The sequence below is a fragment of the Xanthomonas sp. NCPPB 2922 genome, from assembly GCF_041520885.1.
Lineage (GTDB): Bacteria > Pseudomonadota > Gammaproteobacteria > Xanthomonadales > Xanthomonadaceae > Xanthomonas > Xanthomonas campestris.
On the sequence record NZ_JBGOFY010000004.1, the window covers coordinates 169667 to 225086 of the forward strand.

At 64.9% G+C, this 55420-nt stretch carries 55 protein-coding genes, 1 other RNA gene and 1 pseudogene (2 of these 57 cut by a window edge); 26 read left to right on the top strand and 31 right to left on the bottom strand.

From position 1 onward, the window contains the following. Positions 1-959, bottom strand: the 5' portion of a protein-coding gene (locus tag ACD584_RS07440; RefSeq protein WP_076035949.1) for an exodeoxyribonuclease VII large subunit. The gene continues 61 nt to the left of window position 1, outside the view; 959 of the gene's 1020 nt are visible here — the first part of the coding sequence; its start codon is at positions 957-959; its stop codon lies beyond the left edge, outside the window. Between the two features lie 307 nt (positions 960-1266). On the opposite strand from ACD584_RS07440, the gene ACD584_RS07445 reads away from it, so the two are divergent. The 4 genes and pseudogenes from ACD584_RS07445 (at position 1267) to herA (ending at position 6419) form a co-directional block, all read left to right on the top strand. Next, complete coding sequence (locus tag ACD584_RS07445) at positions 1267-1866, top strand: hypothetical protein (RefSeq protein ID WP_228437994.1); 600 nt, start codon at positions 1267-1269, stop codon at positions 1864-1866. 1000 nt (positions 1867-2866) lie between these two features. Next, positions 2867-3268: pseudogene (locus ACD584_RS07450) on the top strand (XVIPCD domain-containing protein); the annotation flags it as partial. 80 nt (positions 3269-3348) lie between these two features. Further along, positions 3349-4656 carry an SIR2 family anti-phage-associated protein gene (locus tag ACD584_RS07455; RefSeq protein WP_076035947.1) on the top strand — a complete coding sequence of 436 codons (1308 nt, stop codon included), beginning with the start codon at positions 3349-3351 and terminating at the stop codon, positions 4654-4656. Next, positions 4653-6419 (top strand): anti-phage-associated helicase HerA, encoded by a 1767-nt coding sequence (herA, locus tag ACD584_RS07460; protein ID WP_076035946.1) that lies wholly within the window; start codon positions 4653-4655, stop codon positions 6417-6419. Before ACD584_RS07455 ends, herA begins: the two co-directional genes overlap by 4 nt. On the opposite strand, the gene ACD584_RS07465 is transcribed toward herA, so the two are convergent. Continuing rightward, entirely contained in the window at positions 6416-6712 is a 297-nt protein-coding gene (locus ACD584_RS07465) for a hypothetical protein (protein WP_076035945.1), read from the bottom strand. The genes herA and ACD584_RS07465 overlap by 4 nt on opposite strands. 266 nt (positions 6713-6978) lie before the next feature. Between ACD584_RS07465 and ACD584_RS07470 the strand changes: the two genes are divergently transcribed. After that, positions 6979-8574 carry a MobA/MobL family protein gene (locus ACD584_RS07470; protein ID WP_076035944.1) on the top strand — a complete coding sequence of 532 codons (1596 nt, stop codon included), beginning with the start codon at positions 6979-6981 and terminating at the stop codon, positions 8572-8574. A gap of 52 nt (positions 8575-8626) precedes the next feature. On the opposite strand, the gene ACD584_RS07475 is transcribed toward ACD584_RS07470, so the two are convergent. The 3 genes from ACD584_RS07475 to ACD584_RS07485 form a co-directional block, all read right to left on the bottom strand. Next, complete coding sequence (locus tag ACD584_RS07475) at positions 8627-8968, bottom strand: hypothetical protein (RefSeq protein ID WP_076035943.1); 342 nt, start codon at positions 8966-8968, stop codon at positions 8627-8629. 174 nt (positions 8969-9142) lie between these two features. After that, positions 9143-9781 (bottom strand): hypothetical protein, encoded by a 639-nt coding sequence (locus ACD584_RS07480; protein WP_175611504.1) that lies wholly within the window; start codon positions 9779-9781, stop codon positions 9143-9145. Between the two features lie 527 nt (positions 9782-10308). Continuing rightward, positions 10309-11109 carry an NYN domain-containing protein gene (locus ACD584_RS07485; RefSeq protein ID WP_070694373.1) on the bottom strand — a complete coding sequence of 267 codons (801 nt, stop codon included), beginning with the start codon at positions 11107-11109 and terminating at the stop codon, positions 10309-10311. 325 nt (positions 11110-11434) lie between these two features. Between ACD584_RS07485 and ACD584_RS07490 the strand changes: the two genes are divergently transcribed. Beyond that, positions 11435-11827, top strand: coding sequence for a hypothetical protein (locus tag ACD584_RS07490; protein WP_228437996.1), 393 nt, complete (start codon positions 11435-11437; stop codon positions 11825-11827). A 20-nt stretch (positions 11828-11847) separates the two neighbouring features. Here ACD584_RS07490 and ACD584_RS07495 read toward each other — a convergent pair whose 3' ends face one another. From ACD584_RS07495 to ACD584_RS07510, 4 genes are read right to left on the bottom strand one after another with little or no spacing between them, the layout of a single operon-like run. Next, positions 11848-12525, bottom strand: coding sequence for a glycosyltransferase family 2 protein (locus ACD584_RS07495; RefSeq protein ID WP_175611503.1), 678 nt, complete (start codon positions 12523-12525; stop codon positions 11848-11850). Further along, entirely contained in the window at positions 12522-13118 is a 597-nt protein-coding gene (locus ACD584_RS07500) for a class I SAM-dependent methyltransferase (RefSeq protein ID WP_076035940.1), read from the bottom strand. Before ACD584_RS07500 ends, ACD584_RS07495 begins: the two co-directional genes overlap by 4 nt. Beyond that, positions 13115-13876: a PIG-L deacetylase family protein gene (locus ACD584_RS07505; protein WP_175611502.1), complete on the bottom strand. Its 762-nt coding sequence runs from the start codon at positions 13874-13876 to the stop codon at positions 13115-13117. Before ACD584_RS07505 ends, ACD584_RS07500 begins: the two co-directional genes overlap by 4 nt. Further along, positions 13864-14859, bottom strand: a complete 996-nt coding sequence (locus tag ACD584_RS07510) for an acyl-CoA dehydrogenase family protein (protein WP_175611501.1) — start codon at positions 14857-14859, stop codon at positions 13864-13866. The genes ACD584_RS07505 and ACD584_RS07510 overlap by 13 nt, the downstream gene beginning before the upstream one ends. Before the next feature lie 287 nt (positions 14860-15146). Between ACD584_RS07510 and ACD584_RS07515 the strand changes: the two genes are divergently transcribed. Further along, positions 15147-15758, top strand: a complete 612-nt coding sequence (locus ACD584_RS07515; protein ID WP_372357278.1) for a DUF488 family protein — start codon at positions 15147-15149, stop codon at positions 15756-15758. A gap of 175 nt (positions 15759-15933) precedes the next feature. Further along, positions 15934-16164 (top strand): DUF1653 domain-containing protein, encoded by a 231-nt coding sequence (locus ACD584_RS07520; RefSeq protein ID WP_040942337.1) that lies wholly within the window; start codon positions 15934-15936, stop codon positions 16162-16164. 35 nt (positions 16165-16199) lie between these two features. On the opposite strand, the gene ACD584_RS07525 is transcribed toward ACD584_RS07520, so the two are convergent. Both ACD584_RS07525 and ACD584_RS07530 read right to left on the bottom strand, forming a co-directional pair. After that, a complete protein-coding gene (locus tag ACD584_RS07525) occupies positions 16200-16418 on the bottom strand; it encodes a hypothetical protein (protein ID WP_012438601.1) in 219 nt (72 codons plus the stop codon). Between the two features lie 52 nt (positions 16419-16470). Beyond that, a complete protein-coding gene (locus ACD584_RS07530) occupies positions 16471-16788 on the bottom strand; it encodes a hypothetical protein (RefSeq protein WP_173376901.1) in 318 nt (105 codons plus the stop codon). A 146-nt stretch (positions 16789-16934) separates the two neighbouring features. Between ACD584_RS07530 and ACD584_RS07535 the strand changes: the two genes are divergently transcribed. Next, positions 16935-17009: non-coding RNA, sX9 sRNA (locus ACD584_RS07535), on the top strand. A gap of 159 nt (positions 17010-17168) precedes the next feature. Here the strand turns inward: ACD584_RS07535 and ACD584_RS07540 are convergent. After that, positions 17169-17906, bottom strand: coding sequence for a DNA/RNA non-specific endonuclease (locus tag ACD584_RS07540; protein ID WP_042598859.1), 738 nt, complete (start codon positions 17904-17906; stop codon positions 17169-17171). Between the two features lie 251 nt (positions 17907-18157). Further along, positions 18158-18499: a hypothetical protein gene (locus ACD584_RS07545; protein WP_139328348.1), complete on the bottom strand. Its 342-nt coding sequence runs from the start codon at positions 18497-18499 to the stop codon at positions 18158-18160. A gap of 127 nt (positions 18500-18626) precedes the next feature. On the opposite strand from ACD584_RS07545, the gene ACD584_RS07550 reads away from it, so the two are divergent. Both ACD584_RS07550 and ACD584_RS07555 read left to right on the top strand, forming a co-directional pair. After that, positions 18627-18755 (top strand): hypothetical protein, encoded by a 129-nt coding sequence (locus ACD584_RS07550; RefSeq protein WP_258870919.1) that lies wholly within the window; start codon positions 18627-18629, stop codon positions 18753-18755. Then, positions 18752-21619 carry a PAS domain-containing sensor histidine kinase gene (locus ACD584_RS07555; RefSeq protein ID WP_076035937.1) on the top strand — a complete coding sequence of 956 codons (2868 nt, stop codon included), beginning with the start codon at positions 18752-18754 and terminating at the stop codon, positions 21617-21619. Before ACD584_RS07550 ends, ACD584_RS07555 begins: the two co-directional genes overlap by 4 nt. Positions 21620-21641: 22 nt before the next feature. On the opposite strand, the gene ACD584_RS07560 is transcribed toward ACD584_RS07555, so the two are convergent. Then, positions 21642-22034 carry a response regulator gene (locus ACD584_RS07560; protein ID WP_267130812.1) on the bottom strand — a complete coding sequence of 131 codons (393 nt, stop codon included), beginning with the start codon at positions 22032-22034 and terminating at the stop codon, positions 21642-21644. A 175-nt stretch (positions 22035-22209) separates the two neighbouring features. On the opposite strand from ACD584_RS07560, the gene ACD584_RS07565 reads away from it, so the two are divergent. Together ACD584_RS07565 and ACD584_RS07570 are read left to right on the top strand one after the other, a co-directional pair. Next, the gene (locus tag ACD584_RS07565; protein ID WP_181921305.1) at positions 22210-23706 is read left to right on the top strand and encodes an ATPase domain-containing protein; all 1497 of its coding nucleotides are present in this window, start codon (positions 22210-22212) and stop codon (positions 23704-23706) included. Between the two features lie 82 nt (positions 23707-23788). After that, on the top strand, positions 23789-25765 hold the full coding sequence (locus tag ACD584_RS07570; protein ID WP_372357279.1) for an ATP-binding protein: 1977 nt from the start codon (positions 23789-23791) through the stop codon (positions 25763-25765). A 39-nt stretch (positions 25766-25804) separates the two neighbouring features. On the opposite strand, the gene ACD584_RS07575 is transcribed toward ACD584_RS07570, so the two are convergent. The 14 genes from ACD584_RS07575 to ACD584_RS07640 form a co-directional block, all read right to left on the bottom strand. Next, positions 25805-26530 carry a tetratricopeptide repeat protein gene (locus tag ACD584_RS07575; RefSeq protein WP_175611499.1) on the bottom strand — a complete coding sequence of 242 codons (726 nt, stop codon included), beginning with the start codon at positions 26528-26530 and terminating at the stop codon, positions 25805-25807. Then, the gene (locus ACD584_RS07580) at positions 26530-26931 is read right to left on the bottom strand and encodes a cytochrome c-type biogenesis protein (RefSeq protein WP_228438001.1); all 402 of its coding nucleotides are present in this window, start codon (positions 26929-26931) and stop codon (positions 26530-26532) included. Before ACD584_RS07580 ends, ACD584_RS07575 begins: the two co-directional genes overlap by 1 nt. 47 nt (positions 26932-26978) lie before the next feature. After that, positions 26979-27521: a DsbE family thiol:disulfide interchange protein gene (locus ACD584_RS07585; protein WP_076035934.1), complete on the bottom strand. Its 543-nt coding sequence runs from the start codon at positions 27519-27521 to the stop codon at positions 26979-26981. Beyond that, a complete protein-coding gene (locus ACD584_RS07590) occupies positions 27518-29515 on the bottom strand; it encodes a heme lyase CcmF/NrfE family subunit (RefSeq protein WP_014507442.1) in 1998 nt (665 codons plus the stop codon). The genes ACD584_RS07585 and ACD584_RS07590 overlap by 4 nt, the downstream gene beginning before the upstream one ends. Positions 29516-29581: 66 nt before the next feature. Continuing rightward, positions 29582-30052, bottom strand: a complete 471-nt coding sequence (gene ccmE, locus ACD584_RS07595; RefSeq protein ID WP_040941453.1) for a cytochrome c maturation protein CcmE — start codon at positions 30050-30052, stop codon at positions 29582-29584. Then, on the bottom strand, positions 30049-30252 hold the full coding sequence (gene ccmD, locus ACD584_RS07600; RefSeq protein ID WP_076035933.1) for a heme exporter protein CcmD: 204 nt from the start codon (positions 30250-30252) through the stop codon (positions 30049-30051). Before ccmD ends, ccmE begins: the two co-directional genes overlap by 4 nt. Beyond that, positions 30249-31007, bottom strand: a complete 759-nt coding sequence (gene ccmC, locus ACD584_RS07605) for a heme ABC transporter permease CcmC (RefSeq protein WP_011036839.1) — start codon at positions 31005-31007, stop codon at positions 30249-30251. The genes ccmD and ccmC overlap by 4 nt, the downstream gene beginning before the upstream one ends. An 8-nt stretch (positions 31008-31015) precedes the next feature. Then, a complete protein-coding gene (locus ACD584_RS07610; protein WP_070693368.1) occupies positions 31016-32341 on the bottom strand; it encodes a S8 family serine peptidase in 1326 nt (441 codons plus the stop codon). Beyond that, positions 32338-32991, bottom strand: a complete 654-nt coding sequence (locus ACD584_RS07615; protein WP_040941449.1) for a zf-HC2 domain-containing protein — start codon at positions 32989-32991, stop codon at positions 32338-32340. The genes ACD584_RS07610 and ACD584_RS07615 overlap by 4 nt, the downstream gene beginning before the upstream one ends. Beyond that, positions 32988-33569 carry an RNA polymerase sigma factor gene (locus ACD584_RS07620; protein ID WP_011036842.1) on the bottom strand — a complete coding sequence of 194 codons (582 nt, stop codon included), beginning with the start codon at positions 33567-33569 and terminating at the stop codon, positions 32988-32990. Before ACD584_RS07620 ends, ACD584_RS07615 begins: the two co-directional genes overlap by 4 nt. A 62-nt stretch (positions 33570-33631) precedes the next feature. Then, positions 33632-34417 carry a hypothetical protein gene (locus tag ACD584_RS07625; protein ID WP_076035932.1) on the bottom strand — a complete coding sequence of 262 codons (786 nt, stop codon included), beginning with the start codon at positions 34415-34417 and terminating at the stop codon, positions 33632-33634. Between the two features lie 258 nt (positions 34418-34675). After that, complete coding sequence (locus ACD584_RS07630; protein WP_012438587.1) at positions 34676-35071, bottom strand: c-type cytochrome; 396 nt, start codon at positions 35069-35071, stop codon at positions 34676-34678. Positions 35072-35104: 33 nt separating this feature from the next. Next, positions 35105-36451, bottom strand: a complete 1347-nt coding sequence (locus ACD584_RS07635) for a cytochrome c (RefSeq protein WP_011036845.1) — start codon at positions 36449-36451, stop codon at positions 35105-35107. 56 nt (positions 36452-36507) lie between these two features. After that, the gene (locus tag ACD584_RS07640) at positions 36508-37101 is read right to left on the bottom strand and encodes a cytochrome b (RefSeq protein WP_042598873.1); all 594 of its coding nucleotides are present in this window, start codon (positions 37099-37101) and stop codon (positions 36508-36510) included. 330 nt (positions 37102-37431) lie between these two features. On the opposite strand from ACD584_RS07640, the gene ACD584_RS07645 reads away from it, so the two are divergent. From ACD584_RS07645 to ACD584_RS07695, 11 genes are all read left to right on the top strand, one after another. Beyond that, positions 37432-37854: an FdtA/QdtA family cupin domain-containing protein gene (locus ACD584_RS07645; RefSeq protein ID WP_011036847.1), complete on the top strand. Its 423-nt coding sequence runs from the start codon at positions 37432-37434 to the stop codon at positions 37852-37854. Positions 37855-37999: 145 nt separating this feature from the next. Then, the gene (locus ACD584_RS07650) at positions 38000-39142 is read left to right on the top strand and encodes a DegT/DnrJ/EryC1/StrS aminotransferase family protein (protein WP_011036848.1); all 1143 of its coding nucleotides are present in this window, start codon (positions 38000-38002) and stop codon (positions 39140-39142) included. Continuing rightward, positions 39139-40392 carry an O-antigen translocase gene (locus ACD584_RS07655; protein WP_076035931.1) on the top strand — a complete coding sequence of 418 codons (1254 nt, stop codon included), beginning with the start codon at positions 39139-39141 and terminating at the stop codon, positions 40390-40392. Before ACD584_RS07650 ends, ACD584_RS07655 begins: the two co-directional genes overlap by 4 nt. Further along, positions 40389-41327 carry a glycosyltransferase gene (locus tag ACD584_RS07660; RefSeq protein ID WP_076035930.1) on the top strand — a complete coding sequence of 313 codons (939 nt, stop codon included), beginning with the start codon at positions 40389-40391 and terminating at the stop codon, positions 41325-41327. Before ACD584_RS07655 ends, ACD584_RS07660 begins: the two co-directional genes overlap by 4 nt. 1 nt (position 41328) lies before the next feature. Then, a complete protein-coding gene (locus tag ACD584_RS07665) occupies positions 41329-42465 on the top strand; it encodes a hypothetical protein (protein ID WP_175611498.1) in 1137 nt (378 codons plus the stop codon). Between the two features lie 37 nt (positions 42466-42502). Further along, a complete protein-coding gene (locus ACD584_RS07670) occupies positions 42503-43357 on the top strand; it encodes a Wzz/FepE/Etk N-terminal domain-containing protein (protein WP_175611497.1) in 855 nt (284 codons plus the stop codon). A gap of 165 nt (positions 43358-43522) precedes the next feature. Continuing rightward, on the top strand, positions 43523-44368 hold the full coding sequence (locus tag ACD584_RS07675; protein ID WP_014507456.1) for a class I SAM-dependent methyltransferase: 846 nt from the start codon (positions 43523-43525) through the stop codon (positions 44366-44368). A gap of 12 nt (positions 44369-44380) precedes the next feature. Continuing rightward, positions 44381-45595 (top strand): amidohydrolase family protein, encoded by a 1215-nt coding sequence (locus tag ACD584_RS07680; protein WP_070694571.1) that lies wholly within the window; start codon positions 44381-44383, stop codon positions 45593-45595. 8 nt (positions 45596-45603) lie between these two features. Beyond that, positions 45604-46302, top strand: coding sequence for a class I SAM-dependent methyltransferase (locus ACD584_RS07685; protein WP_014507458.1), 699 nt, complete (start codon positions 45604-45606; stop codon positions 46300-46302). Between the two features lie 118 nt (positions 46303-46420). Further along, on the top strand, positions 46421-47551 hold the full coding sequence (locus ACD584_RS07690; protein WP_175611796.1) for a glycosyltransferase family 4 protein: 1131 nt from the start codon (positions 46421-46423) through the stop codon (positions 47549-47551). Next, entirely contained in the window at positions 47548-48660 is a 1113-nt protein-coding gene (locus tag ACD584_RS07695; RefSeq protein ID WP_162277161.1) for a glycosyltransferase family 4 protein, read from the top strand. Before ACD584_RS07690 ends, ACD584_RS07695 begins: the two co-directional genes overlap by 4 nt. A gap of 17 nt (positions 48661-48677) precedes the next feature. Here the strand turns inward: ACD584_RS07695 and ACD584_RS07700 are convergent, their stop codons facing one another. Continuing rightward, positions 48678-49892 (bottom strand): nucleotidyltransferase family protein, encoded by a 1215-nt coding sequence (locus ACD584_RS07700; RefSeq protein ID WP_175611496.1) that lies wholly within the window; start codon positions 49890-49892, stop codon positions 48678-48680. A gap of 52 nt (positions 49893-49944) precedes the next feature. Beyond that, positions 49945-51432 carry a radical SAM protein gene (locus ACD584_RS07705; protein ID WP_228437998.1) on the bottom strand — a complete coding sequence of 496 codons (1488 nt, stop codon included), beginning with the start codon at positions 51430-51432 and terminating at the stop codon, positions 49945-49947. Positions 51433-51651: 219 nt separating this feature from the next. Between ACD584_RS07705 and ACD584_RS07710 the strand changes: the two genes are divergently transcribed. After that, positions 51652-52740, top strand: a complete 1089-nt coding sequence (locus ACD584_RS07710; protein WP_076035921.1) for an HPr kinase/phosphatase C-terminal domain-containing protein — start codon at positions 51652-51654, stop codon at positions 52738-52740. A gap of 39 nt (positions 52741-52779) precedes the next feature. After that, the gene (locus tag ACD584_RS07715) at positions 52780-54480 is read left to right on the top strand and encodes an ABC transporter ATP-binding protein (protein ID WP_070693345.1); all 1701 of its coding nucleotides are present in this window, start codon (positions 52780-52782) and stop codon (positions 54478-54480) included. A gap of 80 nt (positions 54481-54560) precedes the next feature. Here ACD584_RS07715 and ACD584_RS07720 read toward each other — a convergent pair whose 3' ends face one another. Beyond that, on the bottom strand, positions 54561-55420 hold the 3' portion of the coding sequence (locus tag ACD584_RS07720) for an MFS transporter (protein WP_076035920.1). The gene runs 547 nt beyond the window's last position; only the last 860 of its 1407 coding nucleotides appear in the window; the start codon falls outside the window, past its right edge — the gene reads right to left on this strand; its stop codon occupies positions 54561-54563.

Genomic DNA, 55420 nt, shown 5'->3' on the forward strand with positions numbered 1-55420 from the left:
ATCTTCCACTGTCGGAGTTCGGCTTTTAGGCCCTGACTATCCAGCTTGCTCTGCTGCAATAGCTCTCCCAGGTGGCGGCGAGTTTCGTCAAGCTCGGACTCCCTCCGATCCAGTCTTGTCGAGAGTTGAATCAACTTGTCTTCGGCATCGCTTGCTTCGGTTCGTGCGTCTTCTGCCTCTTGAGCTGCATCCAGGCAATCTCGCAGTCGGTGGCCGAAATCGCTGGGCGTGAGGAAAACATCGTCGGCGTGCTTGTCCAGCAACAGCACGTCGTTGGCATGGCCCAGCGCGACATAGAAGGGCAGGCCTGTTTCGATCAGGGCACGGGTAACGTTGCGTGAGTCACCAATGGTCTCTAATCGCTCGCCACCACCTCGCGCGATGACCAGTCCTTTCACGCCGGTCCCAGTGAGCTGCTTCAATGCTTCAAGGAACTTGGTTTCATCCCCGAAGTGGGCCGTCACTTGCGAGTTGTTGCGCAGTTCTGGCAATCGCGCTGCTGAGCAGATGTCGTCCCAGCCCGTCTTGCTCGCGAGAAATCCGAGCCCAGAAAGGCCGTTTTTCCCGAGGAACTCCCCAATCGCCACTGGATTGCGTCCTCGATCCGGGATGGGCACCACTGGCGCGCGCGTGACCGTGAGCCAGGGGCCCTCCACACGCCCCTGGAGCTCTACGGACATTTTTCTGTTCACCGTCAACACGCCTGCAATGATGATCGGGGCGTCGTCTTGAGGTTGCTCATCCACGGGAATCCTGAAGCTCAGCTCGGTGCCGGGATAAGGCTCAAAAACCCCATAGCAGAAATGTTTCCAGGGCGAGAGTTTCTTCGCTCTTCCAGCCACGCGAATTGGCGTCTTCCCCCCTTCTAGCCGTGCAAGGGGCCCAACTTGGTCAGCGGTGATCCAAGGCGTGTTGGCGTCGGTGGCTGCTGAGTCGAGATTGCTGCTTGCTTGGGACATGAGCGCATCAATGGAAGCATTTCACTCAATGTAGCCCAGCGATCGAAACATGGCCCACGAGCGACTCGCTATACCGAGAGATATGTCACACAACCATGGGGTGCGTCCGGTAATTCTCACGTTTGACTTGCTGGGCTACTGTGCGGATAGACTGAGCCTCCCAACTCTTCATATGAGCTGGCTTATGGACTTCAGTCGCAATGGACGCCCCCTCTCCTGTGCCTTGGCCATGACATTGGCCGCAGGGGTTTTGACTTCGGGACTGGTGGCGTGCGCTCAACCTTCGGCTTCGCCTCAGGAGACCACTGTGCCATCCCCCCCAAGCCAGGCCTCAATCGAGGCCGAACAGAACAAAGCTGCTGCGGCATCTGATATCGCGGCTGACGCGGCGGCAAAGGCCACGCCTCGGCTTGTCGAAGTGGACGAATACCCCGAGTTGCTGCCGGGGCCCGCGTTGACCGCGCCCGCACTGACCAGTGCCATCGTTCAATTAGCGCAGGCTCTTCGCTCCCAAGCCGACACGGATCCGGGAGCTGTTGAGCGGGCCATGGGGTTGAAGTTGCCTCCCGATGCCAAGGGGCGCCGCTATGGGGCTAGAGGCGCTTTGGAGAAAGCGGGCTATGCGGTGGCGGTCTGGAAGCCTTACGCCAAACACCCTGGCCACTTGATAGAAGTGTCGGTCAGCCCGCCTAGTTCATGCGAACTCACCATGGACGCGGTGCAAGCCCAGTTGGTGTCGGCGGGCTTCCGGATGACCAAGCCGGGTTTTGGTGATGACCATCGGATCATGTTCGATAAGCAGGCCGGTCAAAACCTTGGTGTCTACATCGCCGTCCAGACAGACAACCGCAACGATCCGCACTGTGTTTCGAGAGTGACCTTCGAGTTGGAGCCAATCGATGGTTGACCCACGTGTCGAGCAGCTCCTCAGCGAGGTAGAGAAGCAATCCGGGTTGCCGCCTTCGGCTGCTCGGGACTTTCGCGAGGCCGTCGAAACCTCTCCCTATCTAGCGTCCGCGATGGCCCAGGCCATCGAGAGCGGCAGTTTGCGTCACCTGTCGGTGTCAAACCGGCCGAACGAGGGCGGGCACTACGACGCGAGCACGGGCACGGTCAACGTCAGTGCGGATGTATTCCAGAGGACCAAGCAATCGGATCGCGTGGATTTGCTGACTGGTGTGTTGGGGCATGAGACCGGGCACGCATTGATGGCCAAGTCGGCTGAGCAGTCGCGATACAAGCTTGCCTACGGCATCGATCAAGCCCTCAAGGAGGGAGCCCAATACGGTGAGCCGGTGGTGGATGTCACTCCTATAGCCAAGGAATATCTTGCCTCGGCTCGCCGGGACGAGGGCCTTGCAGAGTTGATGAGCATGAACTCTGTGGCGAGCCGGGTAGCCACGACCACCGGCGAAGTCAACCAAAAAGACCTGCTTCGTCGGCTAGACCCCACGACCGCCTGCGTTACCAACGAGCAGTTGGAGCCCGGCGTCCGGCTGGATGCGCATGGGTTGCAGCTCACGCAGGGCCGTATTGCGAGTCCTGCCGTGGAGGCGGTGGCCGAGTGCCATTTTGACAAGGGCGGCAGCACCTTGGGGCACAAGGGCACCTCGGCCTATCAGGCCTACTACACGGCTTACGCCATCGGTGCTGGCGCCGAAATCTGGAAAGATCGTGCGAATGTCACGGCGCAGCCGATGCCTAAGTTGGGCTACAACCTGCAGGAGCTGGGGGTAAGTGCCCAGCAAGCCGAAGACGCTGGCATTGACCTGGGTGGGGTGGGCAAGACGTTCGGGTTTGCGGATACCTCCCAGGGACAAGTGCGTCAAGTGGAGGTGCGTCAGCTAGGCGCAGGCAACAGCAATCGCCCTGAGTTGATGTCGGGCAACGATGTCCAGCCGCAACGGATGCTGGCCGACAACCCCGCGCACCCGGACCACGCCACCTACCAGCAGATCCATTCTTGGGTGCGGGGCACGGGCAACTGGAGCGAGGAAGAGAGCCGGAACGTGTCGGCGTCGCTCTACAAGCAGCAAGCCGAAGACTCGCTGTTGCAACGGGTGGACCGGGTGACGGGAGGCTTGGGGGACAATGGCGCTCAAAACGTCTTCGCGGTCTATGCGCCCTTCGGGGACAAAGGACCGTTCTTCCATGCCCACGTGGATGGGCGCGAGGCCTCCCAGCAACCGGCCCAGCAGAACCTGCAGCAGGCGGAGGTCATTAAGCAGGACCAGACGCGACAGCAGCAGATGGAGCAGACCCAGCAACAAACAGCTCAGCAGGAGCAAGGACCGCGCATGACCATTTAGCGGGAAAGCTGGATGGAACGATGAGCAAGAATTTCGATTGAATTTGTCGGTGGACGAAGACTCAACGAACAGGGGGCGGCATGAGCATAGTTGCGTATCGCGGCGGGAAGCAGATCACTGACGAGATAGAGCTTCAGGCTTATCTCGCCTCTTTGTTGAGGCTAGAAAACGTCGGTTTGCTGCTTGGGGCCGGAGCATCCTGCTCTGCTGGTGGGCAGACGATGAGGACTCTATGGAGCAGCTTCTTGGCAGGGAACCCAGTCAAGGCAGATTGGCTTCTGGCGCAAAAGTTCATCACGGAGAACGAGAAAAGATTGCCACTGCCTACGGCTCCCCGGCCTCCTCCTGGAGTTGTGCCGTCCGCGCCGAACCCCTTCATCCAGGTCTCGGTCCCTGTCGCAGTCTTACCAAACTTCGAAGTCCTTCTGGACAAGCTTGAAATCGCAATCCTTGAATGGGAGCGTCAAGGTAGTCCTCAACTTACCGAAGCCCAGGGTGTCAGAACGGCCCTCTTCAGATCCGTCGTGAATGCTGCGAAGCTCAAGGAGGATTGGTGGAAGTCTCCCTTAGGTGCTGACTTGGCCGACGAACTGGGAGCCCATCGCTCGATTCTTCAGAAGCTCACCGCTGCACGCCAGCCTGGCCAGCCGGCCCCATGGGTCTTCACGACCAACTATGACTTGGCCATCGAGTGGGCGGCGGAGTCGGTAGACCTTCAGGTCATCAACGGCTTCCTTGGCGTGCATAGCCGCCGGTTTTCACCTCAAAGCTTTGATCTCGGATTCCGCAATGCCCAAGCCAAGGGAGAGGCTCGTTTCGGCGTTTACAACATCTACTTGGCCAAGCTCCATGGGTCATTAACCTGGAAGGAAGTTGACCACAGTTTGTATGAGGTATCGGCCTCTGAAGCATGGCGAGATATAGACGAGTTTCTTACTGGCTTCCAAGAAACGTTGAGCTATTTGGTCCTGCCGCGTGCCGCGAAATACCTCCAGACCGTGGGTTATGTCATGGGCGAGCTGCTCCGCCGGTTCGCGGAGTTCATGGCCCGACCGCAAACGGCGCTCATCATAAGTGGCTATGGTTTTGGCGATGAACACATCAACCGACTCATACGCTCCGCCTTGCTCAATCCGACGCTTCAGGTGGTCGTGTATCTCCCTGAGTTCAAGGGCGATCCCACAGCGGGTGATCTCCCGCAAACCGTGCGCCGATTGCTTGCGCTTCAAACGCCACGTTTGACCATCGTTGGTGGTGGTGAAAGAGCCTACACCAGCGCTTTGGCAGCCGATCTGCCTGACCCCACGATCTACGATCAGGAGCTGGCGGACTTGCGCAGGCGTTTGATGCCCGAGAAGCCCGACGTAGAGGAGGACGACGAGCTATGAGGAGCCGGCAGGCCATCGGCTACGTTGTCCAAATCGACGGCGTGGATATCACGCTGAACCTCATGGATGTCCACCGCGGCCAACTGGCCGCTCACGCGCATGGAGTCTCGGTTGTCACTGAAGTGGGAAGTCTTCTCGGAATTGAATCCGGTGGCCGGCTATTGGTGATGAAAGTTCAGTCCTTGTCCTTTGCTGAGCCCAAAGAGGTTCACCGGTTTGGGCTCTCGGGAACATCGGTTGCTTCCGAGCCATTGCGTCATCTCACCGGTTTGGTGGTGGGTCGGCTGCGGCGTGACACGGGAAAGCTGGCTTTCGTGTCTGACTCGCTTTCCTCGCCTGCGCTAGGCGCTGAGGCCTATCCGCTCACTGACGAAGAGCTGTCTTCGATCCTGCGTAGCTCTGTAGCCTCACCGGCAGACATTCACCTTGGGGATGACCTCCGGGGTGGTGGCCGTCTGATGGTGGACCTGGAGAGTTTGGTTTCCAGGCATGTCGCGGTGCTTGGCAGTTCAGGGCAAGGCAAGAGCTGCTTTACGGCTGCGGTGCTCCAGCAGGTCGCCGAGATGCCCAAGGCGCGGGTGGTCATCTTCGATATCAATGGCGAATACGAAGACGCTTTCCCTGCTGCCAACTATCCTGCGGGAGCCATCAAAGTCACCCGCATCGGCGGGTCAGATCCGAATAGCTACCGCATCCCTTATTACGCGTTAGGTCGCTTGGGCCTGCAACGCCTGCTGTTGCCCAGCGACAAGACCCAGCGGCCCGCACTAACTTTTGCCTTGGATCATTTGAACAAGGTCAGGTGGTTTCCTACTGGGGGTGCGGGTCTGGCGGCCGATATACAAGCATCGCTTTTCGATGACTGTCGGAGTGACCGCGTAGTCCAGGCGCAGGCGATCATCGGTGACCTGCGTGCCGGAACGCCGCCCTTAGCTGCCTCATGGCCTCCCATGCAAGCGCTCAGCCCCCTGATTGCTGACAGCCACGCCATTGCTCCGGCGCGGAACGGCGGCTTCGAACGCAGTGCTTGGAACTACGGAAACATTTCCCCTCTGATCACTCGTATCGCCAGATTCGTGGATGACGAGATGTTCAAGGACGTGGTGAGTGTGGCCGGCGGGGTGGGCTGCGGAGGCCCACTCAGCTGGCGCAACGAATCAAAAGCGGTCGTGGAACGGCTGTTTGGCGGAGATGAGGTCAACTGGCGGGTGCATATTGTTGACCTCCGGCGCGTATCGCACGACCTGACTCCATTTGTCCTAGGAGCCGTCTTGGAGCTCTACGCGTTTGAGCTCTTCAGGCGCGGACAGGAGAACAAGCGGGAAACGCTGTTGGTATTGGAGGAGGCGCACCACTATCTGCGGCAGATGGGGACAGGCGATGAGGCCGTAAACAATGCCCTGGCCTATGAGCGTCTTGCCAAGGAAGGGCGGAAGTTCGGACTGGCGCTCTGGCTTAGCACCCAACGACCGTCGGAAATATCTCCGACCGTTCTTTCCCAGTGCAATACGTGGGTGTCTTTCCGGCTGTCTTCGGAGAAGGACCTTTCAGCCATCCAGTCTGCGAGTGAATGGGCGGACAAGCGGGAAGTTCGACGAATTGCTGGTCTTGCCCGACAAAATGCCTTGGCCTTCGGTGGCAGCTTGCAGATGGCGACCCTGATTAAGGCTCCAACGGCGAATCCTCTACCGCGCTCAGAAGACGGTCGCTTCAATCAATGGGTTAGTGATGATGAAGATATAGACGATGACGATATCCTTTAGATGTGCGGGTTTATGGGGTGATCAGCATTTCCCGTCGTGGTTTTAGATGTCATCGCACGCCTGCTCATGTGGCTGCGTAGAGCGGCTGTTATTTCGGAGTCATCCAGCGATTCAGCCCCTACAAGGAACACGAGCTCTGCGATCCGAACGCGTCGCTTGGCTTGTTCGCGCATTTCAGCTTCCTTCTTCTTCGATTCTTGCCTTTGGTTAACTAAAAGCCGCTTCGCTTGAAGATGGGCCAGACGTTCCGTCGCGCGTTGAATTTGATCGTGATAGTGATTTGTGGTGGCCATGGGTTTCTCCTACGTTGTAGAAATGAGTCAAGCAGGAAAACGGCTTGCGTCAAGTTTCGGGCGGTCTCGAATTTTGCCCGCTGCGAAAATCGAAAAGATCTTAAAAACGAGAGCTTTTAAGAACAAGCAAGAGCGCACCTAGGTGTCACTGCGTGACACGTGCGCAAGGGTCTTCGCCCCTTGAACCCCAAGCACCCAGGGCGCTTGCGAAAATCCAAAGCCGAGGCATAAACCAAGCAACCCCACTGCTTCGGAGTCGCCGCCTCATGGCCATCTACCACGCCAATGTCAAAACCTTCAGCCGTGCCAAAGGGCATTCCTCCATCGCAGCGGCGGCCTACCGCGCCGGCCTGCTGCTGGAGGACGCGCTCACCGGCCTGCGCCACGACTACCGCCGCCGGGACGGCGTGGTCGAAACGCGCTGCATTGCTCCCGAGGACGCGCCCGATTGGGCTCTGGCTCCCGCTGAGCTCTGGTCGGCGGCAGAGGCGGCTGAGCGTCGCAAAGATTCGACGGTCGCCCGGGAGTTCGAGTTCGCGTTGCCACACGAACTCGATGACCTCCAGCGTTCCGACTTGGCCGTGGAGGTTACCCGCGCCTTGGTCGATCGCTACGGGTTTGCGGCCCAGGCCAGCATCCACAGCCCCGGCAGCAAGGATGGCTTGAACTGGCATGTCCACGTGTTGGCGACGACGCGGCGCATGGGGCCGGCCGGCCTCATGGACAAAACCAAGGAGTTGGACGGCGGGCCGTCGGGACGTGTCGAGGTGCAGTGGGTGCGCGAACTCATCGCCTCCACCATCAACGCCCACCTTGAGAAGGCGGCACTGGAGATTCGGGTGGACCACCGAAGCCTGGCCGCCCAGGCGGACGACGCTCTGGCGCGTGGCGACCTGGCCGCGGCTGCCGTGCTCTCCCGGAAGCCCACCAAGCACGTCGGCAAGAACGGCACCGCCCTAGCCCGGCGCGGCCAGCCGTCGGAGCGTTCAGACGCAAACCGTCGAATCGAAGAGACCAACGAGGAGACCTTCCGAAAACTCATCGCCGTATTCGAGCAGGAAGAGCGTGCCATGCCGGTGCCCGACGGTCACAGCCAGGCCCAGGCCGAGCGCGAGGTCCGCCGACCTTCTGACGTGCTGTCCTTGCCGCTCAGACGCGGGGCAGGGCACATCGAGGTGTCCCGCAGCATGGCGACCATTGCCCGTGGGCTGGGGCTGATGGAGGCCGAGGAGGCCAAGCCGTCGCGCGCGCCACGTTCGGTCGCCGAGCTTGCGGAGGAGGCCAGCGACGAGTGGGGCGTGGCTGTTCAAGCGGATCCCCGCCTGGCTCAAAACCTCCAAGCAACCCTGGACCTGCTGCAATGGATCAGGGAGCGTGTGACTGCCTTCGCCGAGGAGGCCCGGCTGCGCCCGGACCTCAACGAGTTGCTGCGGCGGTTGCGGCGCTTCAAGGCAACGGCCATGAAGTTCGCCCGGCGGCTACTGGCGGTGCGCCGAGCCGAGAAGCTGCACCACATGGCCGAGAACGCGTGGCACGACTTCCTGGCGAACAATCCCGAGCCCGGAGTGGCGTGGATGCAGGGGGAATGGAAGCAGCGACGCGGTCGCCGACTCAGCACCCTGGAAAGCCGGACCGCAGAGCTTGCAGATGCAAGGACCAGGGTGAGCCCCGAGGAACAAGCGCTCTGCGAGAAAGAAGCCTCGGCCAGCGCGGCGCATCTGGAGGCCTGGAGCCGGGACATGCTTCAGCGCTATCCCCTCCAGCTCGACATGGCGAATCAACCGGACGGGCCCCGGCCAAGCCCTGCCGTCTCCGCCCCTCCGGCGCCCGTCTACGTTCCCAAACCGCCGCGCTTCCACTGAAACCAAAGAGCCCCGCACTGCGGGGCTCAATGTTTGCGTGCTCTCGTCCGGCTTAGTGCAGGGTCGGGCGCTTCTTGCTGCGCACTGGGTCCAGATGTGCGTCCTTGTTCTTCCGGCCCGCGCGCCACTCGTCTATCGATGGGAGCTCTCGAACAATGACAGCTTCGCGGGTGCGAACCGGCTGGGAGGGCTGGGGAGGAGCGTGCTCCAAGGATTGGGCGGCGTTGCCCCCACCTGGGGGCTTCTTCTGGCTGTAGACGATCAACTCACCAGCAGAGGCCCAGACATTACAGACATTGCGTTGGCGCACCAGCGGCTCGTCAGAGAGCGTTTGGCTCATCAGCCCGGCAAGCAGTTGGCCAGCGATTTCGAGTTGTTGGGGATGGGGGGTCATGAAAACTCCTGCGTGTGGGGAAGTCCTCATCCAACCAAGAATCGCCACTTCCGCAAGAGCTCGCTTCGGGCGCTGTTTCACAAATTTGAATGCGCGCCGAGATTCAATGTTTTGTATGCCAATTTGGGAATGGGAGATTGGCAGGGCGGCGCGTGGCGGCCGTGACGTGTTGCGTTAGCCAATCCCTTTCCCTCGCCCAGGCTTCTGTTCAATACGATCCGCCGCTAGTGCGAGCAGTCCTGCAATGCGTTCAAGCTTTCCGGCCAATATAAAAACCACGATCGAGCCGATGAGGATGCCGAGGCTTCCGGCGTAAACAAATACTTTGGCGTTGGCTGGGTTGGACCACATGTTGATCTTTTCCCCGGCGTCGAAAAGATTGACCAACACGACGCCAATCGCGCCAAAAAAGGTGGACAGTCCTGCCCGGCGAGTCAACAGTTTGTTTTCAAGGTCAATGTGCTTTGAACGCTCACGGAGAGTCTGCGGATTGCATGTGCCGAGTTCGTCCAAAATTTCGCTCTCTGCGGAGATGACCATGTCGATTCGGTCCGCCATCGGTTCATAACCCTCTTTCCAGGCCAAAATGACTTGGGCAATTTGAAGGAGGCCTAGGGCCAGGAATCCAATCGCCATAACCAGTAGCACCACCAACAGGATGTCCTTAGCAGTCGGCCTGCTAATCCAATCAAAGTTGTCAGCTGCTACCACGCCAAGACCGAAAAGTGTAAGAGCCAGTAGCCCCAAAAATATGTAGTTTTCAATGCGCTCAAGCTTGCTTACCCTCTTCGGACGCTTGATCTTCTGAAGCATCTGAAAGGTGCTTGGGATAGGGCTGAACGTAGAGTCGGTCATTGTTGTTCATCTGCCTGGACAATCCTCATTGTCGTCGAGGTGATCTCACCGGCTGCGACTAGAGATCCGATGTATGCCGCTATGCGGCCGTTATTAGGCCCGTAATCCTTGGGAGTCTCGCCACACGCTGCACTCGTTTCTTTCAGCGTGGTGGATGTGCGCCCGATGCTTTCCTGTTTCCATAGGCTTGCGAAAGAAGGGAAAGAATGGACTTGAGGCTGAGGCCATAGACCTTCGGGAAGGTGCCGGCTAAACGCTTTGGGAATCCAGTGGCCTTGACCATTTTTGGCGTCGGCTTTGGCTGCTGGGAACAAACGCTCCTGGCCCTCGGCGCGCGCGCCGGGGCCAAGCCAGGAAGCCCAGGGCGAACAGCTCGGGATGGATAGGCATCTTCCTCAAGCTCAAGTTTGCTTTCACCCTGGTGGAGTAGCTCACATGCCGCGAATAAGTTTGTCGCCCCACGGCGGTCATCAATCCAGTGCGGATCATCCCGTCTGGTCGAGAATCTCTGGCTTGTGCGAGATGCTGACCGACCAACCGCCGGTCTCCTCTCGCTGCGTTGTCAGCAGGTCATAGGTTTTCACCATGTTGAGCAGCCCGGAGTGCCCGTAGAGGTTGGGCGAAAAAGATGGGTCAGTGCGTTTGAGGTATTGGCCGAGTGCTGACAGTCCTACCTTGCCCTCGGAAGTGTCGCCGGTCAGTAGGGTCACGGCTTCGACCAAGAACCGGGGACGCCGTTTCGGCAGTGGCTTGGTTTCTACGCGAGGGGCTTCTTCTTTCGTCGCTTCCGATTTCAGGACAGGCAGTTCATTGCCCTGGACTTCGGGTGCGGCCACCTCCTTGGCCGTCCGGTCCCATTCGAAGAACTGGTCGCAGGCGTTGCGCAAGGCATCCGGGGTCTTGGGCTCGCCCACAATGAAAACCGTGGCGCCGCGCTCGCGGAGCTTGCGGCAGAGGTAGGAAAAGTCCGAGTCGCTGGTGACCAGGCAGAAGGTGTCGGCCCGGCTGTCGAACAGTGCCTCCAAAGCGTCGAGCGCCAAGGCGATGTCTGCCGTGTTCTTGCCGGAGGCGTATTGGTATTGAAGGCAGGGGGTGAACGCCTGGCGGACCAGGACTTCCTGCCACTTGTTGGCGAGGGTGTTGTGGTTGCCATACCCGCGACGAAGCACGACCCGGCCGAACTGCGCCACCATGAGCAACGCGTGCTCGACGATGTCGGTCGGCACGTTGTCGCAGTCGACCAATACCGCGACACGTGCTTCATGCGGGCTGTTTGAGTTGCTCATGTCTGTGAGGTCCGATTTTATGCAGACAGACAATGGCGTCAGCAACTTGTCCATGGCAAGCGGGCGCTAGCAATCGGGCCGATACGGAGGCTATGATCGAGGAAACATTGAAAGGAAACCTGCCCAGCAGGCTTTCTGCAACGGTTTGAAGGGGTTGGATCGAAGGTGATCCGATCCCACTCTCTCCGCCAATCGTCTTGTGCGTTCGACCTCGACCGCCGCTAAGCCTCGAATAGTTAACTCCGAAGGCTCTCCTCCTGCTTCTCGACATCGCATTCGCGGAAGGCACGGTTCACTACCGCGTCTCTCGACATTTCTGCCACACATGCGTAGCGCGACTCCCAAGCAAGCAGCTGACGGGCCTCTCCGCACCCCAGATGGCCGGTATCTCGTAGTCTGCGGGCGCTTGTGGCGCGCGACCAATCCTGATCTACCGGCAGAAGCACGCGATGCGCTGGTGCATGCCTTGATGGACGCGCGACGTGCGGTCAAAGCGGCGCTACGTACGCGCGACGCGATGCAACGCAAAGCAGCGCGCGGTGAGGTGGATGCTGCAAAAACAGGACTCGGTGAGCGTGGGGCGGTCTGGTGGAACGACGGTGCACCCGATTTCAATCGTCACCTGATGCGGACGGCGCGGAGGAACCGAAGTGTGCGGGGGTACATGCCGATTCCGAGCACCGGCCGCGCCCGCTTGGCGGCTGCGCAGTCGTTTTGATCGCTGCTTAGTAGAGAGGGTCAGCCCAGGCTTGGGCTGGCTGGCAGCAGGGCTGCCTCCAGGCGCAGCAGATAATCGGCGAAGCCGCCACTGGCACGTGCACTGCGGCGCGCGCTGGTGTTCACCACCGGGTTGGCCAGGCGCGCGATGCGCATGCCGGCCTGTTCCAGAGCGGCGACCAGCGCGACATCTTCGCTGCTACTCGCGTTGGAAAAGCCGCCGGCGGCCAGATAGGCGGAGGCTCGCATGCCCAGGTTTGCGCCATGCACATGCGGATGGCCGTCGTGCCGGATTTCGCTGGCCAGAAACGCGGCGCGGGTCTGGCTCAGGTGATCGCGCCAGTCGGTCACTTCCACGACGCCGCAGAAGGCATCTGCCGCGCAGGCGAGTTGCGCCACAAGCCAATCGGGCGGGACGCGTGTGTCGGCATCGGTGCACGCCAGCCAATGCGCACCGCGCGCAATGGCCGCGCTTGCGGCGGCCGCGCGTGCAACACCCACGCCGCCGCACACCTCCTGTGTGATCGCGCCATGCGCGCGGGCGATGACGCCGGTTTGATCGGTGCAACGGTCCAGTGCGACGTGAATCTCGACCGCTTCGCCCTGCAGGGCAGGGTGCTGCGCGGCCACGCGGATGGACTGCAGGCAGGGCCCGATCAGCGCCTGCTCGTTATGCGCGGGGATGGTGACTGCGATCATCGCAACTGCTCGCGTTGTGCGATCGAATGGCCTGCCATCCATGCCTGTAGCAGGAAATCTGCGTCTTCGTAACGGCACAGGGTGTCGCGCGCCAGCACCTGATCGAGCGCTTGATGCACGTGCTCCGCACTGCGCACCGCGCCTTCGAACGGATGCCGCCAGTGGCAGGCCACCAGGCAACCTTGCGGCGCAAGCGATGTGGCGAACAAGGCGACGGTGCGCTCGAATGCGTTGGCGTCGAGGTAGTAACCGACTTCGCTGAAGACGATCAGGTCGAACTGTTCGGTTGGCCAGTCGGCCGGATGGTTGGCATGTTGCAGCGTGATGCCTGGGTGCTGCTGCACGCGCTCGCTGGCCAGCTTGACGGCGTGGTGAGAAAGATCGGTTGCCAGCAAGCGGGTGCAGCGCGTGCCCAGCTCTGCGGTGAGCTCGCCATTGGAACAGCCGAACTCCCAGCCGCAGTCGACCAAGGGAAAGGGCAGGGCGGCCAGCAGCACGGCGCGCTTGCGTTGCTCGTACCAGCGGGAGCGGTAGCCAAACGGGTCAGCGTCCGCGTAGAGCTGCTCGAAGTCGTCGCTGTTCAACACGCTCATGCGAAGAACACTTCGAACGTGCGATCGAAACGCGCCAGCACATGCGGTGGAAGAATCGGCTCGTTGACCGGCGGGATGCAGGTGCCAAGCTGGGTGGAAAAACACGTGATCGCGCGCTGTTTGGCGGCGTGCACGGCGGGCGTGAGCTCGAAACGCAGCGCGCGGGCGTCTTCGAAAATGCCGTCGCCCGGCTGCGACCAATGCCATGCCCACACCGGATAGGTGAGCAGGCGCGCACCGTGGTGTGCGCAGGCGGCGCGGGTGGCACGCGCGGCGGCTTCGTGGTCGGGGTGCCCGTCGCGATGCCAGGTGACCAATACAAGATCTTCTGGCTGGAGATAGCTGGCAATCGCATGCGTCATGGTGTCTTCGTGCTCGTGCAAAGCGCCGTCGCCAAGATCGCAATGGGTCACCGCGTTGTTAGTCAGCCCGAGGGCCGCCAGTGCCGCGTCGAGTTCCTGCCTGCGCGCAGGTGCCAACAGGTGCGGTGCCCAGGCGGGCACGTGCGGGTAGGCCATCTCGCCATCGGTCAGCGCAATCACACAGACCGGAATGCCGTGTGCCTGCGCGGCGGCCATCAAACCACCACAGCCAAGCACTTCATCGTCCGGATGTGGTGCAACCACTACCAACCGCCGCGCATCTTGCAGCAGCGCGCCCAGTGACGCTTGCGGCATGTGCTGGAGCACGGCGGCAGCGCGCCACACCGATTCCGGCGTTCCGGTGCCTTCGATCGGCTGCCCTGCTAGAGCGTCCATGCGGCCGCCTCCTGGTGGCATCGCTCGCCCAGTGATTGCAGGTCGCGCTCTGCATGGTGTTGGCGAATGAAGACCAGCAGATCTGCACACCGCTGCGCATGCGCGCCCTGCATGCAAAGCGGGCCCGGGCCGAGTGCGCGGGCGACGCGGTCCACGGTGTCGCGGGCGATGGCTTCGACACTGCTGCGCAGTTGCATCACCTCGCGCTGATGCGCCAGGTGTGGCTGCGCATCGATGCGTGCTGCCAGCTCGCGCATCAGCGCACGCGTGCTGGCCAGGCCCGTATCGATGGCGCCGAGGTGCGCAGCGGCGTGTGGGTCGCGGCGCACGCGCGGTGATTGCCGCAACACGTCTGCCACCGCCGTGGTTGCGCCGAACCAGCACGCGGCAATGCCGGCGCCACCGTGCCAGAACCCCGGGCGCGCCAGATAACCGCCGTTTGCGGCGACCAGCTGTGCCGGCGTGGCAGAGAAGGTGACGTTGGCCGTTTCGATCGCGCGCATGCCGAGCGCCTGCCACGCGCTGGCATCAATGCGAACGCCGGGTCGATCGAGCGCGACGGCAAACAGGCCTGGAGCACCCTGGTGCGGCGCGGTGACCAGTGCATGCGTGGCATGCGCTGCGCCCGAGCACCAGGCCTTGGTGCCGTGCAATGCATTGTTGGTGAAATGCATGTCTGTGCCTGGCGGTTCGGCTGCCCATACGGCCCAGCACTGGCCCGGCTGCATGAGATCACTGCCCAGGTCCGCGCAGATGGCCTGTGCGTCGTAGTGCGCCTCCAGCAATTTGGCAACGCACAAGTCCGCCGCCGCGATGTTGGCGAGGATGCGCCAGCGTGCGAGGGTGCTCCCGCGCCCAGGCAAGGGCAGCGTGGGATGCATGGCCAGCCACGTATTCGCTGCGGCCAGGTCGAGGCCGCTCTGCGCGGATGCTGGAGAAGGTGATGACGAAATGAGTGTCATCGGGCTGATGCGTGCGTTCATCACGAAAAGCTAAGCAGCGCTCGGTGCAAGAGGTGTGAGGCGGTCATCGCGGTGCGGTGATGACGCCGGTTGAGTTGGCTTGCGTGTGTTGTGAGCAGACAGTCACGAGGATTCGTTGGCGTGCAAGCAACAGAAAGGCGGGAGTCTCGAAGCGGCGGCATTTGCAGCGACGTTGCGAAATTGCAGCCAGCAAACACATGCATTGGCGCAACAGCCAGTTCACCTCGCGTGCGTGGAAGATCTTTTACGGTCGCACTGAACTTTTGCGATCAACGAATGCCATGGCGATGAACACTGAAACGCCGCAGATCCACGAGGTACATGCGTTGGCCAAAGCGGATGCCGGTGCTCCCAGCACCGTCTGGACGATTGGCCATTCCACACGCAGTTGGGAAGCGTTTGTCGCACTGCTGCGCGTGCACCGCATCGAGGCAGTGGTGGATGTGCGGCGTTTTCCTGGCTCCAGGCGCTATCCGTGGTTTGCAAGTGACGTAATGGCATCGGCGTTGGCCGAGATCGGCTTGGCCTACGTCTGGTTGCCACAGCTCGGTGGACGCCGTCGCGCGCAGCCGGTATCGCCAAATGGGGCCTGGCGTAATGCCGCGTTTCAGGGCTACGCCGACCATATGACCAGCGCGGAATTCCAGCAGGCATTTGCACGGGTGACCACGCTTGCGGCGAGCACGCGTAGCGCGCTGATGTGTGCAGAGGCGCTGTGGTGGCAGTGCCACCGCCGGTTGATTTCCGATTTGCTGGTGCACCGCGGCCATGCAGTGTTGCACGTGATGAGCGAGAAGCCCCCGCAGCCGCACCAGCTGACGCCCGGCGCGCAGGTGGCAGGCGCAGATTTGATCTATCCGCCGCAGCAGGGCGCTTTATTTGCGGAGCACGATGTGTAGCCTGCACGCGTCGCGCGCATCGCCTAAGCAAGCTGCAGTGTGTGTGCGCAAGCCTGCCAGCACGCGTCATGTCGTCTGCTGATCGCAGGCGCGAGCGCTGCAGTCCGCTGCCTCTGCGCAACGCGGTCGGCAAAGCTACGCTACCCTTGCGCACTTCCACTCATGACGCATGCCCATGCCTTCCTTGCCTCCACTCCCGTCCATCGAGCCCGGCCGTTATCGGCATTTCAAAGGGGGACACTACGAGGTACTGGGCGTGGTTCGTCACAGCGAGACATTGGCGCCGCTGGTGCTGTACCGCCCGCTCGAGACGGACGTAGGGATGTGGGTGCGGCCATTCGAGATGTTTGTGGCGCAGGTCGAGGTAGAGGGCATGATGCGGCCGCGGTTCGAACGTATCAGCTGACCGCAGGCCCTGCGTCGCTTCTGCCGCTTCGATGCTTACGCGTCGTGCTGGCGGTCGAGCGCCTGCCGCGACAGCAGGCCAAGTCTGGAGGCGAAGGCGATCACCAGCTCCACCGCTTCGGCGCCATCGTCGGGATAGCGGCGGAGCAGGTCGCGCTCGAACGCTTCGATCGCCTCCCACGGGTCCGCGCTGGTCGCCACGCGCCGGCAGAGCTGCTCGAACAGACTGGTGGGCGGGTGAGGTGGGGGTGCCATGGCAGAAGTGTCGCCAGTGCGCGTCTCATGCCGTGAGACGGTGTGGCCGATACTAGGTCGGATGGATCGAACCGCGCTGCGCACACATCTGGATCATCTCGATGCCGCGGTGCCGGCGTTGCTGAAGTCGTGCCCGGATCGCTGCCATTTCTGGCAAGCCTATGCCGGGATGGCTGAGGTCATCGAGGCACGTGCGTTGTCGGTCGAAGATGCGCGCTTCGTGGGTCGGCGCATCGACGAGATTCTTGCCTGGCATGGTCTGGAAGAGCGCAGCCGTGATGCGTAGACGCTGCGCGGCGATCCAGTTCCACACGTAACCCGACACACCGCCGCGCTTGAGGCCAGCCACCGCCACGCCGTTGCTCGGCATCGGGACGCACTGCAGTTGCGGCGCGCGTATGCACAGGCGTGGGCGTCGGGCACGAACCTGATCACAAACGCGCCACCGATGTTTAGAGCAGCTATCAAAACTACTGCGCAGCCGCCAGGCGGGCGCGGCCGGTGCTCGGAATCGGCATGTACCCACGTACATTCCGGTTCCTCCGCGCCGTCCGCACCCACCTGACGACTGCTCGCTACGTTTTGTTAGCCGCTCTTAGCAGTGCGGGCGATCGCCAAGAGACAATCTCGCCGGCCTGCAATGCATGGAGTGCAAGCAGGCAGAAGCTTTAGTAAGTAGCGCGACTATGCGCCGCGCGTAAAAGCAAAAAGCCCTGCATACAGGGCTTCTTGCGCATTACGTCAGATCGGTTAACCCAGGTCGCAATTGCTCGGCTGCGGCCAGGTGGTTGCAGGCAGCATTGCCTTCACCGCGGCCGGTGCGGAGATGCCGATCTCGCTGGCACCGTAGAGGTCTTCCAGCTCGTCGATGCTGACGATGTAGCTGTCGAGCGAGCCAAGCGTGGCGCTGTTGGGAATCAGCCAGCTGATCGCGCGCGTGCCGCCGCCCGGGTTGGCGGTGATGATGGTCTTCCAGAAGAAATCCGGTGTGCGGATGCCGTGGCTGGTCAGAAAATAATCGTTGCTGGTGTCGCTATAGATCACGCCGCCATAGACCTGCACGCTGGCGATATCGCGGTAGCACTCGGCGACATTTTCTGCACGCACCCAGATACCCTGGTTGAAGCCAGCCACCTGCGGAACGATGTTGGACATGAAGTTGGCACGGCGAATGTAGGTGGCGTTGTAGTCCATGTGGTTGGAGGTGACCAGATGGCCCCGGTCGTAGCCGGAGCGCACGCTTGCATACGAATTGGTGGTGGTCTGGCCGGCGCAACCGCTGGGCAGGTCGGTGTCCAGGAAGAAGCTGGACGGACGCGCGGCCGAGCCGGTGTCGGCGGTGAGCGTGTATTCGTAACGCAAGGCCGTGCGGTTGGTGCAGTCGTAGCGCAGCAGGAAGCCGCCCTTGTTGAGCGTGACCACTTGGGCCTGGGCACCGGCACTGAAGGTGGTGAGGAGGAAAACGGCGAGGAAGATTCCCAAACGCATAGCGGCACATCTCCGTGGGTAGTGTGTCTGTCAGTTAGGCGCACGCCGCTGGCGCCAGGCACCGGAAACGTCCGCCACCTGTCGAGCGAGATGCGTGATTGCGTTGATGTCGCGGGCAGCCGAAGGCCGCCTGTGTAGGCCTGTCAGTGAATGGTGGTTGCCGCGCCCCTATCGCCACGCAGTGGCACGCGGTGAGTTAGATATCCGTCAAGCGAGCGCGAGCGTCAACGCTGGATTTCGCGAGCTGTGACTCAGCGCAAAAACTTCAACTGTGTAAGAGCGCGATCACCTGCGTGCAAACAAACTGTCGTGCACGTGCTGCATTGTTGTGCATGCGCGCCCACTGAATGCAGCAATTGCTTGGTTGCACGCCAATGGTGCATCAACCCATCAAGACGCGTTCTGGATGCACAGCAAGGCCGAATCGCCAGATCACGGCCGATTGGCAAACACGCAGGCATCAGCATGCGGCGTATTGCACTCACAGCAGCATCCAGCGGCGCGGCGTGATTGAGCGCGCTTGCGTGGCTGATGCCTGCCACACCATCAGCAAAGAACGCGACACCTTCATCAGCGACCTGCGACAACAGCAACCAGCACTCCAGGCGTGCGTGCTGGACGTGGCTGCGCCGCACTCCCATCATTGGCGGCAGCGGCTGCTAGCCATGGTCACCTGCAGCTGCGATGTCGCATTCCCTTTGCTTTCTGGTGTTCAGACACATGTATGCACGCGTGACCACGGATGCCACGGTGTTGCTCGCCAGCGTCAACGCCGTAGAAGTTTTTATCGGCGAGGTGTCGCTGCCGTGCGCGATGATGGCCCCGCAGGTGCGGCGGGAGCGCGCGTGACGGCGGCATTTCCGCACGGTGCCAGCACCATGGCGCAAGCGGTGCGCGAGCACGATTGGGCGCTGACGCCACTCGGGCCGCCAACACAATGGCCGGCACCGCTGCGCAACGCGGTCAACCTCATCCTCAGCTCGCCCGAAAGCATGTATTTGGTGTGGGGCGAGGCGCTGACATTTTTCTACAACGACGCCTACACCCCGATCCTGGGCCCGCGCCAACGGCGTGCGTTGGGCGCGCCGTTGCGCGTGTTGTGGGCCGATGCGTGGGACGCCGTGCGTGGGCCGATCGAGGCCGCGTTTGCCGGCCACGCGTCGCGCTTCGAGGAAATGCCTATCGGCATGAATCGGCACGGCAGCCCGGAGCAGACCTGGTGGACGTTTTCGTTTTCGCCGATCTATCTGGACGATGGCCGTGTGGGCGGTGCGTTCTGCGTCACCAACGAGGTCACCGATCGCAAGCTGGCGCAGCAGCACCTGGCCGACGAACACGAACGCCTGATCCGGTTGTTCGAGCAGGCGCCGATGTTCATGGCGTTCCTCACCGGGCCGCAGCATCGGGTGGAGTTCGTCAATGATGGCTATTCGAAGCTGATCGGGCACCGCGATGTGATCGGCAAGCCGCTGGCCGAGGCATTGCCGGACGCGGCCGAGCAGGGCTACCTGCAGCCGCTGGACGAGGTGTACCGCTCCGGCCGTGCGTACACGGCCAATGCGCTTGCCTACACCATGCAGGCCGAACCGGACGGTGCAGTGGAGCGGCGCCTGCTGGATCTGGTGTATCAGCCGATCACCGGCAGCGATGGCGCGATCTCCGGCGTGTTCATCCAGGGCCTGGATATCACCGACCGCCTCAGCCTGGAACGCGCCGTGCGCGAAGCGGAGGTGCGCAACCGGCAGATCCTGGACAGCGTGATGGATTACGCCATCATCGCCACCGATCTGCAGGGCCGGGTGACGTCATGGAATGAGGGCGCGCGGCGCATCCTGGGCTGGGCCGAGGCCGACATGCTGGGCCAGACGCTGGAGCGCACCTTCACTCCCGAGGACATCGCACGCAAGCAGTTGCTGATCGAAATGGCGAGCGCGTTGGAAACAGGCAGCGGCACGGATGAGCGCTGGCATGTGCGCAGCTCCGGCGAGCGCTTCTGGGCCAACGGCTCGATGATGGTGCTGCGCGAGGAAACCGGCGCAGCCATCGGGTTCGTGAAGGTGTTGCGCGACCGCACCGCCGAGCGCCTGGCAGGCGAAGCGCTGCTCAAGAGCGAGCGCCGCCTGGATGCGCTAGTGCGTGCGTCGTCGCATGCGATCTTTTCGGCCAGTGCCGATTGGAGCGCCTTGCGCCACCGCGTGGGCAATGGCGTGCTCAGTGACGACCTGCCGGCCAATCCACGTTGGCAGCAGGAGCTGGTGCATCCGGACGATCGCGCGCAGCTGGCACAAGCCATTGCCACCGCCATCGCAAACACGGCCAGCCTGGATGTGGAGTACCGCGTCAATCTTCCCGACCAGCAGACCGGCTGGACGCAGATGCGTGCGGTGCCGCTGCTGGATGCGCACGCGCGCATCATCGAGTGGTTCGGCACCGCCACCGACATCACCGACAAGCGGCAGGCCGAGGCGCAGTTGCGCCAGCTCACCGATACCCTGGAAGAGCGCGTGCGCGAGCGCACCGCCGAGCTGTTGTTGGCCGAAGAAAAATTGCGCCAGAGCCAGAAGATGGAAGCGGTGGGGCAGCTCACCGGCGGGATGGCGCATGACTTCAATAATCTGTTGACTGCCATCAGCGTGGGGCTGGAGCTGCTGCAAACGCGCATCGCGCAAGGCCGTTACGACCGGCTGGAGCGCTACGTGGAGATGGCGCAATCCAGCGCGGCGCGTGCGGCGGCGCTGACCCAGCGCCTGCTGGCGTTTTCGCGGCGGCAAACGCTGGCGCCCACCGCGCTGGAAGTGGAAACGCTGGTGCGCGGCATGCGCGAGATCATTGCGCGCACGCTGGGACCATCGATCGCGCTGCAACTGCGTGCCGATGCGCAAGCGTGGCAGGTGCTGGTCGATGCGCCGCAGCTGGAAAACGCCTTGCTCAACCTGTGCATCAATGCACGTGACGCCATGCCCGATGGCGGTGCCCTGACCATCGCCATTACCAATGCCGAGCTGCGTGGCAGCGCCGCGCAGCAGCTGGAGCTGCCGGAAGGGCAATACGTGTGCCTGAGCGTGCAGGACACCGGCACCGGCATGAGCGAAGAGGTGATGGAAAAAGTGTTCGAGCCGTTCTTCACCACCAAGCCGATCGGGCAGGGCACCGGCCTCGGTCTGTCGATGATCTACGGGTTTACCCGGCAGTCCGGCGGGCAGGTACGCATGCATTCCGAAGCCGAGGTCGGCACCACCATGTCGCTGTACCTGCCGCGCTTTACCGGCGAACCGTTGCCCGCCGACCAGGCCGCCATCGACGCGCCCACGTTACCAACGGACGCCGACAGCAAGACCGTGTTGCTGGTGGAAGATGAAGCGCCGATCCGCATCCTGATCTGCGAAGTGCTGACCGATGCCGGTTACCGGGTCATCGACGTCGCGGACGGCAGTACCGCGGTGGAGCGCCTGCAATCGGCGGAGGTGATCGACCTGCTGGTGACCGACGTCGGCCTTACTGGCGCGCTCAATGGACGGCAGGTGGCCGATGCCGGCCGTCTGCAGCGGCCAGCGCTGCCGGTGTTGTTCGTGACCGGCTACGCAGCGAGCGCGGCCGTGGGTGCCGGGCAACTGGAAACAGGTATGGAAGTGCTGACCAAGCCATTCCTGGCCGCCGACCTGGAGCGCAGGGTTGGCCAACTGCTCGCTCGTCCCGTCAGCGGTGCAGGCTGACTGCTGCTGGCGCCGCAGTGGATTACAGCGAGGTGCGGACGGTGTCCAGCAGATCGCGCAGCGTGAACGGCTTGGTGAGCAGACGCATGCCGCTGGCCAGAAAGTCCTTGCGCGCCGATGCCGCACCTGCGAACCCGGTCATGAACACGATGGGCAAGCTCGGGTACAACACACGTGCGTTATCGGCCAGGTCGCGCCCGTTCATGCCGGGCAGGCAGATATCGGACAACAGCAAATCAAAGACCGGCAGGTTCTGCAGCTGCTGCAATGCAACTTCGGCATCCTCTGCGGCGACCACCGTGTAGCCTTCGTCACTCAGGATGTCGGTGGTCATCAGGCGGATAGCGTCGTTGTCTTCCACCAGCGGGATGCGTGCGTGTGCAGTTGCGTGATTCACCAAGAGCCTCAAAACCATCTGTCGCGGTGCAGCGATCTGCGTGCAACGCTAGGGCAGGGGCCGTGAGGGTTGCGTTGGGGCAGGTGTGACGGTGTCCAGCGGCAGCCCTGGCAGCAAGCTGAGCACTTCAGCCGGCTTCGGTGAAGGAGTGAACGCGCGTGTTAACCTGAATGGCCTAGGGACACTTCATCCAATGACCTCAACGCGTATCGCCACGGGAACAAGCGGACTCGACACCATCCTGCGTGGTGGGTTGCCGTCCAACCGGCTGTACCTGCTCGAAGGCCAGCCAGGCTCGGGCAAGACCACGCTGGCGCTGCAGTTCCTGCTGGAAGGCGCGTGCAAGGGCGAGAGTTGCCTGTACATCACCTTGTCCGAAACGCTGGATGAGCTGCAGGAAGTTGCGCAGTCGCACGGCTGGTCGCTGGATGCGTTGCATATTTTCGAGCTGGCATCGGCCGAAGCGTTTCTGGGCGACGGGCGGCAGCAATCCATCCTGCACCCGTGGGAACTGGAACTGGATGGCACCGTCAAGCTCATCCAGGCCGAGGTGGACCGGGTCAAGCCGCAGCGCGTGGTGTTCGACTCGTTGTCCGAATTGCGCCTGCTGGCGCAGGACTCGCTGCGCTACCGTCGCCAGGTGCTGGCGCTCAAGCAGTTCTTTGCGCCGCGCAACATCACCGTGCTGCTGGTGGACGATCTGACCGGCACCAGCGAGGGACGCGATTCGCATCTGCATAGCCTGTGTCATGGCGTGGTATCGCTGGAGCGGTTGACGCTGGATTTCGGCGCCGCACGTCGGCGCATGCAGGTGCAGAAATTGCGCGGCGTGGATTTCATTGCCGGCTATCACGACCTGTCGATCCTGCGTGGCGGCCTGCGGATCTACCCGCGCCTGATCGCCTCCGACCACCATGTCACCTTCATCGGCGAGGCAGTCTCCAGCGGGGTGCAGGAAGTCGACGATCTGCTGCACGGCGGGCCGTTGCGTGGCACCAGTACCTTGCTCACCGGCCCGGCCGGCAGTGGCAAGACCAATGTCGCCCTGCAATACGTCGCTGCGGCGTGTGCGCGTGGCGAGCACTGCTGCATCTTCGAATTCGACGAGCGCACCGGCACCTTGCTGGCGCGCGCCGAATCACTGGGGCTGGATCTGCGCCGGCATCTGGAGTCGGGGATGCTGGAACTGCTTCAGATGGATCCGGCCGAGCTGTCGCCGGGCGAGTTCGCCTGGCAGGTGCGCGCCGGCGTGGAGCAGCGCAACTGCCGCCTGCTGGTGATCGACAGCCTCAACGGCTATCTGTCGTCGATGCCGCAGGAAAAGCAGCTGATGCTGCAGATGCACGAGCTGCTGTCGTATCTGAACCAGAGCGGCGTGACCACGTTCCTGATCAATCCGCAGCATGGTCTGGTGGGCACGATGTCCACCGGCAACCTCAACATCTCCTACATGGCCGACACCGTCATCCTGTTCCGCTTCTTCGAAGCACAGGGCCGCATCCGCAAGGCGCTGTCGGTGATCAAGAACCGCAGCGGTGCGCACGAAGATGCCATCCGCGAGCTGCGCATCGGTAATTCGGGCATTCGCCTGAGCGCGCCGCTCAACGACTTCCACGGCGTGCTGACCGGGACGCCGCATTTCATCGGTGACGAGGCGCCGCTGCTGGGCAACGATCTTGCGCGGCGTTGAGGCCCCCGGCGGCACGGTCCACATCGTGGCGCCATTTGGCCGTGATGCGGAGAGCATTGCGGTCATCCTGGATCGTCAGGACCTGTCGGTGTGCATCCATGATTCGCTCGCGCAGATGGCGCGGCAGCTGGACGACTCCGCCGGCGTAGTGGTGCTGACCGAAGAAGCGGTGGCCGGTGATGTGGAGGCCTTGACCGCCGCGCTGCAGGCGCAGCCGCCATGGTCGGACATTCCGTTCGTGCTGCTGCGCTCCTCGCGCGGGGCCTATTACAACCGGCACACCACGCTGCCGGCGGCGGCGATCAACGTCATCGAGCTGGAACGCCCGTTGGGTGCGGTGTCGTTGCAGAGTGCTATTTCCACGGCGCTGCGCTCGCGTCAGAAGCAATTCGTCATCCGCGACCAGATGGCGCAGCTGGCCGAAAGCCAGGCGGCGCTGGCGCTGAGCGAAGCCGAGCTGCGCCGCGTCACCGATGCGCTGCCGGTACTGATCGCCTTCATCGACAAACACCTGATCTACCGCTTCGCCAACCAGGCCTATGAAGTGTGGATCGGGCAGTCGCCCGCCGCTGTGGTGGGGCGGTCGCTGGACGAGGTGATGGGGCCGGCGCTGGTGCGCCAGCGGCGCGGCTGGATCGATGCCGCCCTTGCCGGGAAGGCGCTCACCGTGGAGGTGAGCTGGCCGCACGCAGACGGCCGCCGCCGCGATGCGGAGATCCGCTACCTGCCACGCTTCGATGCGCATGGCGAGGTGGACGGCTTTCATGTGTTCGCCACCGACGTGACCGCGCGCACTGTGGCGATGGAGTCGATCCAGCAGCAGGCCACGCTGCTCGAAGCCAAGGTGGCCGAACGCACCGCCGAGCTGGAGCAGCAGATGCAGGCGCGCGAAAGCAGCGAAGCGGCATTGCGCCAGGCACAGAAGATGGAAGCGGTGGGCCAGCTCACCGGCGGCATCGCGCACGATTTCAACAACATGCTCACCGGCATTCTCTCGGCACTGGATCTGGCGCGGCTACGCATCGACCAGGGCCGCAGCGAAGGGCTGGGCCGGTTCCTGGATGTGGCCTCGGCCTCGGCGCTGCGCGCTGCAGCGTTGACCCAGCGGCTGCTGGCGTTTTCGCGCCGGCAATCGCTGGAGGCCCGGCATCTGCACGTCAATGATCTGGTGGTGTCGCTGCAGGAATTGCTGGCGCGCACGCTGGGCGAATCGGTACAGCTGGTGACCGACCTGCAGGCGGACATGCCGGCGGCGTACGTGGATGAGAACCAGCTGGAAAGCGCCTTGCTCAACCTGGCGATCAACGCGCGCGACGCCATGCCCGATGGCGGCCAGCTGCGCATCGCCACCCGGCATCTGACTGTCACCGACGCGCCGTTGCTGCTCGGCCGCGGCATCACGCTGGCGGTCGGCGGCTATGCGGTGGTGTCGGTCACCGACAGCGGGACCGGCATGACCCCGGACGTGCTGGAGCGGGTGTTCGAGCCGTTCTACACCACCAAGCCGATCGGCCAGGGCACCGGCCTGGGCATGTCGATGATCTATGGCTTCATGCAGCAGTCCAACGGCCAGGTGTGGGTGGAATCGGAACCGGGCGCGGGGACCACCGTGAGCCTGTATCTGCCCTCCGGCGTCAACGTGCACGATGCGCGCCCGGCCGTGCTGCCCAGCAGCGTGGTCGCCGGGCAGGGCCAGCAGGTGCTGGTGGTCGAAGACGATGCACAGGTGCGGCTGCTGGTCACCGAATTACTGCAGGAGCTCGGCTACCAGGCCGAAGTGGTGGCCGATGCCGATGCGGCATTGCCGATCCTGGCCTCACCGCAGCGCATCGATCTGCTGGTCACCGATGTCGGCTTGCCTGGCCTCAACGGCCGCCAGCTGGCAGAGATCGCACGCCAGTCGCGTCGCGATCTGCCGGTGATCTTCATGACCGGCTATGCGGAAACCGCGCGCGATCGCGGCGAATTCCTGGGCGAGGGCATGAGCATGATCGCCAAGCCATTTACGCTGGGCGAGTTCAGCGGCAAGTTGCACGAAGTGCTGGGGCCTTCCGCGTAACGCTGCGCGTGCGTCGCTGCAGCCACGCGCTGCAGGCGATCAACGCGTGGCTGCCTTCGATTGCCGCGCGCTGGCCAGCGATTGCGCCACCGCGATCTTGTCGGCAACGGCCTGTTGCATCGGCGAGCCGGTGTCCAGCAACCCATGCAGATGCTGCCAGTGGTCGGTGGCCGCGGCGTAGTCGTGTTGCTGGAAATCACTGATGCCCAGCAGCCACAGGCCGCGCTGGTTGTCCGGCTCGGCGGCAACCACCTGCTGCAAGCGTGCCCGCGAGGACGCGTCGATGGCGAAGTCTGCGCGCGTGGCCATGTCCGAGGCCACCCAGCCCACGATGGCCGCGCTGTTGTCCGGTGCCAGCTGCAACGCCTGCGCATACGCATCGCGTGCCTCGGCAGGGCGGTTTTCCTGCTCGTGCGCCTTGGCCTGCTGCATCCAGCTGGTGAGCGCCTGTAGCGCGGCGGCCTGTTGCGCGTCCGGTGTTGGCGTTGCCTCCACCGCAGCAGTCATGCCTGACGCAGACGCTGCACTACCGGGCTGTGCGAGGGCGCTTGCAGCCGCACGCTGTGGTTGCACGGCCACCATTGCATTGGGCGTGCCGACCAGGCGATACAGCCCCGCCGTGCCCAGTGGCAGGCCCAGCATCAGCAGCAACGGCAGCGCATGCCGCGCGCTGCCGTTGCGCTGCGCATGCTGGCGTACCGGCATCACCAGCAGCGCCGTGGCGCCCGCCACCATCGCTGTGCTTGCGAGATAAAACCCCATCATCACCAGTCTTCCTCGGTCTGTGGCGCCACCGGGGTGCCGGCACGCGCACGTTTGCGCACGGTGTGCAGGACCACGGCCGCGCCTGCGCCCAATATCAGCAACGGCCCGAACCATAGCAGCCAGGTGCCGCGCTTGACCGGTGGGTCGTACAACACGAAATCCGAATAGCGCTCCACCATGTACTGCTTGATCTGCGCATCGCTACGGCCGGCCTGAAGTTGCGCGAACACCTGGTGGCGCAGGTCGCGGGCCAGGTCTGCATTGGAGTCGGCCAGGTTCTCGTTCTGGCAGACCAGGCAACGCAGCTGCGCGGTCAATTGCTGGAAGCGTGTTTCTTCGTTGCGGTCCTTGAACGGCAACGGGTCCACCGCCTGGGCGGCCAACGGCGGGGCCAGCAGCATGCCCAGCAGCAGCGCCAGCAGCAGGCGCGCGATGCGTTGCCGTAGGCTCACGGTGCGCCTTGGGACAAGCCCGCAATCGCCGGCATCAACTCGTTGCGGATGACCTCCGGCGTCAGCACGCCAATGTGCTTGTAGCGAATCATTCCGTGCGCATCGATCAGGAAACTTTCCGGCGCGCCATACACGCCGAAGTCGATCGCGGTCTGGCCGGGCTCATCGGCAATCACCATGCCATAGGGATTGCCATGCTGCGCGAGCCAGGCGTTGGCATCGGCCGGCGCGTCCTTGTAGTTGTAGCCGATCAACGCCACGCCGAGCGTGCGGCCGTGCGCCATCAGCACCGGATGCTCCTGCGCGCAGGCGGCGCACCAGCTGCCGAAGACATTCAGCACGTAGGGCTTGCCCAGCAATTGATCGCGGGTGACCTGCTGCTGCGGTTGATCCAGCAGCGGCAGCGAGAACGCCGGCGCCGGCTTGCCGATCAGTGGCGAGGGAACATCGCGCGGATTGTGCTGCATCGTCCAGTAGATGCCGAAGCCGAACAGCGCGGCCAGCGCCAGAAAGCCCAACAGGGGCAGGAGGCGGTTCACAGGTGCGACTCTCCGGCAACGGCGAGGGGAGTGGGGGCGATGGGAGCAGGCGACGACACCGCGGCAACCGCAGGTACCGGTGCGCGGAAGCGCCGCGCGCAGGCGCTGACGAACCCGCCCAGCATCATCAACAGCCCGCCGGCCCAGATCCAGCGGATCAACGGCTTGTAGTACAGCCGCAGCGTCCAGTCGTTTTCGATATGCTGATCGTCCAGCGGCTCGCCCAGCGCCACGTAGAGGTCGCGGGTGGCGCCGGCGTCGATCGCCGATTCGGTCTGGATGCGCTCACTGCTGTACAGGCGTTTTTGCGGATGCAAGGTAGCCACCGGCGCACCATCACGGCTGACCTGCACGCTGCCTTGTTCGGCTTTCCAGTTGGGCCCATCCACCAGCTGCACGCCATCGAAGCGGAAGCTGTAGCCGGCGATCTCCGCGCTCTGGCCGGGCGCCAGCCGCACGTCGCGTTCCACCGACAGGCTGTCGGACACCAGCACGCCGGCCACGAACACCGCCACACCGGCGTGCGCCAGCAACATGCCGGCCATCTCGGCAGGAAAGCGCCGCCCGCGCGGCATCTCGCGCCAGCGCTTGTGCATGTACAACGCGGTGCCGGCAGCCACCCAGGCGGCCGCACCGATGCCGGCAATGGCCTTCGCCTGGCCCTCGGCGAACACGCTGGCGACCAGCGCGCAGGCGATGGCGGCAATGCCCGCACGCGCGCCCAGCGACAGCAGCGGTGCCATCTCTGCCTTGCCCCAGCGCAGGTACGGGCCGAATGGCATTAACAGCACCACCGGCGCCATCAGCAATGGAAACAGCAGGCCGAAATAGGGCGGTCCCACCGACACCTTGCCCAGGCCGAACGCATCGGCCACCAGCGGGAACAAGGTGCCCAGCAACACCATCGCCGCGGCCACGGTGAGCAGTAGGTTGCCGACCAGGATCGCGGTCTCGCGCGAGGCCGCTGCGAACGGTTTGCCGGTGGCGATCTTGGGCGCGCGCAGCGCATACAGCAGCAGCGAGCCGCCCACCACCGCCACCAGGAAAATCAGGATGTACAGCCCGCGCCGTGGGTCGGCGGCAAACGCATGCACCGAGGTGAGCACGCCCGAGCGCACCAGGAAGGTGCCCAGCAACGACAACGAAAACGCCAGGATCGACAGCAGGATGGTCCAGGCACGCAGGCTGCCGCGTTTTTCGGTCACCGCCTGGGTGTGGATCAGCGCGGTGCCCACCAGCCACGGCATGAAACTGGCGTTTTCCACCGGGTCCCAGAACCACCAGCCGCCCCAGCCCAGTTCCGCATACGCCCACCAGCTGCCGGCCACGATGCCGGCGGTGAGGCAGGCCCAGGCGACGTTGGTCCACGGCCGTGCCCAGCGCACCCAGGCCTGTTCGAGTTCGCCGCCCAGCAGTGCGGCTACCGCGAACGCGAATGCCACCGAGAAGCCGACATAACCGGTGTAGAGCACCGGTGGGTGGAAGGTCATGCCCGGGTCCTGCAGCACCGGATTGAGTTCCCTGCCGTCGAGCGGAATCGGCGACAGCCGCCCGAACGGATTGGAGGTCAGCAGGATGAAGGCCAGAAAGCCCACGGATACCAGTCCCAGCACCGCCAGCACGCGTGCGGCGAAGTGCTGCGGCAGGTGCCGGCTGCAGGCGGCCAGCAGCACCGTCCAGGTGGACAGGATCGCGATCCACAGCAGCAGCGAACCTTCGTGCGCGCCCCACACCGCGGCGATGCGGTAATACCAGGGCAGGGCGATGTTGGCGTTGTCGGCGACATAGCGCACCGAAAAATCCAGCGACAGCAGCGACCAGGCCAGCAGGCCGAAGGCCAGCCACACGAACACCGCCTGGCCGGCAGCGGCAGGCCGCGCGACCGCCATCAGCGCGGTGTTGCCGCGCCAGGCACCGATCAGCGGCAACACGCCCTGCGCCAGCGACAACAGCAACGCCAAAATCAGCGCGATCTGGCCAAGTTCAGGCGTCATGGGCGTGGCGCTGCGGGCAACGGGAGAGAGTCATCTGGATCCGGAGTGATGGAGCGGTGGCGCGGGTCAGCGCACACCGCTCAACGGGGCCGCGGCCGCTGGGATCGGCTTGCCGACATGGCCTTCGGCCATCGCGTCCTTGAGTTCCTTCGGCATGTAGGTTTCGTCGTGCTTGGCCAGCACTTCGTTGGCGACAAAGCGCCCGGCCTGCATGCGGCCGTTGGCGATCACCGACTGGTTGTCGCGGAACAGGTCCGGCAGGATGCCGGTGTATTCCACCTGCGTGGCGGCGTGCTTGTCGATCACGGTGAAGGTGACGGTGAGGCTGTCGGTGGCACGCTGGATCGAGCCGGCCTTGACCATGCCGCCAAGGCGGAACTGCTGGTAGCCGGCCGCCGCGCCCGCATCCACCTGGCTGGGCGTGAACAGGTAGCTCATGTTCCGCTGCAGGGCGAGCACGATCAGTGTCACCGCCAGCGCCGCCGCCGCCAGCACGCCGATCACCAGCCAAAGGCGTTGTTTTCGGGTGGCGTTCATGCGTCGCGCTCCAGCACCGGCACCGGCTGCTCGCGCGGCCGGCGCGGTGCCTGCCGCTGCAGCTGTCCGCGCAGTTGCGCGGGCAAGCGCTGCCGGCGCAGCCACGGGGCGATCAGGTCGGCCAGCAGCACCAGCACGAACAAGGCATACGCGGTCCACACGTAGGCGCCGTAGCCGCCCATGGCGAGAAAGGCGCTCATGCGGTGCGCTCGGTCAAGACGATGCGGCGTGCCCAGTCCTTGCCGCTTTCCAGCGCAAGCAGGTCCACCCGCACGCGGCCGAACAGGCTGGCCACGTAATACAGCTTGGTCGCCACCAGCATCAGCAGCAGCGGCCACAGCATGTCCGCGCCCATCTTGGAGGGGCCGAGCAGGCGCACCGTGGAGCCCTGGTGCAGCGTGTTCCACCACACCACCGAGTAATGCACGATCGGCAGGTTCACCAGGCCGACCAGCGCCAGCAGCCCGGCCGCACGCATCGCCTGGCGGCGGTCTTCCACCGCGTGGTACAGGCCCAGCACGCCCAGGTACAGAAACAGCAGCAACAGTTCGGAGGTGAGCCGGGCATCCCAGGTCCACCAGGTACCCCACATCGGCTTGCCCCACAGCGAGCCGGTGCACAGGGTGATCAAGGTGAAGGCGGCACCGATCGGTGCCGAGGCCATGGTGACCACTTCGGCCAGCTTGATCCGCCAGATCAGCGCAATGAACGCCGACACGCCCATCGCCGCGTAGATGAAAAGGCTCATCCAGGCGCTGGGCACGTGGATGAAAATGATGCGGTAGGCGTCGTGCTGCTGGTAATCCGGCGGCGCCAGTACCAGCCCGCCGTAGGCAGCCACCGTAGCCAGCAGCAGTGCCAGGCCCAGCGCCCACGGGCGCACCACACCGGCGAACCGGTAAAAGGTGGGCGGCGAGCTGAGCTTGTGCAGCCACAGGGGAATCCACTTGGCCATGCGCGTCGTCAGTTGGAGTGTTTGGAAAGCGCCAGCGCGTCGACCGCGGCGCCGGCGTTGACCTGCAACTGGCCATCGGAGACCTTGCTGGTGCGCTGCATGAGCGCACGCAAGGCGTTGGCGTCCATCGATGGCGACAGCGACAACAGCAACGCGGCCATGCCGCTGACATGCGCGGTGGCCATCGACGAGCCGGAGGTGAAGTCGTAACGGCCGTTCGGCTGGGTGGTCAGGATGTCCTTGCCCGGTGCGCTGAGCACGCCGGGCAGGGCGGCCGTGGCGCTGCTGCTGCGCACTACCAGCACGCCCGGTACATCGTTGGGAAAGCCGTCCAGGCGCCCGTTCGGCGGCATGGCTGCGACCACGATGCGGCCCTGGTCGACCAGGTGGGTGAGCATCCTGCGCAGCAACGGGTCGGCCGGGCCGCCCAGGCTCAAATTGACCACGCGCGCAGAGCTGTTGTTGATCGCCGCCAGCGCCTTGGCCAGGGTGAACGAATTACAGCGGGCGGTGCTGCCGGTGCTGCCGGCGCTGGGGGCATACCAGCAGGCCTTGTAGATGCTCAGCATGGCCCGCGGCGCCATGCCGACGATGCCCTGATGGTTGTTGCTGCCGGCGGCGATGATGCCGGCCACTTCGGTGCCGTGCGAATCGGTGCTGGTGGTGACCGGGGTGTCGTCCACCAGGTCGTGCACCTCGCGGATGCGTGACTTCAGATCCGGGTGGCTGGTGTCCACGCCGGTGTCGACCACGGCCACCGTCACGCCGCGGCCCTGGGTGATGGCCTGCGCACTTGCCGCATCGGTGGCGATGAAGCCGCGTTGCAGGTCCACGTACGGGTCGTTGTAGCCGGTCAGGGCGCCGGTCTTTTCCGAGGCATCGGTGGAAAACACCGAAAATTCCTGCACCGGTTGCACCAGTTCCACGCCGTCGTCGTCGGACAGCGCCTTGATCAATTCGTCGCGCGAGACACCGGCCGGCGGGTGCAGCACCGCGCAATACAGGCCCAGCGAGGTGATCGGCCAGGCCGAGACTTCGCGTAACTGGTAGCGCTGCTTCAGCGCTTCCATGCGGGCGGCCGCATGCTGGCCGGCGCCGTAGTAGCTGGAGGCATATCCGATCAGGCTGGAGCCGGCGCGCGCCGGCGGCGCGGTGAGCGGGTTGGCCACTGCCAGCAGGATGTCGCGGCTGCTGTCTGGCACCTTTGCGTCGGCGTCCGCTTTCTCTGCCTCGGCAGCCGCGGCGACGGCCTGCGGATCGGCCGCCTGCGCGCACACGGGGGCGGTGAGGCTCAGCAGCGCCGCCAGCACACCGATGGCCCAGGGCGTGGTCATGGCGCGGACACGATCTCGGCCAGCCGGATGCCCGGGGTGGCGCGCAGCTGCTGCACGGTCTGTTGCGATGGCGCCGGCGGCTGTGCGGCCGGTACCACGGTGTAGGCGCCCATTTCGTTGGGGCCCCCCACCACCTGCAACTGCTGTGCATGCAGCAGGCGATCCCAGTCGGCGACGGTGAGGCCGGCATCCGGTACCACCCGGATCGCGCCCTTCGGCACCGGCAAGGCAGTGGCGCTGCTGAGCGTGCGGTAGTCGTGCACGGGCGCCGGCGCAGCCAGCTTGACGCCCATGACGCCCAGGCCGACTGCCTGCACCAGGGCGGCGGCGGCCAGCGCACGCACCGTCCAGCTACCGGAGCGGCGGGCGGGCGGTGCGCGTGCCGGGACCGGCACCTGTTCGGGCGCATCGATCTTGCCGAGCAGCCGCAGCAGGCCGGCATTGGCATCCAGCTTGACCGCGCAGGGCAGGGCCAGCGCCTGGCGCAGGCGGCTCTGCTGGGCGAACTCGGCGCTGCACGACGGGCACTTGGCCACGTGTGCGATCAGCCAGGTGTTCTCTTCTTCGCTGGCGCTGTCCAGCAGAACGGCGGGCATCAACTCCCAGGCGTGCGAGCATTCCTTGCCCGGCGCGATGAAGAACGTCTTCATTGCATGGTCTCCGTAGATGGCGCGCTGCCGGCCAGGCCGGGCAGCACATTGCGTAATTTGACCCGCGCATGGAACAGCCGGGCTTTGATCGTGCCCACCGGGCACTGCATGATTTCGGCGACTTCTTCCAGCTTGTGGCCGACGCCGTAAACCAGTTCGATCACCAGCCGCTGGTCTGGCGACAACCGTTCCATGCCTTTGTCGAGCCAGTCGCGCAGTTCGCGGTCGTCGTTGTCGTCGGTACTGGGAGCGTGGTCTTCGACCGTGGCGGTGTCGTCGATGGCCTCGCCGTCGTGCTGGCGCAGGCACTTCAAGCCGCAGCGGTAGGCGATGCCCATGATCCAGGTCGACACCTGCGAATCGCCGCGGAAGTCGCCGGCTTTTTGCCAGGCGATCCAGAAGCAGTCGTTGATCGCTTCTTCGATGATGTCCGGGCGCCGGGTCAGGCGCGACAGGAAGCGACAGAGCCGCCCGTGATAGGCGGTGTACATGGTCGCCAGGGCGTCACGGTCGCCCGCAGCCATGCGGCGCAGCAGCATGCGGTCGGTCGCGTCACCCAGGGTATCGGTGTCAGTCATCGAAGAGGCGCTGCAAAGGTTATCGGTCAGTGCCCATCACCGGGCAAAAGGTTGCGTCTGGATCAGAACGACTTGGAGACGCTGCTCAGCCAGGGGGTTTCGCCCGGTCCGCCCTGCATGCGCGGGGTGTTGTTGCTGGTGATCACGCGCTCCAGCTTCAACGCCCAGCCGGCACGGCTCCAGCACAGCCCCACCTGTCCGTATTGATAGCGGCCGGCTTCGCTGGCGCCGTAGGCCATTGCCGGAAATCGCGACGACCCCGCGCCCAGCACCAGGCTGACATCGTGACGCAGCGGCACATTGGCGGTGACGTCGACCGCCACATTCCACGGCGACTGGTCGGCGCGCGGGAAGTTGAAGACCGAGACCGAAAAGGTGAGCACATCGCGGTAGGACCAGGCCAGGCTGCCTTCCTGACGGTCGAAGGTGCGCGTGGCCTGGTTGGTCGGGTAGCCGTAATACAGTGCGCTGGCCTGCATCTGCCAGCGATCGCCCAGCATCCAGGCGCGCCCGATCTGGGCGGTGACCGCCACCGGGTCGCTCAATGACGGCGACTGCAGCGCGCCGGACACCGAGACCGACCACCCGGGCGAGGGCAGCCAATAGCCGGCCATCTGCAGGGTGGCCTTGTCCGGCGCGATCGAGATGCCGCGGTCGATCAGGCTGGAGGAGGCCGAAACAGCGCCGCCGACATCGTCAGCCAGGGCGTGGCTACACGGCCCAAGCGTGAGCGCCAGAGCGAGCCATAGGCCGTGGCTGCGGACGCAGTGGCAGGCGGGCCACGGGTGGCCTGCGTTTCGAAAGAACGTCGAAACGCCGCGGTGCAGGCGGGCAGGCGGGGTCAGCATGGCCCATAGCTGCCCGCTGCCATGCTCAAATGGGCATAGCAGGGCGGGCGATCGGCGCTGGCGATGAAGGCGTGCGGCAACGGTAGGTGTCTACGGTGAACGGTGGGCGATACTGCCCGGTCGGGCCAGGTGCAGCCGCGTCGGCAACAGCGGTTCCGTTCGTATACGCGAACAAATCACTGCCGACAACGCAGCTGGCCCAGGGCAGTCAGGCGCCGTGCACCGCGCCTGACCGTACGCTGCCGGTCATGCCCAGCCTCATTTGAGGCTGTTGAGATAGACGATGAGTGCGTCCAACTCCTTGGGATCATCCAGGCCTTCGTACTTCATCTTGGTGCCGGGCAGCGCCTTGGACGAAGACTGCGACAGGTAGGTCTTCAGTTGTGCCGGCGTCCACTGCCACTTGCTGTTCTTGAGCGCGTCGGAGTAGTTGCTGTAGTCCGGCAGGCTAGCCGCCTGGCGGTTGCCAATGCCGAACATGGACGGGCCTTTCTTGTTCTTGCCTTGCGTTGCGCTGTGGCATTCGGCGCATTCGGCCATGAAGGTGTCCTTGCCCGCACCGTCGGCGGCACGCGCCGGCGGTGCCAGGGTGGCGCCGGCCAATAGCAGGCCGGCGAGCGGGGCGCACAACAGGGTCTTGTGGAATGGATGCATGGGGGTCCGTCGGAATACGTGCAGCGATGGGGATCAGAACGCCAGGTTCACCGACAGCGAGAAGCTGTCCAGATCGCGCGGGTTGGTGATCGGGGGGCCACGGAACACGTTGGAGGTGCTGCCGTTGAACTTGTCGAAGCGGAACCAGCCGGCCGACACGCGCAGGTTGGCGTTGGTGGTGTAAGTGCCTTCGCGGCCGAACGGGCTCCAATACACCAGGATCAGATTGCTGGTGGTGTCGGGAATGCCGACCGGCGAATAGCGCGCCGCATCGAAGGAGCCGGTGTTGATCATGTGCGCGGCCAGCACGCCGTAGGTCTGCTTGAACGCGTAGTTCATGCTGAGGGTCTGGTCACGCACGCTGCCGCGATCCAGCGGGCCCATGCTTGGGTCCGAGGACACCAGCGGGCTGCCGTACTTGCGGCGCTCGTAGATGTTGACGTAGGCCAGCGACATGGTGTGTTCGCGGGTGCCGAGGAACTGATAGGTCAGGTCGTAACCCAGGTCGGTGAGGTCGTCGCTGGGCCCGTTGCGCGGCCGCTGGCGGCGCGTGTTCAACGCGGTCATGCCGATCGAGAAGAACTGCCGCTTCATGTCCTTCATGTAGGCCACGCGTGCGTAGCTGGTGTCGCTGAGCCTGCCGGGGTCGCCGTTGATCGGCCAGCCCAGGCGGTCCTGCGTGTCGGTGGAAAGCGCCTTGTAGGTGCCCACTTCGCCGTACCAGTTGCGGTCGTACAGCCCGTAAACGCTGGCGCCGATCACGCGGTTGGACAGTGCGGAGGAGCTGAGCATCGTGGAGGCGCCGCCATTGGAGGCCGGTGTCAGCGTCGAGGCATTCGGCAGCACGTGGATCGGGTCGGAAATGCCTGGGTTGTTATTGACGCTGACGCCGAGCATCGCGTCCTTGCCCGCCATCTGGAACGGCTTGCTGACAAAGCGCAGATCTACATCGTCCAGGCGCGTGTCGAAGGTGGCGTTGCCGCTGTTGTTGGAGCGGATCTTCGAATAACCGCCGATATTGTCGTTGACCCGGCCGGCCAGATACAGATCGGCCTGGGTGAGACGCGCGGTGCTGTCGCCGCGGCTGGGATTGGTGCGGGCCCAGGTGAGCTGGCCGGAGGCCGGGATCTTGGTGCCGTTGCCGTCGGTGTCGGTGAAGCCGCCCAGCTTGAAGCGCATGCCGTAGGGCGTGAGCGAGGGACCGTAGGAGCCGATGTGGCAGTCTGCGCACGACGAACCGGTTTGCCGCGCGAACGAGGGAATGGCCTGGGCCTGGGTGCTGGCAAGCAGCAGCAACGGGCCGGACACGCACAACATGGAGGTCAGCGACGCCGTGCGTGCGGCATGGGTGCGGCGGGGAGCGGGCAGTGTGGAAGGCATGGGAAGTCCTTGTTCGGCGGTGCGGGAGCGGGCGAGGGCGGGCAGCAGGAAGCGGGTCATCGGTGATGTTTGCCGGGCAGCACGCGATGCAGCAGGCCATCGCGCAACACCAGGTGGTGCACGAGTGCGGCAACGATATGCACCGTGACTAATGCGAGCAGTGCCCAGGCCGCATTCAAGTGCCAGGTGCCGAGGGTGTCGGCCAGGTCCTCATCCGCAGCGACCAGGTTTGGCAGCGTTATCCCGAACAGATAGACCGTTTTGCCGTAAGCGTTGCTCAGCGACCAGCCGATCAGCGGCAGCGCAAGCATCAGCGCGTACATCGCCACATGCGTGCCACCGGCAGCCAGGCGCATGATCAGCGGCGAGGGCGGGCCGGGCGGCAAGGCGCGCAAGCGCAGACGCAGGCTGACGCGTAAGACGAAGAGCAGCAGCACCATCAGGCCGAAGTGGCGGTGGCCTTCCAGCAACCACTGCCGCAGGGCGCGGCCCTCCAGTTCGGCGCGCAGCAGGATCAGGCTGGCGGCCATCACCAGGCACAGCACCGTCAGCCAGTGCAGGACACGCATGGAGCGGGGCAGGGGAACCACGCGCGGCGCGGTGGTCGCCGACGGCGGCGGCAGTGCGTCGGCGCCGTTACTGGCGGACATGTCAGGGGCATGCCGGGGGGCATTCATCGGGTTGGGGTCCTCTTCGGAGGTGGTCGTTGGATCCGGTAATGCGATGCGTCGCCGGGCCTGCGCTCCCCACGCCGGCCATGACAGCCAGGTGAACGTGCACGGATATGTGCGGCGATGCCGACGAAAGGTTGCATCGCCGTGAAATCGCACCGCCGGTGCGTCGTGCATGGGCGTGTGCGCAATGAGATGGGCGTGCCTGTCTGGCGTGTGCGTATGGCTTGACGGGCCGCAACCTTTCGCACATCCGGACGCACTCAGGCATGTCGCACTACGTGCAGTCAGCGGTTACGCCCCCGGAACATGGCCATCGAACGCATCCAGTTGCATACGCACGGCGACGACCGCGGGCTGCTCATTTCATTGGAGCAGCAGCGCAACGTCCCGTTCGAGATCCGTCGCGTGTACTACATCTTCGGTACGCGCCAGGGCGTGCATCGCGGCCAGCATGCGCACCGCCAGCTCAACCAATTGGCAGTTGCCCTGCATGGGTCGGTGACGCTGCTGCTGGATGAAGGCCAGGGCCAGGGCCCGGAAGAAGTGGTGCTGGACGACCCGTCGCAGGGCGTACTGCTCGGGCGCATGGTGTGGCGCGACCTGCACCAGTTCAGCGAGGACTGCGTGTTGATGGTGCTGGCCGACCAGTACTACGACCCGGGCGACTACATCCTGGACTACGACGAATTCCTCACCGAAGCCCGCGGCGTCAGCCGGCTGGAGGCATGAGCATGCGCAAGCCGTTGGTCATCATCGGGGCGGGCGAGTTTGCGCAGATCGCTGGCCGCATTGGTCGTAGTCGCAGTGCACGTCGTTGCGAGCGCGTCATTGGGCCTGCGTTCGTGAATTTGAGTGCGTGCCTGTCTGAGCAGACATGCGTTGGAACATTCAGTCAATGACGCTCCCTGAAATTCCCTTTCTGGATTTGCGTGCCGTCAACGCGCGTTACGCGGATGCGCTCAAGGCCGCCGCTGCGCGGGTGATCGATTCGGGCTGGTATGTGCTTGGCCAGGAGTTGGCGGCGTTCGAAGAGGAGTTCGCCAGCTACTGCGGCGTGCAGCAGGCGGTGGGGGTGGGGAACGGGCTGGACGCGTTGTCGCTGATCCTGCGCGCTTACCGCGAATTGGGCGTGTTGCGCGAGGGCGATGAGGTGATCGTGCCGGCCAATACGTTCATTGCGACGTTCCTGGCGATCAGCCACAACCATCTGGTGCTGGTGCCGGTGGAGCCGGATCCGCAGACCTTCAACGTGGACCCGTGCAGGGTGGAGCGCGCCATCGGGCCGCGCACACGCGCCATTCTGGCCGTGCATCTGTACGGACAGCTTGCCGACATGCCGGCACTGCAGACGTTGGCGCACCGCTATGGCTTGCTGCTCATCGAAGACGCCGCGCAAGCGCATGGCGCAAGCCGCGACGGTGTGCGTGCGGGCGCGTTCGGCGATGCGGCGGCGTTCAGTTTTTTTCCCACCAAGAACCTTGGTGCGCTGGGCGACGGCGGTGCGGTAGTGACCTCCGACCCGCGCCTGGCCGAGCGCGTGCGCGCGCTGCGCAACTATGGCTCGGAGGTGAAATACCAGCATCTGTTCCAGGGGGTCAATTCGCGCCTGGATGAGCTGCAGGCGGCCTTCTTGCGGGTCAAGTTGGGCTATCTGGATGAGGAGGCTGCACAGCGCCGCGCAGTGGCCCAGCGTTACCTGCAAGAGATCGATCACCCCTGGATCACGTTGCCCCCGGTGGCGCATGCCGAGCAGCATGTCTGGCATCTGTTCGTGGTGCGTAGCCAGCGCCGCGATGCCTTGCAAAGCCATCTGCAGCACCTCGGTATCCAGACCCAGATCCATTACCCGGTGCCGCCGCATCTGCAGCCGGCCTATGCCATGCTGGGCGATACCTGCCTGCCGATCAGCGAGCAGCTGCATCGCGAAGTGCTGAGCCTGCCGATGAGCCCGGCGCTGGACGACGCGGCAGTCAGCCGCGTCATCACCGCCTGCCAAGTGTTCGGTAGCGCACCGTGAATCTGGTGCGCAGCAGCGCCTATACCGGCGTTGCGACGCTGGCCAAGCTGCTGGCGGCGCTGGTGGTGATCAAGTTGGTGGCGGTGTTTGCCGGGCCGCAGGGAGTTGGCCGGCTGGGGCAGTTCCTGGCCCTGATGTCGGTGCTGGCGGTGCTGGCCGGTGGCGGCATCAGTACCGGCATCGTCAAGTATGTGGCGCAGTACCGCAGCGATGCACTTGCACTGCAACGACTATTGAGCGCAGCACTCGGCTACGCCTGTAGTGCGGCGTGCGTGATGGCAGTGCTGGCGCTGGTCTTCAGCGACGTGCTCGCCGAACGGTTGTTGGGCGATGCGCAGGCGCGTTGGCTGATCTGTGTGCTGGCGGTGGCGCAGATCGGCATCGCGCTGGTCAACTACATCCTGGCGATCATCAATGGCTTCATGGACGTACGCCGGCTCGCCATCGTGCAGGTGAGCGGGGCGGTGCTGAGTGTTGCCCTGGTCGCCTGGCTGGGCAGCGGGTGGCAGTTGCAAGGCGCCTTGCTGGCGTTGGTGCTGGGCCAGGTGCTGTGGTTGATCGCCGCCGTGCCGGCCTTGCTGCGCAGCCCGTATTTCCAGCGCGAGATGCTGCGCATGCGGCTGGATGCGCAGATGACCCGCCAGCTTGCGGCGTTTTCGGTGATGACCCTCACCGCCACGTTGGTGCCGCAGCTGGTGGGCATGCTGGTGCGCGATCATCTGGCGCTGCAGTTTGGCTGGCAGCAGGTTGGCTACTGGCAGGCGGTGAGCCGGGTCTCCGATGCCTACCTGTTGTTCTTTACCACCGCGATCAACGTCTATTACCTGCCCAAGCTGGCCTCGCTGCAGGACCGGCAGGCACTGCGCCGCGAGCTGCGGACCGCCTATCGTTACGTGATGCCCGCGGTGGTGGCGATGGCCGCGTGCGTCTACCTGTTGCGTGACTGGGTGACCTGGCTACTGTTCGATGCCCGCTTCGCCGCGGCCGCTCCGTTGTATGGCCCGCAGCTGCTCGGCGATGTGATCAAGATCGCCGCGTTCGTGCTGTCCTACGTGATGCTGGCCAAGGCGATGACGCGGCTGTTCGTGGTGGCCGAATGCGTGTTTGCCGCCAGCTATCTGGGGCTGGTGTACCTGTGCACTGCACAGTTCGGCCTGATCGGCGCCATGTATGCATTTGTCGTCAACTACGTGCTGTATCTGCTGTTCAACATCGTGGTGGTGCGCCGTTATCTGAGGGCGACGGCATGAGCGTGCTGGAACGCCCGAGCGGACGTGCGCGCTGGCCGCTGGTGTCGGTGCTGATTCCCGCGTTCAACCATGCGCGTTTTGTGCAGCGCTGTCTGGACAGCGTGCTGGAGGACCCGTACCCGTCCAAGGAGATCGTCATCATCGATGATGGCTCCAGCGATGACACCGGCGAGCAGATCGCCACATGGGTCGCGCTGCACGGCCATCGCGTGCCGGTGCAGTTCGTCCAGCGCAGCAACCGCGGTGTGGCGGCCACGCTCAACGAGCTGGCATTGCGCGCGCGCGGGGAGTATCTGCGCATTTGTGCGAGTGACGACTATCTTCTTCCTGGCGGACTGCACGTTCAGGTTGACTACCTGGTACGCCATAGGAATAAAGCGGCGGTCATCGGCGATGCGATCGTGATCGATGGTGATGGCGCGACCTTGCATGCAAGTGCGATGTCCGGACTCCATGGAGTGAGTCGCGGCCCTTACGCAAGCGATGACGGGATTCGCCGCGAGATCATTTGTAGGTGGGCCGTAAGCGGCGCCGTATTGCTGCTGCGCAGGAGTACGTTCGCGGCAGGTCTCCGGTGGAACGAAAGCCTTCGGATTGAGGATTGGGACTTTTATCTCAGGCTTGTATCGAAAGATCTGCTTGCGTTCATTGATGTTCCGGTGTGTGCGTATCGGCTCCATGGAGCGAATGCAAGCAAGACGCGTGATCCTGGAAAGAGGCTAAGCAACCTGACCGAATTCCTGGAGGTCGCTTCTGCGTCCCGTCATATTTTTGGTCGCAGGGACCAGCGATTCATACTCGCTCAATCCAGCTTGATCTCATCCAAAATACATTTCATCGAGAAGAGATACCTGCAGGCATCGGGATTTCTTGTGCTGTATCTGACGAGAAGTGTCTTGGCGAAAGCAGGGTGGGACAGGATGGTCAGCTCATAACATGAAGGGCAATCTCATCAGATGGCCATCGATGTTTCTATGGCCGCCAATGCTGGCAAGTTGTGGCATCACCTATTGGATCTACGAGCTGCCGTCCGGCTATCTCGCAGGATTGTGGATTCTGGGTTTTGCTGCCTCGTTGACTCTGTTGATGGACGCATTGCTCGGCACCCGCTTGCCAAGCGTGCAGCAGTTCCGCCTGCAGCGGTATGCCGGCACGCGCGAATCATTCCTGGTGATGGCGCTGGCCGCCGGGGTGGCGGTGTTCTGCCTGCTGGACGTGGCGTTGTTTCCGATTCCACTGTTCAGTGACCCGTCTTCGTATGCCACCTTGAGTCCGCTGCGGGCACATGTGCGGCACATCTCCAACATGTGCTGGATCCTGCCGCCGATTGCGCTGCTGTGCGTGCGCCACCGCGGGTTGCGCACCGCGATGGTACTGGTGGGGTTTGTATTTCCGATCGTGGTGATCGACCGCAATCGCATCTTTGCCGGGCTGTTCTCGTTCGTGGTGGTGCTGTTGCTGCGCCGCGACCCGGCGCGGCAGCTGCCCTGGAAGCGCATCGCCTTGCTGGCGATGGCGGGTGGCGCGGTGTTCTCGGTGCTCGGCGCGCTGCGTTCGGGTTCGCTGGCCACCGTGGCGCTGCCCTTCAGCGCGTTCTACCGCGCCATGCCGCAAGGCGTGCAATGGCTGCTGCTGTACATCAGCGCGGGCCCGTACAACTTCGGCGCGATCCTGGCCAAGGGCTACGTCAATGCCAGCTTTCTGATCAACCAGCTGATGCCGCTGGGCGGCTCCATCGCCACCGCCGACACCAGCATTCCGCTGGATGCGCCCAATATCAACGTGGGCACCGAGTTTTTCCCGTTCCTGATGGCCTGGGGCGCACCCGGCGCGGTGATCGCACTGCTGGCGCTGTATGCCGCCTTGCTGTGGAGCGTGCGCCGCCTCAATGCGTCGCTGTCGATCTTCCACGTGCTGATCTTTTTGCGGATCGCCTACGCCTGCCTGATGTCGCCGTTTGCCCCGCAGGCATTCACCTGGACCAACTTTGCCTTCATCGGCCTGTGCCTGGGCTTGCACGCCTGCACGCTGCTGTTGCCGAACCGCCGCGTCCTGCCGGTTGCCTCCGCGTAGCCGCCCCCGTTTGTTTTCGATTTCCGAGCCAAGCCTGATGAAAGATGAAGACGAGATCTACCTGATCGACCTGTGGCGCATCCTGCTACGCGAATGGCGCTGGGCGCTCGCCGCGCTGCTGGTAGTGCTGGCAATCACGTTCGCCTTTACCCGCGTGGCCAAGCCGCAGTGGGAGGCCACGGCCTGGATCCAGGTCGGCGAGATCGGGCCGACCCCGGCCGGGCGCGATCCCAAGGTGGAGCCGTTCCAGCGGGTGATCGACCGCATGAAGACGCGGCTGTTCCAGGACGCGGTGCTGACGCACGCCGGCGTGCCGCTGAAGAGCCGTGCCGCGCAGCTGTATCGCGGCAGTCTCAAACCCGACCCGGACCCGTATGCCAACCTGATCGGCATCACCATCCGCGCCGAATCCGTAGCGCAGGCGCGCACGCTCGCAATGGCCACCGTGGCGCAGCTGCAGGCACTGCATGGCCAGACCAACACCGCGGCGTTAGCGCTCGCGAAGACGCGCCTGCGCGGCCTGGACGAGGACCTGCGCGTGGCCACGGCCAGTCGCGCGCAGCTGCAGCAGCAGCTGGGCAACCGGCAGGCTAATGGCCAAGCCACGCCTGCGCAGGTGCTGGCCGGCGTCCTGCTTACCGACAGCAACACCACCATCCGCGCCTTGAAGGGCGAGCGTGACGATCTGGTCGCACGGCTCACCGAGCGCTACACCTACCAGACCTCGCTGGCGTGGCCGCTGTATGTACCGGACCACCAGGCGTTTCCTAACGCGATCATGGCCTGGGCCGCCGGCATTCTCGGCGGCGGCGCGCTTGGTGTGCTGGCCGCGGTGTTGCGCAATGCCGTGCGCCGCCGCGCTCGTAGGCAGGCACCGCACGCGACGGTGTGAGCGCTACCCCGCGCATGCGTTCCGCCCAGATCGGCCGCACCCACGCAGTGCCGCAACCAAAGTGGCGGCAGCCGGCACTCACGGTTCAATCAAGCGATGCCGCGAGTGCGGCGCCGCGTCTGGAGAGTGTCGTGACAACAGCAGGACCGGTGGGAGAGCGCGCGCATGTCGGCAACCAATGAGCCACTGACGCGGCGTGGCCGCGGTGTGGATGCGTCGCAGTTGCTGGAAACCCAGCGTGCCTTCGACAGCGTGGCCGCCGACTACGATGGGCCGCGCGGCAACAACGCGCTGATCCAGCGCATGCGCACCACGCTATGGGACACCGTGGCCACCGAACTGCCCGTGGGCTCTCGGCTGGTGGACCTGGGCTGCGGCACCGGGCTGGATGCAGGCGAGTTCGCCAGCCGTGGTTACAGCGTGCTGGCCACCGACTGGTCGCCGGCCATGGTGGCGCGCACCCGTGAGCGTGCTGCCCGACAAGGCCTTGAGGAGCGCCTCACTGCCGCGCATGTCGGCATCCAGCAGCTGGAGCGGCTGGAAGGCGAGTTCGATGGCATGTATTCCAACTTCGGCCCGCTTAACTGCGCGCCGGACCTGCCGGCCGTCGCTGCCGAGTGCGCGCGCCTGCTGCGCCCGGATGGCTGCCTGGTGTTTTCGGTGATCGGGCGGATCTGCCCGTGGGAAGTCGGCCACTACGCACTGCGCGGCCGCTTCAAGCGCGCGGCGGTGCGTGCGGCGCAGGGTGCGACCGCAGTGGGCATGAACGGCCACACCATCTGGACCTGGTACCACCTGCCGCGCGAGTTCTACCGCGCTTTCAGCCAGCACTTCGTGCTCGATCGTTACCAGGCACTGAGCCTGTTCCTGCCGCCGCCGTATCTGGTGGACTTCTATGAGCGCCATCCGCGCCTGTCCGCGCGCCTGGGGCAGTTGGACGATCGCATGGGCGGCTGGCCGTTGCTGCGCGACATGGGCGATCACTTCCTGATCGTGATGCGCAAGCGCTGAGTGGAGACCGCGATGGCCATGGCCGATGTGTGCCTGCACGGCGCGCGCGCGATCACCCTGGCCGGGCCGTCGCGCGCGCCGGTGACCCTGCGTGCCGGCCACTTCGGTGGCACGCTGGGCACCGGCACGCTGCGGCTGGATCTGCAGGGGCATGTGCTGGCGCCGGGCCTGATCAACGCGCATGAGCATCTGCAGATCAATGCCGTGCCGCCGCTGCCGCAGAGCGCACCGTTCGCCAACAGCTATGCGTGGATCGACGCCTTTCAGGCGCATTTCCAGCGTCGCGACGTGGCCGCTGCGCTGCAGGTGCCCAAGGACATACGCTTGCGCCAGGGTGGGCTGAAGAATCTGCTCGCCGGGGTTACCTGCGTGGCCCAGCACGATCCCTGGCACGCCGCACTGGATGCGGCGGATTTCCCGGTGGCGCTCCTGCGTGCATTCGGCTGGAGCTATGCGTTGGGCGGGCCGGCTTATGGTCCTCCGGTACAGGAGAGTTTCGCCGCGACCCCGGCAGAGCAGCCCTGGATCATCCATCTGGCCGAAGGCACCGACGCGGTTGCACGCGCGGAGTTGGACGCCTTGGACCGTCTCGGTTGCCTGGCCGGCAACAGCGTGTTGATCCATGGCGTGGGGCTGGGCGAGCAGGATATCGACCGCATCATCGCCTGCGGTGCGGCCGTGGTGTGGTGCCCGTCGAGCAATCTGGCGCTGCTCGGCCAGACACTGGACCCCTGGCGCCTGTGCATGGCCGGTCGGCTGGCGCTTGGCAGCGACGCGCGCGTCAGTGGCGGGCGCGACCTGCTCGACGATCTGCGCCTGGCCACCGACAGCGGACTGGCCCCGGACCTGCTGCTGGGCCTGGCCACGCATCAAGCTGCGCGCATCCTGCGCCTGCCGGCGCGCGGCAGCCTGGCACCGGGCGCGGTGGCCGACCTTGTGATCGTACGCGACCGCGGCGGTGAGCCTGCGGCGAGTGTGGTGGGTTGCAGCCGAAGCCAGCTGCGCGCGGTGATCCGCGACGGCAAACCGCGGATTGCCGACCCCGATTTCGCCCACTGGTTCGACGCAGCAGGCATCGCAACCGTGCCGGTGTTGCTGGATGGCTGCCCCAAATTGCTGGACGCCACGTTGGCCGATCCGCAGGTGCTGGCACTTGAACCCGGCGTGCAACTGCTGTCGCCGCACACGCATGCCGCAACGCGCGTGGCATTTGGATCCGCGCAATGAACAGTGCAATGAGCAGTGTGCCCACTCTGGAACCGGCCGCAGCGTATGCGTTGTGGGCGCAGGCGTATCCGCCGCACGCGCACAACCCGGTGATGCTCGCCGAGCAGCGCGCCATGCTGGCGCTGTTGCCCACCGACCTGCGCAGCCAGCATGTGCTCGATGCCGGATGTGGCAGCGGGCGCTACATGCTGCAGGCGCTGCAACGCGGCGCTGCGCAGGTCACTGGCGTAGACCTCTCGCCGGAAATGCTGCAACGCGCCGCGCACGAACTGGCGCAACGCTGGCCCACCACGTGCTTCTCCCTGCAGCAGGGCAGCCTGGAACAGTTGCCGGTGGCCGATGCCATGGCCGACATCACCGTGTGCGGCCTGGTGGTCGGGCATCTGCCACGGCTGTGGACGGCGCTGGAGCAACTGCGGCGCGTCACCCGCATCGGCGGCAGCGTGCTGTGCAGCGACGTGCATCCGATCGGCCATGCGCTGGGCTGGCGACGCGACTTCAAGGCCGACGGCCAGCACTACGCCATCCGCCATACCCAACATCTCTACAGCCATTGGCATTCGGCATGCGCGGCGCTGGATCTGGCGATCGAGGCGGTGGCCGAGCCAATGCTCGATCCTGCCGACATCCCGCCCGGCGCGCGCTTCGACACCGCCGCGCTGCAAGTGCCGGTGGCGCTGGTGCTACGCCTGCGACGGCTCGCGTGAGCGGCATGGTGAGCGATGTGAAGGCGGCAGTTTGGCGCCACGCGGTGCAACGGATCGCGCAGAACGCGGGCAGTCGTGCCTACATCGCGCGCGCCGCACGTCCCCTGTGCTCCGGGGACTGACGGTGCACGTGGCCCATCTCAATCTGCTGCCCGCGCCAAGCGGCTGGGACGCTGCGCAGGTATTCGCGCAGTGGCCATCGCTGGCCGACATTGCCGAAGCAGTCGCCAGCACCGGCACCCAGGTGACGGTAGTGCAGGTGTCTGCGCACACCGAGCAGCTGACGCGGCAGGGCGTGGCGTATCACTTTCTCGAACCTGGCAAGCGCGGCAGCGCCGCACGTGCGCGGCGGCTGGCTGATCTGTTGCAGCAGCTCGACGTTGCGGTGATCCATGTGCACGGGCTGGAATTTGCCGGCGATGCGCGGCGCCTTGCACGGTTGTTGCCGCAGGTGCCGATCGTGCTGCAGGACCATGCCAATCGGCCGCCGCGCTGGTGGCGCAAGCCGGTGTGGCGCGCGCGCTACGCAGCGGCGGCCGGCATCGCGTTCACCTCGCTGGCGCTGGCGCACCCCTTCGTCCGTGCCAGGCTGTTTGGGCCGCGCACGCAGCTGTTTGCGATCCCCGAGTCGAGTAGCCGCTTCACGCCGGGCGACCGCATCCAGGCGCGTGCGGTCACCGGCCTGGCCGGCGACCCATGCGTGCTGTGGGTTGGTCATTTGAGCGAGGGCAAGGACCCGCTGTGCGTGCTGGATGCCGTGGCTATGGCGGCAGCGCGTCTGCCTGACCTGCGGCTGTGGTGCGCCTTCCATGAGACGCCGCTGCTGGAGGCGGTGCGCCAGCGCATCCACGACGACCCACGGCTTGCATCACGCGTGCACTTGCTAGGGAAGGTCACGCATGCGCAAATTCAGCAGCTGCAGCGGGCGGCGGATGTGTTCGTCTCCGCCAGCCATGCGGAGAGTTGCGGCTATGCCGCGCTGGAAGCCTATGCCTGCGGAACGCTGCCGCTGCTGAGCGACATTCCCGCCTTCCGCGCGCTCAGCGACAACGCGTCCATGGGCGCGCTGTTTCCGGTGGGGGATGCCGCGCGCCTGTCCGATCTTCTGGTGGCGCACGCACGCCAGCGCCCCGGCCGGGCGCGGGTGCGTGCGTATTTTGATGCGCGGTTGTCGTTTGCCGCAGTGGGCCGGCAATGGCGCGACGCCTACACACAGGTGCTGCGCACGGCAGCGGGGCAACGGCAATGAAACTGGCAGTAGTGGTGCCCGGTGGCGTGGACCGCAGCGGCGAAGTGCGTGTGATTCCGGTGTTTCTGACCTTGATCGACTGGCTGGCGCGCAACCACGAGGTGCATGTGTTCGTGCTGCACCAGGAGCCGGAGCCGGCGACCTGGATGCTGCGCGGCGCCACCGTGCACAACATCGGCCAACACCGCACCCGCCTGCGTGCGATCGCCGCGATCCGCGAGGAGCATCGGCGCGCGCCATTCGACGTGGTGCAGGCCCTGTTTTCCGGCTATTGCAGTCTGATTGCGGTGGTGGCGGCCAAGCTGCTGCGGCGGCCCAGCGTGGTGCATATCGCCGGCGGCGAGTTGGTGGCGCTGCACGGCATCGGCTACGGCGGCCGCCGGCGTTGGCGCGGGCGCCTGCGCGAGGCGGTGATCCTGCGCCTGGCAGACCGTGTCACCGCAGCCAGCCTGCCCATCATTGCTTCGTTGCATGCGCTGGGTGTGACGGCGCAGCGTGTGCCGCTGGGCGTGGACCTGCGCGCCTGGCCACCGGCGCCGCCCCGTGCACGCAGCGGCGGTGTGGCGCGGCTGCTGCACGTGGCCAGCCTCAACCCGGTCAAGGATCAGACCACCTTGCTGCGCGCCCTGGCTGCCCTCAAGCGTGCCGGCGTGGCATTCATGGTGGACATCGTCGGTGTCGACACGCTCGACGGCAGGATCCACGCATTGGCCGAACAGCTGGATCTCAGCGCGCAGGTGCGCTTTGTGGGCTTCAAGACGCAGCGCGAATTGCGCCCGATCATGCAGTCCGCCGATCTGCTGCTGATGTCCTCGCTGCACGAAGCCGGGCCGATGGTGTTACTGGAAGCCGCGCTGGTGGGCGTGCCCACGGTGGGTACGGCGGTGGGTCATCTGGCCGAGTGGGCGCCCAGTGCCGCACTGGCGGTACCACCGGGCGATTGGGCCGGCCTGGCCGAAGCGATCCGCCAGGTGCTGGCCGATGACGAACTGCGCCTGCGGCTCGCCTGGGCCGCGCAATGCCGCGCCACCCGCGAAGATGCCGGGCTGACCACCCGGCTGTTCGAAACCCTGTACCGCGAACTCTGCGCGCAGCGACCGCTGCGCTGATCAACTGCAGGTTGGCCTCAGGCCGGCTGCAGATACCCATCCAGCGCCGCGCGCACCACGTACAGCATGTCGGTGCGTGGCACCGGGCGGGTGAGGCGCGTCATCAGCCGCCGCGTCTGCGACTGGCGCACCCACGGCTGGTCTTGCAGCCACAACTGCGTGCGCAGCATGTCGGCGCGCTCCTTGCGGCTCTCTGCCGACGGCGCGATGCGCTGGTGCAGGTACTGGCGTGCCTCGCCCAGCGAGCGTGACCATTCGATGCCGGGCAACGCCGGCAGCCATAAGTTGGAGCAGGACGCGGTCGTCAAGGTCAGGCGCGCGGCGCGCATCCGCAACAACGGCGCACACTGCGCGCGCAGGCGCGCCAGCACCGCGGCCGGCACCACATCGCCGTAGTAGCGCTGCAGCAGCAGCAGCGGCGGCAACGCCCACCACGGCGGCGCAGCGCTGTCTTCCCACAGCACCTCCCAATCGCGCGGGCCCATGCGTGTGACCAGCAATGCCAGGTCGTGCAGGTGCATCAGGCGGATGCTGCGGTGGCAGATACCGCCGGCGGCGTGCAGCAGCAAATGGCACATCAACGCGCCAATCGACGGATAGGCGTTCAGACCGGGCTGCGGACGCTCCGGCAGTACACGCGCGGTGATGTCCACACACGCCACCGGCAAGCGTTCCTGGATGCGCGTGTGCAGCTCGATGCTGATCGGTGCATCGCGGTGCTCGCCCAGCCCGGCCACGGCCTCGCCGTGCACCGGCTTGAACACCTGGTGCTTCCATTGGTCGAACGAGGCCACATAGCCCAGCGCACACAGCAGCTCGGCCGCACGCGGCGCGTCCTCAGCCTCTACCAATAGATCGATGTCGGCCATGGGCCGGTCGCCGGGCAGATACACGCCCAGCCGATGCAGGGCAGTGCCCTTGAGTCCAGTCACTGCAATGCCGGCGCTTCTTGCGGCGGCATCGATCTGGGTCAACAGCAAGGCGATACGGCGATGGCGATGCGCCACGTGCGCACGCTGTTCATCCAGGAAGCGTGTCCATTCGGCTGTCTGCCACAGTGATTTGCGTTGCAGCAGCGGCGAAACGCCATGTGCGGCGGCAGCGGCGGCTGCCAGCTGCCATTGCAGGCGATCCCACCGTGGCGGCGCCTCGCTGGGCTGCGCAAGCTCCCGGGCGAGCTGTTCGGTGGCCGTGCGCAGGCCATGTTTGATCGTGCGAAGCGAAGGCTGCATCGAGGCAATCCGGAAGAGAGGTAACAACGGTGGTGCAGGGCCGTGGCGCGTTTCAGCCGACCAGCACGCTGGCCAGCTGGCGCACTGGTCGCGCCGCCGCTATCAACGGTTCGGCGCGATGTGCGTGCTCGGAGGCGATCAAGCTGTCCCAGCGCTGCTCCAGCGCTTGCCACGCCTGCGCATAGGCCACATCGCCCATCGTGGTGCGCGCCTGCTGCAAATCCACCTCGGTGTGCAGCAGATTGCGCACGCTGCGGTAGAACTCCGAGTCGTAGGCGCCGCGGAACATCATTGCCAGGTCGTCGCTGTCCTGCCAATGCGTCTTGCCACCCAGCTGATTTTTCACTTCCTCGTAGAACTTGGTGCCGGGCAGCGGATACGACACGCTGACACCGATGAGATCCGGTGCGGCCTCGCGCACCAAGGCGCGGGTGGCCAGGATGTCGGCGAGTTCTTCGCCCAGATAGCCCAGCTGGATGAAGAAGCCCACGCGGATGCCGCGTGCACCCAGACGGCGGCGTGCGGCGATGACATCAGCCACCTGCGTGCCCTTGGTCATCTTGTCCAGGATGCGCTGGCTCCCGCTCTCCGCGCCCAGCCACGCCTCGGCGCAACCGGCACGTGCCAGGGCGGTGGCCATGCGGTCGCTGGCAAGATCGGCGCGCGTCTGGATCATGAAGGGGATCGCACCATCGGCATCGCTGAGCTGCTCGGCGAAGGTTTCCACCCAGTCGATATGGAAGCCGAAGATGTCATCGGCCATCCAGATGTGATCGGGCCCAAATGTGCGCTTGAGATGGATCATCTCTGCGGCCACGTCTTCGGCGCTGCGGCGCTTGTAGTGGTTGCCCCAGATCGGCTTGGCGCACCAGTTGCAGCGGAACGGGCAGCCGCGCGAGGCAGCCATGTTGAGGCTGAAATAGCCGTGGCGTTGTTGCCAGAAGGTGCGATAACGCGGGATGTCCACCAGATCCCACGCTGGCAAGCCGCCCAGCCGCGCATCCGGCGGCTGCGCGCCCACGTGTTCGCGAGCGGCGGCCGGATGTGCGGTGGCGATGCGTGCCACACCGTCCAGCCAGGTGTCGGGGGCGCACTGCGGGTTCGCGTCCAACCGCGTCACCAGTTCCAGCAACGGCGCGATACCTTCGCCGATCAACACCGCATCGGCACCGGCGGCCAGAAACACATCCGGGTTGTCGGAGGCATCGGAACCGGCCACCAGCACGCGGCAGCCCTGTGCACGCGCGGCGGCGATCATCGTGCACGCCGCCTCGCGCATGCGGCTCAGGCACATCTTGGTGAGGAAGTTGAAGTTATCTTCGTAGAACACCACCAGGTCCGGCTGCGCTGCCTGCAGCGCGCCGGGGTAGTCCTGCACGTCGTCGGCAAGCATGGCGTCGAACAAACTCAAACGATGGCCGTGCTCGCGCAGCAACGCGGCCACCTGCAACGTGGCAAGCGGTGGATAGGGTTTGCCGCGTTCCCATTGTTTGGGGTCGTAACGCAGGAAGTACGAATGGCTGACCTGGATCTTTAGCATCTGCGCAAGGTTCTCGTTCTGTCGCCAGGTGGGCGCAGCAGCGGCGCGCGCAAGACACCGGCATTCGGCTCGGCAGTAGGTGCGCATGCAAGCCACTTTGGTTGTGCCGATGCACGAGCCGCGCGCTGCGCGCCGTTCATGCGCGCGGCTAGCAATGCACGCAACCTTTCAGCGGCCGAGCCGCACACACCTGCTGAACTTGTGCACGGATGAAACGGCATGCCGCAGTCGGCCGCAGTGGCGGAATTGGCGCCAATCAGCGCGTTGCGGGCGGAGTGCGCGCATGCTGTGACGCCGGCCCCGCTGGATCCGTTTGGCGAGCTACGGCCACGCCGGCATGGCGTGCGCAAGCAGGTGCTTGGCGCGTCGTTCCACTTCGAAAGCGACAGCCCGGCCCTGCTTGCGCTGGTTGAGGCCGCGTACGCCGGGCTGCCTGCGCATCGCTTCGATGGCGCCCCGCAGTTCCATATCACCCTTGATGTGGTGGCGCGTGCGCCGCGCGCGCCGGTGGCCGAGCCGCCGCCGGTTCGCACGCATGCCGCTGCCGGTCTGCTGTGCGGGGTGATGGACGAATGCAACTACCTGATGGTGTCGGTCGCCGAGCGGCGCGCCATGGTGGTGGTGTCGGACGACATGCTGATGCATGCCTATCACCTGCGCTACGAGTTGATCGAATTCGCGGTGTTCCTGTTGGCAGCGCGTGGCATGTCGCTGGTGCCGCTGCACGGCGCCTGCGTTGGCTGGCAGGGACATGGTGCGCTCTTGCTCGGGGCCAGTGGCGCCGGCAAGTCGACCCTGGCCTTGCACAGCCTGTTGCGTGGGCTGCAATTTTTGGCCGAAGACGGCGTCTTTGTGGAGCCGCACCATCTGGTTGCAACCGGCGTGGCCAACTTCCTGCATCTGCGGCCGGCATCGCTGGGCCTGCTGGATGCATCCACCCGCGCCTGGATCAGTGCGGCGCCCACCATCCGGCGGCGCAGCGGGGTGGAAAAGTTCGAGGTCGATCTGCGCGATAGCCGCGCGGTGCTCGCGCCGGCACCGCTGCCGTTGGCGGCGGTGGTGTTGCTGAGCGATGTGCCGGCCACCGATCCGGCCCACCTGCTGACGCCGATGGCGCACGAGGAGATCGCTGCATGCCTGGCGGCGGATCAGCCATATGCGGCCGGCCAGCCCGGCTGGTCGCATTTCATCGCGCAGGTGCAGCAGCGTGGCGTGTACCGCATGCAACGCGGCGCGCATCCGGATGCCGCAGTGGATGCGCTGCTGCAGCTGCTGCACCGTGCCGCACCCTTACTGCCGGGCGCGTGAGCGCATGGCGCAACACGTGAACCCATGACGAGCGCTGAAATGGACGCCGCCACATCGCGTGCATCGGTCCGCGTGGTGGTGCGCAACTTTGCCGCCACGCTGGTGCGTGCCGATCGCAGCCGCATTGCGCTCTACGTGCTGCTGTCGCTCGCCGCCGCTTTGGCGGGCAGCGCGGTGGCCGTGTGCCTGGTGCCGCTGGTGCAGCCCGGCCAGGGCCTGCGCGTGGCCGGGCAGGTACTGGTCCTGCCCGGCGGCCTGCCATTGCAGGCAAGCCTGTTCGTCCTGGTGAGCCTGCTGTTTGCCGTGTTGCGCTGGCAGAGCGCGCGGTTGGCGGCCCGCTTGACCAGCCGCTATGCCATCGGCCTGCGCCAGCGCGTGCATGCCTCCTTGCTCGAGGCGCCATTGCCGGCCTTGGCCGATGCCAGCTCGGCGGAAATCGCCAACGTGCTGACCTACAACATCGAGATCGCCACGCAGGGGTTCAGTGCGGTGCTGCAGTTGCTGGTGGCCGGCATCACCGCAGTGGTGAGTGTGTGTCTGGCGCTGTTGATCGTGCCGGGCCTGGCTGCCGCCGCGCCGGTATTGCTGGTGCTGGCCTGGTGCGGGCTGCGGGCTTCGGGCAGTGCGCAGCAGGCCCGTATCAGTCGCGACTACGTGGCCGACATGACCCGGCTGTTCTGGCTGAGCGAGGACTTCCCGCGGCGGCTGCGCCACGTGCGCTCGTTCCAGCGCGAGGATGTTGAAGCCGGCCACTACACGCGCATTTCCGATCGCCTGGGGCAGGGCTACGCGCAGCAGCAGGCATTGGTGGCCAACAGCCGCCTGCTGCTGGAGCTCACCGCAGTGGCCGCCATCGCCGGCATTCTGGTGGTGGCCAACCTGTGGCAGGGCGCCGATCGCGCCGCGTTGATCACCGTCAGCCTGTTGCTGGGCCGCCTGCTGCCGTATCTGGTGTCCACCCGGCAAAGCGTGCAGCAGTTGCGTTCGGCGTGGCCGGCCTTGCAACTGTGGCGCCGCTATGTGGCGCTTGCCGCCCCGCGCAGTGAATCCACACGTGCTGATGCTTCGACATTGCCGGCGCCGCTGCAGATTGATCGCGTCACGCTGCTGCAGCCACTGTCCGCGCTGCAGATTCCCCCCCTGGCGCTGGTGCCCGGGCAGATCACCCTGGTGGTGGGGCCATCGGGCATCGGCAAGAGCAGCCTGATGGATGTGCTGTCGGGCCAGACCGCGCCGTTGCACCTGCAGGCACGCATGGCGGGCCGCATGCTGGGGTTTCCCGAGTACCGCGCACTGATCCGCCACAGCGCCTATGTGGGGCAGGGCGTACGGCCATGGCAGCGATGCGTGCGCGATTGCCTGAAGTGGGCGCTGCCCGGCGCGTTGGAGGCAGACATGTGGGCGGCGCTTGCCGATGTCGGCCTGGGTGCGCGGCTGCAGCGCGATCCGCTCGGGCTGGATGCGCCGATCAATGGCAGCGATGGCCGGCTCTCCGGCGGTGAACTGCAACGGCTGTTGCTGGCACAAGTGTTGTTGCGCGCCCCAGCGCTGGCCTTGCTGGACGAAGCGACCAGCGCACTGGATGCGCAGTCTGAGCAACAGGTGCTGTGCATGTTGCGCCAGCGGTTACCGCAGACCGCGCTGGTGGTGGTCTCGCATCGCACCAGCCTGGCCAGCATCGCCGACCACACGGTGCCCCTGGGTGCTGCGGCGACCACGCCCGCGGAAGCCGTGCCGTAGCGCAGCGGCCCGCATCAACCGTCAACGCACGACGCTCGCGCGACGCCGCACGGCTTTGCGCTACAGGCGCTACGCGGCAATCAGCCCGCGATGTCTTCCAAAGCACGATTGCGCGTGCGTGGGCCGAACGCAGCAATCACGCTGGCCACGATCGTCATGCTGATCACGATGAAGGCCAGCACGCCGTGGCTGCCGGTCTGCGCCAGCAGCCAACCGATCAACACGCTGCTGCCGGCCGTAGACAACCGGCTGAAGGAATAGCAAAAACCCACCGCACGTGCGCGCAGTGCCGTGGGGAACAGTTCGGCCTGGTACCCGTGGTAGGCAAAGCTCATCCACGCATTGCAGAAGGCAATCATTGCCCCGCAGGCAATCATGCCCAGCGGCGCGTGCTGTAGCGCGAACAGCACGCCAAATGCCACTGCACCCAGAGCCGATGCACTGATCTGCCATTTGTTTTCCCAGCGATGCGCAACACGCAGCAGCAACAGTGGCGCCAGTGGGTAAGCGAGTGAAATCGCAAAGGCATACGCCAGGCTCTTGGTCACCCCGGCGCCTTGCGCGTTGATGAGCGCAGGCAGCCAGTTGCCGAAACCGAAGAAGCCGATGGCCTGGAAGATCTGGAACACCACCAGCATGCCGATACGCCCGCGGTAGGGCGGCCGCCACAATGCGGATAGACGGCTGTCGGGTGCGGCGACCCATTGCACCGGTTCCGGCGGCGGCAACGCCCGGCCAAGATCGCGGCTGCAGGCAGCTTCGAGCTGGGCCATCACCGCTTCGGCCTCGGCATGCCGCCCTTGCGCCGCCAGCCAGCGTGCGGACTCCGGCAGCCGGCTGCGCAGCCACCAGATCGCCAGCGCAAACACACCGCTCAGCAACACCACCCAGCGCCAGCCGCTGACACCCAGCGGCGCGTGCGGCACCAGCAGCCAGGCGC

Coding starts and splice junctions, on each gene's coding strand:
- ACD584_RS07625 (WP_076035932.1), bottom strand. CDS start 34,417: ATGCTGACCCCGCCTGCCCGCCTGCACCGCGGCGTTTCGACGTTCTTT.
- ACD584_RS07620 (WP_011036842.1), bottom strand. CDS start 33,569: ATGACTGACACCGATACCCTGGGTGACGCGACCGACCGCATGCTGCTG.
- ACD584_RS07475 (WP_076035943.1), bottom strand. CDS start 8,968: ATGACCCCCCATCCCCAACAACTCGAAATCGCTGGCCAACTGCTTGCC.
- ACD584_RS07615 (WP_040941449.1), bottom strand. CDS start 32,991: ATGAAGACGTTCTTCATCGCGCCGGGCAAGGAATGCTCGCACGCCTGG.
- ACD584_RS07520 (WP_040942337.1), top strand. CDS start 15,934: ATGCCTTCCTTGCCTCCACTCCCGTCCATCGAGCCCGGCCGTTATCGG.
- ACD584_RS07485 (WP_070694373.1), bottom strand. CDS start 11,109: ATGAGCAACTCAAACAGCCCGCATGAAGCACGTGTCGCGGTATTGGTC.
- ACD584_RS07685 (WP_014507458.1), top strand. CDS start 45,604: ATGAGCAGTGTGCCCACTCTGGAACCGGCCGCAGCGTATGCGTTGTGG.
- ACD584_RS07715 (WP_070693345.1), top strand. CDS start 52,780: ATGGACGCCGCCACATCGCGTGCATCGGTCCGCGTGGTGGTGCGCAAC.
- ACD584_RS07610 (WP_070693368.1), bottom strand. CDS start 32,341: ATGACCACGCCCTGGGCCATCGGTGTGCTGGCGGCGCTGCTGAGCCTC.
- ACD584_RS07705 (WP_228437998.1), bottom strand. CDS start 51,432: ATGCTAAAGATCCAGGTCAGCCATTCGTACTTCCTGCGTTACGACCCC.
- ACD584_RS07455 (WP_076035947.1), top strand. CDS start 3,349: ATGAGCATAGTTGCGTATCGCGGCGGGAAGCAGATCACTGACGAGATA.
- ACD584_RS07490 (WP_228437996.1), top strand. CDS start 11,435: ATGCGTAGCGCGACTCCCAAGCAAGCAGCTGACGGGCCTCTCCGCACC.
- ACD584_RS07575 (WP_175611499.1), bottom strand. CDS start 26,530: ATGATGGGGTTTTATCTCGCAAGCACAGCGATGGTGGCGGGCGCCACG.
- ACD584_RS07525 (WP_012438601.1), bottom strand. CDS start 16,418: ATGGCACCCCCACCTCACCCGCCCACCAGTCTGTTCGAGCAGCTCTGC.
- ACD584_RS07680 (WP_070694571.1), top strand. CDS start 44,381: ATGGCCATGGCCGATGTGTGCCTGCACGGCGCGCGCGCGATCACCCTG.
- ACD584_RS07650 (WP_011036848.1), top strand. CDS start 38,000: ATGCGTTGGAACATTCAGTCAATGACGCTCCCTGAAATTCCCTTTCTG.
- ACD584_RS07500 (WP_076035940.1), bottom strand. CDS start 13,118: ATGAGCGTGTTGAACAGCGACGACTTCGAGCAGCTCTACGCGGACGCT.
- ACD584_RS07515 (WP_372357278.1), top strand. CDS start 15,147: ATGAACACTGAAACGCCGCAGATCCACGAGGTACATGCGTTGGCCAAA.
- ACD584_RS07495 (WP_175611503.1), bottom strand. CDS start 12,525: ATGATCGCAGTCACCATCCCCGCGCATAACGAGCAGGCGCTGATCGGG.
- ACD584_RS07590 (WP_014507442.1), bottom strand. CDS start 29,515: ATGACGCCTGAACTTGGCCAGATCGCGCTGATTTTGGCGTTGCTGTTG.
- ACD584_RS07710 (WP_076035921.1), top strand. CDS start 51,652: ATGCCGCAGTCGGCCGCAGTGGCGGAATTGGCGCCAATCAGCGCGTTG.
- ACD584_RS07480 (WP_175611504.1), bottom strand. CDS start 9,781: ATGCTTCAGAAGATCAAGCGTCCGAAGAGGGTAAGCAAGCTTGAGCGC.
- ccmE (WP_040941453.1), bottom strand. CDS start 30,052: ATGAACGCCACCCGAAAACAACGCCTTTGGCTGGTGATCGGCGTGCTG.
- ACD584_RS07465 (WP_076035945.1), bottom strand. CDS start 6,712: ATGGCCACCACAAATCACTATCACGATCAAATTCAACGCGCGACGGAA.
- ACD584_RS07665 (WP_175611498.1), top strand. CDS start 41,329: ATGAAGGGCAATCTCATCAGATGGCCATCGATGTTTCTATGGCCGCCA.
- ACD584_RS07630 (WP_012438587.1), bottom strand. CDS start 35,071: ATGCATCCATTCCACAAGACCCTGTTGTGCGCCCCGCTCGCCGGCCTG.
- ACD584_RS07675 (WP_014507456.1), top strand. CDS start 43,523: ATGTCGGCAACCAATGAGCCACTGACGCGGCGTGGCCGCGGTGTGGAT.
- ACD584_RS07645 (WP_011036847.1), top strand. CDS start 37,432: ATGGCCATCGAACGCATCCAGTTGCATACGCACGGCGACGACCGCGGG.
- ACD584_RS07640 (WP_042598873.1), bottom strand. CDS start 37,101: ATGTCCGCCAGTAACGGCGCCGACGCACTGCCGCCGCCGTCGGCGACC.
- ACD584_RS07510 (WP_175611501.1), bottom strand. CDS start 14,859: ATGAACGCACGCATCAGCCCGATGACACTCATTTCGTCATCACCTTCT.
- ACD584_RS07580 (WP_228438001.1), bottom strand. CDS start 26,931: ATGCTGCTGGCCCCGCCGTTGGCCGCCCAGGCGGTGGACCCGTTGCCG.
- ACD584_RS07565 (WP_181921305.1), top strand. CDS start 22,210: ATGACCTCAACGCGTATCGCCACGGGAACAAGCGGACTCGACACCATC.
- ACD584_RS07505 (WP_175611502.1), bottom strand. CDS start 13,876: ATGGACGCTCTAGCAGGGCAGCCGATCGAAGGCACCGGAACGCCGGAA.
- ACD584_RS07550 (WP_258870919.1), top strand. CDS start 18,627: ATGTATGCACGCGTGACCACGGATGCCACGGTGTTGCTCGCCAGCGTC.
- ACD584_RS07470 (WP_076035944.1), top strand. CDS start 6,979: ATGGCCATCTACCACGCCAATGTCAAAACCTTCAGCCGTGCCAAAGGG.
- ccmC (WP_011036839.1), bottom strand. CDS start 31,007: ATGGCCAAGTGGATTCCCCTGTGGCTGCACAAGCTCAGCTCGCCGCCC.
- ACD584_RS07530 (WP_173376901.1), bottom strand. CDS start 16,788: ATGCCGAGCAACGGCGTGGCGGTGGCTGGCCTCAAGCGCGGCGGTGTG.
- ACD584_RS07670 (WP_175611497.1), top strand. CDS start 42,503: ATGAAAGATGAAGACGAGATCTACCTGATCGACCTGTGGCGCATCCTG.
- herA (WP_076035946.1), top strand. CDS start 4,653: ATGAGGAGCCGGCAGGCCATCGGCTACGTTGTCCAAATCGACGGCGTG.
- ACD584_RS07540 (WP_042598859.1), bottom strand. CDS start 17,906: ATGCGTTTGGGAATCTTCCTCGCCGTTTTCCTCCTCACCACCTTCAGT.
- ACD584_RS07635 (WP_011036845.1), bottom strand. CDS start 36,451: ATGCCTTCCACACTGCCCGCTCCCCGCCGCACCCATGCCGCACGCACG.
- ACD584_RS07700 (WP_175611496.1), bottom strand. CDS start 49,892: ATGCAGCCTTCGCTTCGCACGATCAAACATGGCCTGCGCACGGCCACC.
- ACD584_RS07660 (WP_076035930.1), top strand. CDS start 40,389: ATGAGCGTGCTGGAACGCCCGAGCGGACGTGCGCGCTGGCCGCTGGTG.
- ccmD (WP_076035933.1), bottom strand. CDS start 30,252: ATGAGCGCCTTTCTCGCCATGGGCGGCTACGGCGCCTACGTGTGGACC.
- ACD584_RS07695 (WP_162277161.1), top strand. CDS start 47,548: ATGAAACTGGCAGTAGTGGTGCCCGGTGGCGTGGACCGCAGCGGCGAA.
- ACD584_RS07560 (WP_267130812.1), bottom strand. CDS start 22,034: ATGGTTTTGAGGCTCTTGGTGAATCACGCAACTGCACACGCACGCATC.